Below are 57006 nucleotides of genomic sequence, written 5' to 3'. Positions count from 1 at the left end.
GGGTGGGACGTCGGTGTCGTCAGGGTCGGTGCCTGCATCCGTTGCGTAGGACCCATGAGTGCCCCACGGCATGCCGCCAGAACCCGCAGGGTCTTTGCTCGCAGTACTGGACAGTCCTAAGGAGTTCGGCGGGTCTGGTGGATCGGGTGGGTCCGATTCTGCGTTCCAGTCCGGTGGGGAGAAATCCTCCGGCACCCACACCGGCGGCAAACCCGCAGCGCTCCCCGCAGCACTCACATCCACCAGAGCAGCCGCGAACCGGGAATGGAATAGGGGCCGCTGCTCGATATCGACGTGTCTGGGTGGAATCCACGCCGGCAAACCACCAATCAACTCGGCCCTCCACCCATGCTGGTCATGCCACGTGTGATGGAACCGGCACGCCAAGGTCAGATTCGATACCGTCGTGGGTCCACCAGTGGACCAGGGGATCATATGGTGGGCATCACACCACCCCACCGGCATATCACACCCCGGGAACGTACACCCCCGATCACGAGCAGCAATCAACTCAACCTGCCGCCGCGTAGCAAACCGACTAGCACTGTGCACGGTGACTTCCCGGGTACCCGGCTGGTGGGCCTGGAAATACACAAGCGCACCCGGAGACAAGGACTCCAGATCCTGCAACCCGATGGGACCGGCAGTGGATTCAACCTCCGCCTTCCCCTGCGCATACTCTTCAGCAGTCGCCGTGACCACCAGGGCCATCCCCGCACCCTGCGGACCCGAACCCGCAGCCCGATCAATCAACGTGGCGAACATGTCATGCCGACGTGCCCCATCGGGCCGCTCCCGATACCCAAACGGATGATTCGCTTTCGTCGTGGGCCGGCCATCAACCGTCACCGCGCTAGCCGGCAGGTCCTGAGGTGGCAGGTCACCGGGCGGCACATCAGCTGTCACGGATTCCGCACCGTCGGGCACACCGGTGCCGACTCGCTGAGCCTCCCCGGAGTTCACTTCAGTCGTGTCCTGTCCAGGCTCCTGCCGGTTGGTCAACAAGCCATGCAACTTCCCACCCGTCACCGGATCCAACAACCCCGTCAGATTCCACGCACCATTCCTCCGCGGAGTCACCGTCACATGAAACTCATCAACCAACGGCGGAACCTCCGCGAAACGTCCATCAGGATCCAGGTAGTCCCGAATCCGAGAACCCAACACACGAACCTGGTCCACATCAACACTCGGCACCGTCTGAACCAACAGTCTCTCCGCTGTGGCGTGATGAACATGCCGGACCTGGCGGGGGATCTTCTCGATCTCCCGGATCACCGCCTGCGCCTGATCCACCGACACACCCCCACCAGCCAACGCGTGGGCAACATGGGGGTAGGCCGGTTCCAGACGGGCACCCGTGAAAGACCGGCCGGCACCGATCGCGTGCGCGAACCGCACCCGCCGCCTCGCGGCCGCCCCATCAATCCTCAATAGGCGAGTCAACAGAGCCGGAAGAGTCTTCGCACCATAATCAACAGTGGGCACCTCGTATTCGGCACGCGCCAGAACAACAGCCTCGGTCGAGGTGGTCACGCGGGACAGGTGTTCGATTCCCTTGAGCACCAGGAGCAGGTCGGAAGCGTCAAGGCTGGGATCCGTACCCACACCGGCACCCAGACCAGTGAGGGCCTCGGCCGCAACAGCGAGTTCCGGAGCGATCTCCTGTAGACGCTCCCAATCGTCGGGGGTCAGCAAGGGGTCTGCCGGGCGGGCGAAGGCCTCGGGGTTCTTGTCATCATCGGGGGAACCAGCGCGCGGGAGGGTGGAATCAATGGTCATGTTCTCTTCCCTCCTCATCCGCGCCGGTTTGGAACCTGGACTGGCTGTTTCAAAGCACGCCTGTGCTTGTGGTGTCGGGGAAGACAAGCCATAAAACCTGACGGGACTGCACTGTCCGATTCGGGTTTCCTGACCTACTTCAAGTGTAGCGTGTGTCACTCATGAAGGGAAGGGTTTATTCGAAACTGGTTTCCGATGTTTGCCGAGTAATGGTTGTCTGTTTCGGTGGCAGCAGATGCGCTGGGTGGCAGGGTATGCGCGCGCATCTAGTGCCACCGAACGCAAGTGGTACCACCGAAAGGCGGGCACTCGGCCTGAGGACACATCCGATTCGCGAATACCGCCGACAAGTGATGCCGCCGGCGGCGACTAGGAGGATTTCGCGCCGAACTCGTGGCCGTCTTCGATCAGGGAGCGGAGCCAATCGCTGGTCGCGGACTCCTCCGACTTCACGACCACATGGTGGTTCCACCTGTTCTTGGAGACCTGGGTGACGTCGTGGAAGTGCGGGTCGTCCTTCTTCCGGTCCAGTGTCACATTGAGGTACAGAGTCCCGTCCGCTGTTTGCTGGTAGGCCCACAGCCATAGGAATTTCCGCTTCACAGAGAAACTCAGTTGTGCCTTGAGTTCGCTCTCCACGCCGCCCAATGACTTGGTGTACTCCTCAATGGCCGCAGCGAACCCCTGGGTCCGCGGCATCTCGCCGAACTCGCCGATCATCTTGTTCGAGCCCTCAGCCATCGGCCCCCTCCATAGAAGTGGCGCTGCCACCGGTGCCTCGGATCCCAGACCAGCCGGCAATGTCGCCTCTGCCGTTCTCACTGCTTCCCGCACACACTACCGTGCCGTCGGACCGCAGGCCCAGGGTATGAGTTGACCCGGCCGCGACGGCGACAATGTCCTCCCAGCCTCCGACATCACATTGCCCCCGAGCGTTGTCGCCGACGGCCACCACCCTTCCCGAGGCGCACAACCCCTCAGTGTGGTAGCTCCCGGCAGCGACGGACACGATTTCCCGCCACAGCTGAACCCCCTCTGTCGCCGAGGCGTCTCCGACTGCATCGACCCGACCAGCACGGTCGAGCCCGACGGAGTGCATATACCCAGCAGCGACTGCGATGAGATCCTTCCAGCCCGCCACCGCACACTGTCCTCTGCGGTTGTTGCCGACGGCTACAGCTCCACCATCCGAACGCAGGCCGATCGAATGCCAGTCGCCGCACGACACCGCGACGATGTCCCGCCAGCCGTTCACCTCGCAGGCCCCTTCGGCGGTTCGCCCGGTCGCGAGGACGGTGCCGTCGGCGAGGACGCCCAGGGTGTGGCGCCAACCCGCAGCCACCTGCTGCACGCCTCGCCAATGCGCGACATCGCACTGACCGTCGCCGTTCCAACCGGTTGCCAACACCGTGCCGTCGGCGCGCAGACCGATGGTGTGTGCCTTTCCCGTGTTCACAGCGGTGTGAACATTGCCCACGGCGACGGAGACGATGTCGGTCCACTGATCGACCGCGCATTCCCCGGCCCGGTTGTCACCGACGGCGACCACCGTACCCTCACCGCGCACGGCAACCGAATGCCGTCGCCCGGCGGCAAGTGTGGCCAATGTGGCCGTGGCACCGCGGCTCCTCGCACTCACACCATCAGGATAGGCCCACCCTCACCCCTGCCAGTGGCTGCGGCGGAATGAGAAGTCGGGGCGTTCTTTGGCGAAGAAGGCCGCCTGGCCCTGTTCGATCTCCGTCCGGTAGGCGGCGTCGAGCCAGGCCGGCGGCGCGTCCACCTCGTCGAGCTCCCCCGCCAGGATGGCCTTGGCACCGGTCTGGCTCAGGCTGGACAGTCCGGCGATCCGCTCCGCCAGCTTCCCGGCCGCCTGCAGCGGATCGGCCGCGGTCTCGTGGAAGAAGCCCAGCCGGTCCATCGTGTCGAAGTCGACGATCTTGGCGCTGAGCAGCAGATAGCGCGCCCAGGACTCCCCCAGCACCCGGGCCAGGGACCGAGTGGGCCCTGGCGGGTAGACCAGGCCAAGCTTCGCCGCAGTCACCCCGAAGATCGACCCTGGCGCTGCGATGCGGATATCGCAGGCAGCCGCCAGTTCCGTGCCCCCGCCCACGCAATTTCCCTCGATGGCGGCCAGAGTGGGGGTGCGCGCTGCGGCCAGTGCGGCCTCGGCGGCGGAGTTGAGCTCCCAGAAGTCCGCCAGCGGGACGTTCAGGTCGGCGATATCGGACCCCGCGGAGAAGTGCCCGCCGGCCCCCGTGATGATGAGCGCCGCGATCGAATCGTCGGCGTCCACCCCGGCCACGATCTCCGGCAGGGCGCGCCACATGGGGCGCGAGAGCGCATTGCGCTTATCGGTGCGGTCGATCGTCAGGGTCGCGACCCCGGCAACAATGTCGAAACCGAAGCCGGGCAGGTCGGTGGGACGGTACGGGCTGCTCATATGGAGATCTCCTGTCTGGTCGGATGCGTGATCGGGCCGAGGCCGGGCACAGGTCCGGGCGGGCCTGCGCCCGCCGCGCCGGTGAACCGGGGTGAATGGCACCGGCCCCGCCGGCACCCGCAACAGCGGGCGCCGGCGGGGCCGGTCGGTGCGGGTGGACTCAGCCGCGGTCGGCCGGGACATCCCGCTGGGGCACGCCGTTGTAGGCGGCCAGCGGACGGATCAGGGCGTTGGACGCCTGCTGTTCCATGATGTGCGCGGTCCAGCCGGTGATGCGGCTCATGACGAAGATCGGGGTGAACTGATCCGTGTCGAAGCCCATCAGGTGGTACGCGGGGCCCGAGGGGTAGTCCAGGTTCGGGTAGATCCCCTTACGGCCCACGAAGTCCTCTTCGAAGGTGTTGTAGAGGTCCAGCAGCTCCTTGGCTCCCTTGACTGCGACCATTTCCTCGAAAGCCTTGCGCATGGTGGGAACGCGCGAATCGCCGTTCTTGTACACGCGGTGGCCGAAGCCCATGATCTTTTCCTTGTTGGCCAGCGCCTTGTCGATCCAGGCCGAGGCCTTGTCGGCGGTGCCGACCTCTTCGAGCATCGCCATAACGGCCTCGTTCGCACCACCGTGCAGCGGGCCCTTCAGGGCGCCGACGGCACCGGCGACCGCGGAGTACATGTCCGAGGTCGTCGAGGTGATGACGCGGGCGGTGAACGTCGAAGCGTTGAAGGAGTGCTCCGCGTACAGGATCATCGAGATGTCGAAGCACTTGACGACCTCGTCGGCCGGAACCTCGTCGAAGACCATCTTGAAGAAGTTCGCGGCGTAGCCCAGGTCCTCGGTGGGTGCCACCGGGTCCAGACCGTGACGGCGGCGGTGGTCGATCGCGACGATCGTGGGCAGCTGTGCGTAGAGGCGTTCGGCCTTGGCGCGGTTGGCGTCCTCACCGTCGTATTCCGCTTCCGGATCCCAGGCGCCCAGCCAGGACACCGCCGTCTGCACGACGTGCATCGGGTGGCAGTCCTTGGGCAGCTGCAGGATCAGATCGACCAGCTCGGGTGCGATGGCGCGCTGTGCACGTTCACGGGCCGTGAAGTCCGCCAGCTGGGCCGCGGTCGGCAGCTCGCCGTTCCAGATCAGGTAGGCGACCTCTTCGAACGTGCAGTTCGCCGCCAGGTCCTGTACCGCGTAGCCGCGGTAGGTCAGGGAGTTGGTTTCCTGGACGACCTTGGAGACGGCCGTGTAATCGACGGTGACGCCGGCCAGGCCCTTCTTGATGTCCTCGCTCACTTGTGTCCCTCCTGAGAGAAGTTGAAGACGTGGGAGTCGAATTCGTTATATGCCGCGTAATCGATGGTGTCGTACAGATCCGCGCGAGTCTGCATACCGTCGACCACGTTGATCTGAGTGCCCTCGGACCGGATGGTCTGCAGGCCGCGCTTGATCGCGCCCATCGCGATGCGCAGCGTGGTCACCGGGTAGATGGCCAGCTTGACGCCGGCATTCGCCAGCTGTTCGGTGGTGTACAGATCGCTCTTGCCGAACTCGGTCATATTGGCCAGGATCGGCACGTCCAGGGCGTTCGCCATCTTCTCGAACTCGCCCAGATCGCGCATGGCCTCGGGGAAGATCAGGTCCGCACCGGCGGCCGCATAGGCCTTGGCGCGGTCGATCGCTGCGTCCAGGCCCTCACCGGCGCGGGCGTCGGTCCGGGCGGAGATGACGAAGTTGTCGTCACGGCGGCCGCGCACGGCAGCGGAGATCCGCTTGACCATTTCAGCGGTCGACACGACCTCCTTGCCGTCGAGGTGGCCGCAGCGCTTCGGGTTGACCTGGTCCTCCAGGTGCATCCCGGAGATCCCGGCGTCCTCGAACTCCTGCACGGTACGGGCGACGTTCATCGCCTCGCCCCAGCCGGTGTCGGCGTCGATGAAGGTCGGCAGGTTCGTCACCCGCGCGATGTTGCGCCCGTGATCTGCTACCTCGGTCAGGGTGGTCAGTCCGATATCGGGCAGGCCCTGCGAGGCGGAGAATGCGCCACCGGAGATGTAGACGCCCTCGAAGCCGGTCTGTTCGATCAGTTGTGCGTTGATCGGGTTGATGGCACCGGGGAACTGGACGATCTTATCGCCGGCCAGCAGGGCGCGGAAGTCCGCGCGGCGTTCGGCGGCGGTCCTGGTTGCTCCCAACATCAGAAGATCCCCTTCGAGCCGGAGTGCTTCAGACCTTCCACTGCGAAGGACAGGCCGCGGATGCCGTCCGCATCGAGTTCGCGCAGGTTCTGGGCCAGGTCCAGGAAGCGGTTCTGCTCGGACTCGCTGACGATGCCCTCGGCCAGGGTACGGAACTTCTGGATGTAGTTCTCGCGGCCGAAGGGCCGGGCGCCCAGCGGGTGAGCGTCGGCCACTGCCAGTTCGTCGACCAGCTTCGAGCCGTCCTCGAACTCGATCTCCACGCGACCGCCGAAGGCCATCTCGTTGGGATCGGTCGAGTGGTAACGACGCGTCCACTCGGGGTCTTCCTCGGTGGAGATCTTGTGCCACAGTTCCACGGTGTCCGGACGGGCGGCGCGTTCGGGAGCGTAGGAGCGCTCGTGGTGCCAGCCCTGATCCTGCATGGCCACGGCGAAGATGTACATGATCGAGTGGTCCAGCGTTTCGCGGCTGGCCTTGGGATCCATCTTCTGCGGGTCGTTGGCGCCCGTGCCGATGACGTTGTGCGTGTGGTGCGAGGTGTGGATCGTGATGTGCTTGATCTTGGACAGGTCCTCGATCTCACCGCCGAGCTTGCGGGCCAGGTCGATCAGGGCCTGTGCCTGGTATTCCGCGGAGTGCTCCTTGGTGTAGGAGTCCAGGATCGCACGCTTGGCCTCACCGGCACCGGGCAGGCCCACGGTGTAGTGGGCGTCGGGGCCGTCCAGGATCCAGGCGATGACGCCGTCTTCGCCTTCGTAGATCGGGTTGGGCGAGGTCTCCCCGCGCATCGCGCGGTCCACGGCCTCGACTGCCATCTTGCCCGCGAACGCCGGCGCGTGCGCCTTCCAGGAGGAGATCAGGCCCTTGCGGGACTGACGGGTCGCGGTGGTCACGTGCAGGGCCTGGCCGATCGCCTCGTAGGTGACGTTCGGATCCAGGTGCAGCATGGCGCCCAGGCCGGCGGCGACCGACGGGCCCAGGTGGGCGACGTGGTCGATCTTGTGTTCGTGCAGGCAGATGCCCTTGGCCAGGTCGATCTGGATCTCGTAGCCGGTGGCGATGCCGTTGATCAGGTCAGCGCCGGAGACGCTGCCCAGGTGCTGGGCGACGGCGATCATCGGGGGGATGTTGTCGCCGGGGTGCGAGTACTCCTTGGCCAGGAAGGTGTCGTGGAAGTCGAGTTCGCGCACGGCCACGCCATTTGCGAAGGCGGCCCATTCGGGGGAGATGTGGTCGCTCAGCGGCTGGCCGAAGACGGTCGCACCCGGTTCGAGCTTGTGGGGCAGGGCCTGTTCGCGGGCGTGGGTGGGCGCCTTGCGATTGACGGAGGCGGCGGCGACGGAGGCGTTGTCGATGACACGGTTGACCACCATGTCCGCGACTTCCGATTCGATCGCGACCGGGTCGGCTGCGACCTGGGCGATCTTGTAGGCCAGCTGGTCCTTGCGCTCCAGGTTCTCAGCGCTCTTGTATACCCGGACTTCGTGGTTGATCATGGAGGATGCTCCTATTGTCGACTTTGACCTGATGCCGCGTCCACACCCCAGCCTAACGGTGTGCGCGCCTGGCCGGTAGCCCTGCGGCGCCTGTATGGGGATGCGGGCGACGTGTATCTGCCACCACAAATATATCTTGACATCAAGGTATTTCCCAAACCGTGGGTCCGCCGTTGGTCCGCCCGTGGGTCCAACCACGGGTCCGAACGGCGGACAGCCCGTTCGCCCGAACCGGGGCTCGACCGGACTCCGTCGGCATCGCGTCGAGGCCGCGTAGAGTGGGCCGCGTGAGTATCGAGATCGCCCCCGTGCCCCAGACCGTCATCGACGCCGTGATCGCCCGTGCCCTGGACGAGGACGCCCCCACCGGCGACCTCTCCGCGCAGACCTTCGTCCCCGCCTCCCTGACCACCACGGCCAGGGTCCTCGCCCGCGAACCCGGCGTGATGGCCGGCGGTGCCGTATTCGCCACCGCCATGGAACAGGCGGCCTACCGCACCCAGGCGCCCGGCGCGCCGGCCGGAATCGTCCCGCTGGCAGCGGGCGCCGCCGGCACCGTGTCCGTCCGACAGCTGGTCGCCGAGGGCGCCCCGTTCTCCACCGGAGACGCACTCATCGAGGTCTCCGGCCCCGCCCACGCGGTGCTGCTGGGCGAGCGCACCGGTTTGAACCTGCTGCAACGCCTGTGCGCGATCGCCGCGCTGACCGCGCGCTATGTGGCCGCTGCGAACGCCGGCCGGGCGCAGTCCGACCCGGAGCACGGCACCACGGCACGTCCGGTGCGCGTGGTCGACACCCGCAAGACCACCCCGGGCCTGCGCACCCTGGAGAAGTACGCGGTGCGCGCAGGCGGCGGGCACAATCATCGCGCCGGCCTGTCCGACGCGGTGATGCTCAAGGACAACCACCTGGCCCTCCTGGGCGAGGGCGAGGCGCTGACCGCCGCCCTGCGCGCCGGCAAGGAGAAGCTGGGCCACACCACGCACCTGGAGGTCGAGGTGGATCGTTTCGAGCAGATCGAACCCGTGCTGGCCGCCGGTGTGGACACCATCATGCTGGACAACTTCGGCCCGGCCGAACTGGCCCGCGGCGTGGCCCAGGTGGCCGGGCGCGCCCTGGTCGAGGCCTCGGGCGGGGTGAACCTGGAGACGATCGGGGCGATCGCCGCCAGCGGGGTCGACATCGTCTCCGTCGGCGCGCTGACGCATTCGGTGGTCAACCTGGACCTGGGCCTGGACACCGTCGAGGACGTGCTCACCGTCTGAGCCGACCGCGTTATAGTGGAGGGACAACGACAGGGGAGCGCCACAAGGGGCGCTGAGAGTGCAGTGAACTGCAGACCCTCGAACCTGCTGCGGTTAGGACCGCCGAAGGAAGTCGAGTTCTCTTTCCCCTCCTGATCATCACAGGAGGCGAGCATGACCGATCATGCTGTCCACAATTCCGTGTCCACCCGCAGCACCTTCCGCTGGCGAGTCGTCGACATCGTCACCGCATCCGTGCTCGGCGTGGTGTGCGGACTGATCTTCTGGCTGTGGGCCGCGGCCTGGAGCTTCGTCGAACCGCTGTTCGCATTCTTCCCGCCGGCCTCCGGCCTGCTCAGCGCCGGCTGGGTGCTGGCCGGACCACTTGCCGGACTCATCATCCGCAAACCGGGCGCGGCCCTCTATGCTGAGGTATTGGCCGCCATCGTCGAGGCCACGCTGGGCTCCCACTTCGGCTTCGGCGCGATCATCTCCGGGCTCTGTCAGGGGCTGGGCGCCGAACTCGCGTTCACGGTCCTGGCCTACCGCCGCTTCGGCTTCGGCACCGCGCTGTTCTCCGGCGCGCTGGCCGGCCTGGCCCTGGGCCTGAACGAGAACCTGCTGTACAACACCGAATGGCTGCCCGCGTGGAAGTTGACGTATCTGGGCACGACCGCGGTATCCGGACTGGTGATCGCGGGTGTGCTCATGTGGGCGGCCGTGAGGGCACTGGCACGTACCGGCGCGCTGTCCGCATTCGCAGCGGGCAGGGCGAAACAGGAGGTTTGAGACTGTGAGCGTTGAAGCGACGACCCGGGGCGGCACACCACCGCGCGCCGTGGGGAACCGGCTGAGCTGGCGGGTCGTCGACATCGTCACGGCATCCGTGCTGGCGGTGGTCTGCGGCGTCATCTACTGGATCTGGTCGGCCGGCTGGACCTTCATCACCCCGGCCTTCGCGGCCTTCCCGCCCGGCGACGGGATCCTCTCGGGCACCTGGGTGCTGGCCGGGCCCCTGGCCGGGCTCATCATCCGCAAGCCGGGTGCTGCCCTCTACGCCGAGGTCCTGGCCGCCGTGACCGAGGCCGTGCTGGGCTCCCACTTCGGGTTCTCCATCCTGCTGACCTCCCCCATTCAGGGACTGGCCGCGGAGCTGGCCTTCGCCGTCTTCGCCTACCGCCGCTTCGGCTTCCCGGTCGTGCTGTTCTCCGGATTGCTTACGGGTACGGCGCAGGGCTGCATCGACAATATCGTTCTCTACGCCGAATGGCTGCCCGTGTGGAAGACGTCCAGGATCGCGTTCTGCGCGGTCTCCGGGCTGCTCATGGCCGGCCTGTTCGTGTGGTGGATCGTGCGCGTCCTGGCCCGCGCCGGAGCACTGACCGCATTCGCCGCCGGGCGCGGTGCCGACGAAGCGCCAGGCTCCCGCGGTTCCGCAGCCGAGGCCACTGCCGGTTCCGACCGAACGCGCGCCACCGCGACCGGCGCCCCGACCGGTACCTCGGCCAGCGGCTCCCCCGCACCGGGCGCCTCGGCCGACGGGCAATCCGACGTAACCGACCGGAGACCGGATGACCCCGCCGTCGTCCCTGCCGAGGTCGTGGCCAGGGACTTCTCCTACCGGCACGCCGGCCGCAAACGCGCGGCCTTCTCCCACCTGTCCCTGACGATCCCGGCCGGCCAGAAGGTATTGCTGGCGGGGGCCTCGGGCGCGGGGAAGTCGACTTTCCTGCACGCTCTGGCAGGGGTCCTGCCGGCCGAATCCGGCTACGCCACCGGAGAACTGCTGGTCGCGGGTGCGGCCCCCGACCCGACTCGCGGGACCTGCGGCCTGGTGCTCCAGGACCCCGATTCGCAGGCGGTCATGTCCAAGATCGGCCACGACGTCACCTTCGGGCTGGAGAATCTGCGGGTGCCCGCCGAACAGATCCCCGCCAGGGTCGCCCGCGCCCTTGACCTGGTGGGCCTGGACTATCCGCTGGACCACCCGACCACTGCCCTGTCAGGCGGGCAGAAGCAGCGCCTGGCAATCGCCGGGGTCGTCGCGATGCGCCCTGGCCTGCTGATCCTCGACGAGCCGACCGCCAACCTCGACCCCGAGGCCGCCGTGGCCATCCGCGATGTCATCGTCGACGCCGCCACCGCGACCGGCGCCACCGTGGTGCTGGTCGAACACCGCCTGCCGCTGTGGGCCGAACACGTGGACCGGATCGTGGTGCTCGGCGCCTCGGCCGACGACGCCGAGGGCACCCGGATCATCGCCGACGGATCGCCCAAGGCGGTGCTCGGCGATGAACTGCTGCGCCCGCACCTGCGCGCGGCGGGCCTGTGGCTGCCAGGCGAGGCGGTCGAGGTCCCCGACGACATCCCCGACGGCTCCCTTGGCACCACCGACACCGGGCAGATCGCCGCGGTGGGCGCTGCCGGCCGGGACGCCCCCGGTGGGGACGCCGCAAGCGGTGTGGCCCCCGCACAACCCCTGCTGTCCACCCATGCCCTGCAGGTGGGCCGCGAGTCCCGCGCCGTGGCACGGGTGCCGGGACTCGAGCTGCACCCCGGCACGGTGCTGGCGGTGCGCGGTCCCAACGGCGCCGGCAAGACCACCACCGCACTGACCCTGGCGGGCCTGCTTCCTCCGGTGGCGGGCGATGTCGTGGCCGGTGAGGGCCTGGTGCGCCTGCCCGGTGCCGCGCGGGTTCCGAAGTCCACCCATCCGGGCGAGTGGAGTTCCAAGGAGCTGGTCGAACGGATCGGCATGGTCTTCCAGGAACCCGAACATCAGTTCATGCGGCCCAGCGTGCGCGCCGAACTGGAATACGGCCCGCAGCGGGCGGGCTGGGCCGAAGCCGATGTCGCCGCGCGCACCGCGCAGTTGCTCGACGCGCTGCGCCTGACACCCCTGGCCCAGGCCCACCCCAACACCCTGTCAGGCGGTGAGAAGCGCCGGCTCAGCGTGGCCGCGATGATCGCCGCGCGCCCGCCCGTGCTCATCGTCGACGAGCCGACCTTCGGCCAGGACGCCCTGACCTGGGGCGCGCTGGTGGAGCTGTTCGAGGAGCTGATCGCCGGCGGCACCGCGATCGTCGCCGTCACCCATGATGCGGACTTCGCCACTGCGATCGGCGCGCGCACCGTGCACGTCGACCAGGTGGGGAACGCTGGGAGGCGGGCATGACCTCGGCCCCGGAAACCGACACGGTGCGCACGAGCGCTGCGGACTTCGCGCCCGCCGCGGGCTGGGTCATGCGGATCAACCCGGTGGCCAAGATCGCCGTGATGGCGCTGCTGACCCTGGGCGTGATCCTGAGCATCGACGTGGCCTCGGCCTCGACCATGTTCGTGCTGCAACTGATCGCGCTGCCGTTGATCCGGCTGCGCTGGAAACTTCTGTCGCGCCTCTGGTTCCTGCCCCTGACGGCCCTGTTGGCCGGTTGGGGCACCGCGATCCTGGCAGCCAAGACCGGCACGGTGCTGGTGGACCTGGGGCCGCTGACGATCACCAGCTATTCGGCGTCCATGGGCCTGGCGATTTTCCTGCGCGCCATGTGCATGATGCTGCCGTGCGTGGTGCTGGTGCTCACCATTGACTCCACGGAGTTGGCCGATGCGCTGGTCCAGCTGTGGCACCTGCCCGAACGCGTGGTGCTGGCGGCCCTGGCCGCCAGCCGCCTGCTGGGCCTGTTCGCGGCCGAACTCGACACCCTGCGGATGGCCAGGCGGGCGCGGGGCGCGGCCTTCACCGGGCCCCTGGCCAAGGTCGCAGAGTTCTTCCCGCTGGCCTTCGCCCTGCTGGTCCAGGCGCTGCGGCGCTCGGGGAAGCTGGCGATGGCGATGGAGGGCCGTGCCTTCGGTACCGCGCAGCGGACCTGGTCGCGCAAGTCCCGATTGGTGGGCGCTGACTGGCTGTTCATGACAGTGGCCTTCCTGATGGCCGTGCTGTCGATCGCCACGGCCTTCTGGGCGGGCACCTGGAACCCGATCGTGTGAGGCGAGCCGGGGCCTCGGCCCGTGCGCGGTAGCGGCCCGCCGGGTTCGGGCGGAGCCGCCGCTCAGGGCCACCCGGTGCAGCCCGGGGTGCGGCGCCGGGATTGTGACCGGCGTCGCAACGCGTGGCAGGATGAGGGCATGACGCGTACTGCACTGGATTTCGACGACAACTGGTTCGACCCGGAGGAGCTCGTCGAGTTCCGCCGCCGTCTGCCGATCACCTACGTCAACGCGGTCCCCGTCCAGGTCGACGATATGGGCCGGGTCGAGCGCATCGGCCTGCTGCTGCGCACTCTGGCCAGCGGCAAGCTGGGCCGGGAGATCGTGGGCGGGCGGGTGCGCTACCACGAGTCCCTGCGCACGGCGCTGATGCGCCATGCGGAGAAGGACCTGGGTCCGCTGGCCCTGCCCGAGGTCCCCGCCTCGCTGACCCCGTTCCACGTCGCCGAATACTTCCCCACCGAGGGGATCGGGCGCTACCACGATCCACGCCAGCACGCGGTCGCGCTGTGCTACATCCTGCCGGTGCGCGGGGAATGCGCCCCGCAACAGGACACCCTGAGCCTGGACTGGCTGACTCCGGCCGAGGCCCTGCGCGATGACATCGTCACGGATATGGCAGGCGGCCAGGAGCACATCGTGCGCGCCGCCCTGGCCCACCTGGGCGTGCTGCCCTGAGGATCGGCGTGAGGCAGGGCTGCTGAGAGAGGAGGGCCGCGATGGGCGATGTCCGCATGCAGATCACCCGGCCCGGCATTTCCCTGGCCGAGGCCACCGCACTGGCCCCGCAGGTCCGCGAGTGGCTGCGCTCCGAGGGATTCGCCGACGGGAGCCGGCGATTCGGCGACTGGATGTACGAAGGCAGCTTGGGCGACTACATCGGTCCCTGGATTCTGGGCACTCACGAGGGTCGACTCATCCACGATGTGCCCGTGTGCGTGATCGTGGGCTGGAAGCACTACCTGGCCGAGGCCGGCTATCCGGCCGTCGTCACCGCCTGTACCGCGTGCGGGGCCGCATCGCCGGGCGAGGCGGAGATGGAGCGGGTCTACCGGGACTGGTGGGCTGACCCAGCCGTTTCCCCACGAGTGATCTGTCGGGAATGCGGCCACGGCGAGGCCCTGACCGACCGTGATCTGGAGGACGTCGAGGTCATCGCGCCCCTGGCGATCACCCTGGGCTCCGCAGTAGCTGCAGACCAGATAGTCGATGACATCGCGGAGCGCTTCGGCGGCCACTGGTTCCTCAGCGCCTACCGGCTGTAACCTCCGCGATATATGGCCCGGGTTACCATCGCATATGCCCGAACTCGCCCTCCGCCCCATGACCACCGCCGACTGGCCCGCCGTGCGCTCGATCTACGCCGCCGGCATCGCGACCGGCAACGCCACATTCCAACCGGAACCACCGAGCTGGGAGGACTTCGACGCCGGACACCTGTGCGCTCATCGACTGGTGGCGGTCGAGGAGGCAGACGGAGTGCTCGGCTGGTGTGCCGTATCGCCCACGTCCTCGCGAGCCGTCTATTCCGGGGTCGTGGAGCACTCGGTCTACGTCTCCCCAAGCGCCCAGGGCCGCGGAGTGGGCCGGGAACTTCTGCACGCCCTGCTGGAAACCACCTCGGCCGCGGGTATCTGGACCGTGCAGGGCTCGGTCTTCCCGGAGAACACGGCCAGCCTGGCCCTGCACCGGTCCATGGGCTTCCGCGCGGTGGGCCGCCGCGAGCGCATCGCGCGCATGGACTACGGCCCCTATGCCGGACAGTGGCGCGACACCATCCTCATCGAGCACCGCGTTCGCGCCTAGGCCACCCGGGCACAGGTTCCGCAGCGGCCCTCAGCATGTTCACAGTTTCAGCCCGCGGGAACTCCCAGGCAATCTCTTCCTAGGCTGGTCCCATGCCCAGACTACGCATCGAGATCCCGGCGACCGACCGCGTCGAAGCCAAACGGATCGCAGCCGACTACCAACGGGGAAGACCCCACCGAGGTCTTGAGGAAGAGGTGGAGCAATCCGCCTGGGATCGGGGTCGAACTCCCCTAAGCCGTCCCACCTTCATCGGTCTGACGAATGGGGATCAGCCCCTCTACAAATTCGACATCGAGGTCGAGTCCGTGGTGTGAGCTGACACCGGGCCAGACGCACATTGGATACCATCAATCACGCAAAGCGATGATGAGTAGCGGCAAATGCAATTCGACGACGTCGCGGACAACATCCACGTCGACTCCGAAATACTGGTGGACCAGGATGTTGCGGAACCCGCGAATCTCCGGCCAGGCGATCTCCGGATGTGCATCCGTAATCTCCTGCGGCAGGTGGTTGGCCGCCTCACCGATGATCTGCAGATTCCGCTCTATGGCATCCTCAGCCATGTTGACCAGATCCGGAGAACCACTGTCCAATGCGGCAACATACCGCTGACACCGTTCAACGGCCCCGATGATGTCGGTGATCCGTTCGCCTGGTCCACGGCTCACAGCGGCACTGCGTCCGCGAGCGCCGTCGCGGAGACCGGCCGTTTGAGTAATTGCACGGGAAAGATGTCGATATCGTCTCGGCCGAACAGCAGGCGAGTCTCCTCCATGAGCCCGGATGCTCGCATGAGCAGGTTCCCATCTGCGGGATCCATTTCCACCAGGATGTCGATATCGCTGCCTGAATGCGCGGTGCCGCGGGCCACGGAGCCGAAGAGCAGAGGATTCCTCGCAGAGTACTTCACCAGAAGCGCCTGGAATTCACCGCGGCGCTCTTCTATGAGGCGCCGCAGCGAACAAGTCTCAGGTGTCACGGACATGTCTAAAGAATAACCGCCGCCCGACCGCTTGGACAGAGGGCGGCAGCAGACGCCTCGGGCCCGGGGAATCCGCGATGTGCGGGGTGCCCCGGGCCCGGGATTCGCGCGGCAGCGCTCAGTTATGCAGCAGCGCTCAGCAGTACTGCGCTCAGTCGATCTGCAGTGCTCAGTCGATCTGCAGTTCGCCCATCGGCTCCCAGCCGGTGCCGTCGACCTGGCGGGACACGATCTGCGGCGTGTGCTTCAGGTGCGGGCGCATGGATTCCAGCCCGGCGGCGAAGTGATCGCTGCTGACGTGGGGACCGGCGCCCTCGTCGGTGAAGCACTCGACCAGGTAGTACACGTTCGGCTCTTCGATACTGCGCGACCATTCGAAGAAGTTGTTGCCGTCCTCCGCGCGGGTGGAATCGGTGAACTCCTTGACGATCTGCGGCCAGGCCTCCACGCTTTCGGGCTTGACATCGTATTTGACGACGATGAAGTACATTCGTCCTCCTAGGTATTCGTGCTTCGGTGTTCTGCGGGCGGCATGCCGTCCGCACACCCATCTTCCCCACTATCCGATCACATCGGCGCCCGCCCTGTCACGCCCCGGTTCTCACCGCGCGATAATCCGTCGTGTGCCAGAATCGGGGCATGAGCACAACAGTCGATGAAGACCTCCTGCTTGCCTCCGATCCCGCGTCTGCGCCTGCTCCGACTGCGTCCCCGAGCCCCGAGCCCTGCGGCACCGTGCACCGTGCGATCGCGATCCTCGAAGCGGTGGCCGAGCACGGATCCTCGACGGCCAAGTCGATCTCAGAGCACACCGGCATCCCCGTGCCGACCGTGTACCGGCTGGCCAAGGAGCTGTGCGCCGAGGACTATCTGGTCCACCTGCGCCAGGAGAAGCGCTTCGCCCTTGGCTACCGACTGCACCGCCTGGCCGGGCGCCTGCACGCGGATCTGGGGGTCCGGCCCGCCGTGCGCAGGGAGATCGACCGGCTGCACGCGGCGACCAAGATGGCCGCCTATCTGGCGATCCACCGCGGCAGCGAGTTCGTGGTCGCCTATGTCGCGGACTCCCCCGCCTGTCCGCGCATCAAGCCGATGAAGTTCGGTTTCCGGGAGAACCCGCATGCCACGGCCTTCGGCAAGCTCGGCCTGTCGGATGCGGACTCCGCAGAACGGATTCGGATCCTGGGCCCCGGCCCCCTGCCCAACCTCACCCCCAAGACGCTCACCACCACCACTGCCCTGGACGAGGAACTGGAGCGGGTCGCGACCTCGGGGATCGCCTGGGAGTACGAGGAGTTCTCGCCGGGGACCACGTGTGCTGCCGTCCCGCTGCGCGACGCCGCGGGCACGCTGATCGGCTCTGTGGCCGTTTCCGCGCCCAGCCCGCGCTACCGGGGCCAGCGCACCCACGTGGAGCACCTGTTGCGGGCCGCGGCCGAACGCACCGGCCGGATCTACCGCCTGGGCGCCTGAGCCGGGGCCGAGGTCCCCGCCCGGTGCCGCGGCGCGCTGCCTCGCGCGCAGCGGGTCCGGACTCACGGCGGCCCGGGGCCGCGGCCTCGGCGGAATGAATCTCACCCCGCGATAATGGCGGGTTCCGCGGGCCGCCCGAGCCGTCTAGCCTGGCTGCACAGGTCAACGACGACTCAAGGAGGCAGGCATGTCCGAGTACGGACCACTTCCGTCCAAATATCCCCAGCTCAACCAGATGGAGTTCACTCCGCAGGCCAAGGAGACGCTGGTGCACATCATCCGCACCGCGTTCCCGCACAAGAACTTCCCCGACGGCCCCTACCAGCGGATGGCCGAGAGGATCATCGAAATGGCCGATGAGTCCCGCTGGTTCCGGCTCAAACTGATCCAGGGCGTGCAGACCCTCGATTCACTGGCCGGCGGGTCCTTCACCTCGCTGGCCCCCGATGGCGCCACCGCCGTGCTCAAGCAGGTCGAGCGCACCGAGTTCTTTGGCTTCATCCGCCGTTCCACCGTCCTGGAGATGTACGAGGACGAAGAGGTGTGGCAGGCCCTGGGCTATGAGGGCCCCAGCTTCGATCAGGGCGGCTACATCAATCGCGGCTTCAACGACCTGGACTGGTTGGACGAACCGCGCGTCGAGGAATCGGCCGAGGTCATGCCCGATCTGCGCAACGCCGGGCCGGTGGCCGGCAGTGTCACTGAATCGGATGCGGCGGAGGCCAACAACGCCGGTGGCACGACGGGCTCCGGCGCTAAGACAGAGGGGAAGTGAGTCCGATGGCGAACATCGATCAGAACGAAGAGGCCATCGTCATCATCGGCTCGGGTGCCGGCGGAGGCACCCTGGCCTATGAGCTGACGGCCAAGGGCCTGCCGGTGGTGGTGCTCGAGGCCGGGCCCTATCTGCGCAACGAGGACTACCTGAACCTCGAGTGGGAGGCATTCAACCAGATGGCCTGGCTGGACCCGCGCACCACCTCGGGCAGCTGGCGTGTCGCCCAGGACTTCCCGAACCTGCCCGCCTGGATCGTCAAGGCCGTGGGCGGGACCACCACCCACTGGTCGGGCGCAACACCGCGGTTCAAGGCCCACGAGTTCAAGACCCGCAGCGTCTACGGACACCTCGACGGGGCCAATCTGCTCGACTGGCCGATCAGCCTGGCCGACCTGGAGCCCTATTACGACCGGGCGGAGAAGGCAATGGGCTCAACCCACCGGCACGGCCGTCCACCGTTGCCGGCGAACAACAACTACAAGGTGCTGGCAGGGGGCGCCGAACAGCTCGGCTACAAGCACTATGCGACCGGCCCCTACGCCACGAACGCCGAACCCTATGATGGACGGCCCGCCTCGATCCAGGACGGCTTCAACTTCCAGGGCGATAAGAACAAGTCCAAGTGGTCGACGATGGTCAGGGAGATCCCCCGCGCCCAGGAGACCGGACTGCTGGACCTGCGTCCGGAATCCCAGGCCATCCAGATCACCCACGACTCCTCCGGCCGCGCCGATGCCGTGGTCTATCTGGACTCCGAGGGCAATATGCACAGGCAGGCCGCCAAGCTCGTGTGTCTGGCGGGCAACTCGATCGAGACCCCGCGCCTGCTGCTGATGAGCGCCACTGCGCAGTTCCCCAACGGCCTGGCGAACTCCTCAGGCCAGGTGGGCCGGAACTACATGCGGCACCTGACGGGATCCGTCTATGCCCAGTTCGACAAGCCGGTGAGCATGTATCGGGGCGAGACGATGGCGGGCCTGATCGCCGACGAGTCCGTCCACGATCCCTCGCGCGGATTCGCAGGCGGCTTCTACATGGAGACGATCTCCCTGAGGCCGGCATTCCTGGCGTCCTTCGTGGAGCCGGGTCTGTGGGGTAAGGCCTTCACCGACATCATCGACGCCTACAAGAACACCGCGGGTATGTGGATCGTGGGCGAGGACATGCCGCAGGAGTCCAATGCCGTGACCCTCAACGGATCGGTCCAGGACGCCTTCGGACTACCCGTGCCCAATGTCCACTTCGACGATCACACGAATGATCTGGCGATGCGCGAATACGGTTATCAGCACGCTCAGGCGCTGTATTCCGCCGTGGGGGCGAAGAGTTCGCACCGGACCCCGCCATATCCTTCGACCCACAATCTGGGCACTGCCCGGATGAGTGAGCGGCCCGAGGACGGGGTGGTCGACAAGTGGGGCAGGGCCCACGATGTGCCGAATCTGTTCATCTCCGACGGATCCGTGTTCACCACCTCGGCGGCGGCGAATCCGACGCTGACGATCGTTGCCCTGGCGATCCGGCAGGCCGAATACATCGCCGACCAGCTGAAGTCCGCGGGTATCTGAGCCGGGGCCCTACAGCAGCGAGTGGCGCCCGCCCGCATCGATTCCGACGGGGCGGGCGCCTTCGTCGTCCTCGTCCGGGCCCCGGGCTGCGTCCCCGCCGGCCCGGCCCGGGCGGGCGATGCAGACCAGGAAGTCCGAGTCCGGGCCGAAGGGGTCCAGCTGCCAGGTGGAGAAGCGCTGTTGGATGCCCAGGCCGGCGGCGGACAGGTCGGCGAAGAAGTCCTCGAACTCGTAGCCGCGGCCGGCACCGAAGCCCACCACCAGTTTGCCGTCGTCGGCCAGGCGCAACGCCAGCGAGGCGATCGCCGAGGCCCGGCGCGCGGGGTCCAGGAAGGCCATCACATTGCCGGCGGAGAACACCACGTCGAAGCGGCGGTCCAGCGGACCGTCCGGCTCGACCTCGAGCTTCTCCAGATCGCCCACCAGCCATTCGCCTGCGGGGTAGTCGTCCTGTGCGGCGGCCACCAGCACGGGATCCAGATCGACGCCCACCACGGAATGCCCGGCCGCCAGCAGACTGCGGCTGGCACGGCCGGTGCCGCAGCCGGCGTCCAGGATGGTCGAGCCGCGCTGGGAGATCGCATCGATCAACCGGCCCTCGCCGTCGATGTCGTGACCGGTGCGCTCCAGTTCCTTCCACCGATCGGCGTAGCTCTGCGAGTGCTCCGGGTTGTTCGCGACGATGGCGCGCCAGCGGTTCTTACTCATGGCGCCCAGTTTACTTCCCGTCCCCACCCACGCCCCCTGTTCGTCCACTACTTGACGAAATGGTGAATGGGAGCGCTCCCGCACGATGTTTCCGACATTTCGGTAAGTAGTGGAACTCTGGGGGACGCGGGGCGGGGAGGCGTGTCAGTGGCTCGTGCGATGCTGGGGGCATGGCTAAATCGTCTTCGGTCTATCAGTGCACGGACTGCGGCTACCAGTCCCCCAAATGGCTGGGCCGCTGCCCGCAGTGCCACCAGTGGGGCACGCTGGAGGAGGGGAACTCCACCTCTGCCGCGGTGCGCACGAAGGTGGCCAAACCCGTCCCCGGCAGGCAGGCGCAACGAATCAGCGACATCGATCCGCAGACCGCCACCGCCTGGCCCACCGGAGTGGGCGAACTCGACCGGGTGCTCGGCGGCGGCTTCGTGCCAGGGGCCGTGGTGCTGCTGGCCGGGGAACCTGGCGTGGGCAAGTCCACCCTGCTGCTGGACGTGGCGGCCAGGGCGGCGCGGGCGAAGTCCAAGGTTCTATACGTCACCGGCGAGGAATCGGCAGGGCAGGTGCGGCTACGGGCCGGGCGGATCAATGCGCTGGAGGACAATCTGCTGTTGGCCGCGGAAACGGACTTGGGCACCGTGCTGGGCATGGTGGAGTCCGAAGCCCCCGATCTGCTGGTGGTGGACTCCGTGCAGACCCTCGCATCAGCAGAGGTCGAAGGCGTGCCCGGCGGTGTGACCCAGGTACGGGAAGTGGCGGCGGCCGTCATCCGCACCGCCAAGACACATGCCATTCCCACGGTGCTGGTCGGCCACATCACCAAGGACGGCAACGTCGCCGGCCCCCGCCTGTTGGAGCACCTGGTGGACGTGGTCTGTTCCTTCGAAGGCGACCGACATTCCCGGCTGCGCCTGCTGCGCGCTTTGAAGAACCGCTTCGGCCCCACGGACGAGGTGGGCTGTTTCGATATGACCGAGGGCGGCATCGAAAGCCTGGAGGATCCCTCCGGCCTGTTCCTCAGCCGTTCGGGCAAGGCCGCACCCGGCACCTGCCTGGCCGTCACCCAGGAGGGCCGCCGCCCCCTGGTGGTCGAGGTCCAGGCCCTGGTGGCCGAGGCCGCAGGCGGTTCCCCGCGCCGTACCGTTTCCGGGGTGGACGGTTCCAGGGTGGCGATGAACCTGGCCGTGCTCTCGAAGACCCTGGAGAACTCGACCAAACAGGACGTGTTCGTCTCCACTGTGGGTGGGGCAAAGGTCACGGAACCGGCCACAGACCTGGCGGTGTGCCTGGCCCTGGCTTCGGCGATGGCGAACCGGCCGGTCTACAGCAGGCTGGTGGCCATTGGTGAAATCAGCCTGTCCGGGGAGATCCGCCGGGTCCCCGATGTGGGCCGCAGGCTCTCGGAGGCGGCTCGCCTGGGCATCACCAATGCGGTGGTGGCCAGGGGCAGTCTGGAGAATGTAAAGGCGCCCGCGGGAATGCGCATCAGGGAATGCGAGGATCTGGGGGAGGCCCTGCAAGTGGTGATGCCATAGGGCCGGCCGCCCTGGCCCAGGACTCCCCCGTGCCCAGGATTCCGCCGTGCCTAGGACTCTTTGGCCTTCTCGGTGGACTTCGACGCTTCGACCTTGAAACCGGCCGGCGCGGTCGACTTGTCGCCCAGTTTCACAACCAACTGGTAGTCGCCGGCGGGAACCTCGTCGGCGACCCGATTGCACTTGTCATCAACCGATTCCATATGCCACTCCAGCTTGGCGTCCTTAGACGCACCGGCCGCGAAGGTCGCGGTCTGGTCGTCGACGGTGCCCGTCTGGCAGAAGCGCGAACTCCACACTGTCTTATCGCCCTGCTTGATCTGGAAGTCCTGCTGCTTGACGCCCACGGCGATATTGCAGGATTCCCCGCTGGCGTTCTTCACCGTCAGGGCCATCTTCACCATGCCATCGGGCTTATACGACTTCTTGTCCGTCTTAGCCGACATCTGCACCGCGCCCTCATCGCACATGCCGCTGGCCTCGTCGCCGACGGGAACCGGAGCAGTGGGCGTCGGCGTGGACGCCTCCGTCTCCTGAGCCGCCGCGGCCTGCTGGGCCGGATCGTCCTGCGCGGAGGCCTTGCCCTTCTTCAGGCCGCCGACCAGCAGGCTGATGCCCACGATGAACAGGACGACCACCAGCAGGGTGAGCACGACCAGGGCGATCCTGCGCCTGCGGTAGACTGCCGCGGGCAGTCGCCTGTGCCCCGTGAGATGTGACTGACCTTGTGCAGGGCGCGTACCGGGCCGCGCACCCCCTGGACCATTCGTGGAAGGAGACATATCCCCTTCAGCCTATCCGGCTTAGGGGGTGAGCAGACGATGACACGCTCCACCAACACCCAACTCGGCACCGAACTTCCCCATGTCCCCTCTCCTGTCCTGAAACGTGCACACGGGGCGATCACCTCGTGGTTCGCCGCGCACGCCCGCGACCTGCCATGGCGACGCCCCGGCACCACCGCATGGGGTGTGCTGGTGTCCGAGGTGATGAGCCAGCAGACTCCCATGTCGCGGGTGGCGCCCCGCTGGGAGGCATGGATGGCCCGTTGGCCCGAACCAGCCGACCTGGCCGCGGCCCCCACCGCCGAGGTGCTCAAGATGTGGGACACCCTGGGCTACCCCCGCCGGGCCCTGCGCCTACAGGAGTGCGCCGCCGCCGTCGCGGCCCTGCCCGGGTCCGAGGTACCCGGTGACGTCGACGAACTCCTGGCCCTGCCCGGCATCGGCACCTACACGGCTGCGGCGGTCACTTCCTTCGCCTATGGGCGGCGGGTCGCAGTGCTCGACGTCAACATCCGCAGGGTGCTGGCCAGGGCCTTCCGCGCCCTCGAGCACCCCAAGGCGGCCCTGTCGAAGCGGGAGCAGGCCTGGGCCCTGGAGCTGGTGCCACGCGGGGAAGACGTGCCAGGGCCGCCGGCCCATGTCGCGTGGAACGCGGGACTGATGGAGCTCGGCGCGCTGGTGTGCACCTCGCACAATCCGGACTGTGCTGCCTGCCCGCTGGCCGCCGACTGCACCTGGCTGCGCGCGGGGAGGCCCGCGGCGCCTGCGGCGCACAAGCCCAAGACACAGGCCTGGGCCGGCACTGACCGGCAACTGCGCGGGGCGATCATGGCCGTGCTGCGCCAGGCCGGGCCGGCGCCGGTCCCCGTCGATCTGTTCACCGCTCCGGTGCTCCGCTTCGATCCCACCGCCATGGAGTCCTTCGACGCCGCCGTGCAGAAGGCGATCATGCGGGTGCGGGAACTGGGAAATGAGGAACGAACCTCGGGCCTAATTGCCGATCTGGTCTCCGACGGCCTCGCCCGGGTCTCAGAAAGTGGGATCACACTGCCCTGATACTGGGACAATCGCGATATGAGTGAGACAATCGGGGCATGACAATACTTCGATCCAGAACAGTCACGCACGGTCGCAATATGGCCGGTGCAAGGGCGCTGCTGCGCGCCGCAGGGGTCGATTCGAAGGACTTCGGCAAACCGATCATCGCGGTTGCCAACAGCTTCACCGAATTCGTCCCGGGCCACACCCACCTGCAGCCGGTGGGGCGCATCGTCAGCGACGCCATCAAGGAAGCCGGCGGCATTCCGCGCGAATTCAACACCATCGCCGTCGACGATGGCATCGCGATGGGCCACAACGGCATGCTCTACTCGCTGCCCAGCCGTGAGCTCATCGCCGACGCCGTCGAATACATGGTGGAGGCGCACCGCGCTGACGCCATCGTGTGCATCTCGAACTGCGACAAGATCACCCCGGGCATGTTCATGGCCGCCATGCGCCTGAACATCCCCGTCGTCTTCGTCTCCGGTGGGCCGATGGAGGCCGGCCGGACCACGTTGACCGACGGGTCGATCAAGACGCTGGACCTGATCGACGCGATCAGCGAGGCGGCCAACGACGATGTCTCCGATGAGGATATGAACCTCATCGAGCAGAACGCCTGCCCCACCTGCGGATCCTGCTCGGGCATGTTCACCGCCAACTCGATGAACTGCCTGACCGAGGCCATCGGCCTGTCACTGCCCGGCAACGGCTCGACCCTGGCCACGCACACCGCCCGCCGCGCCCTGTATGAAAAGGCCGGCCAGACGGTCGTGGATCTGTGCCACCGGTACTACGACGAGGGCGACGAATCCGTGCTGCCGCGCAATATCGCCACGCAGAACGCCTTCGACAACGCCATGGCCCTGGACATCGCGATGGGCGGATCGACCAACACGATCCTGCACCTGCTGGCCGCGGCCCAGGAAGGCGGCGTCGACTACGACCTCGAGGACATCGACGAGCGTTCGCGCAACGTCCCGTGCCTGGCCAAGGTCGCACCGAACACCATCAACGGCAAGACCTTCTACGTCGAGGACGTCCACCGGGCAGGCGGCATCCCCGCACTGCTGGGCGAGCTCAACCGCGCGGGCCTGTTGCACCAGGACGTCCACTCGGTCCACTCCCCCAGCCTGAACCAGTGGCTGGACGACTGGGATGTGCGCGGTGGCAAGGCCACCGACGAGGCCTGGCAGCTGTGGCATGCCGCCCCCGGCGGCGTGCGGTCCTCCAAGGCCTTCAGCCAGTCCAATGAGTGGACAGAACTGGATCTGGACGACCAGAACGGCTGCATCCGCGCCTTCCCGCATGCCTACACCAAGGATGGCGGGCTGGGCGTGCTGCGCGGCAACCTGGCTCCCAACGGCGCTGTGGTCAAGACCGCGGGCGTGGACGAATCCATCTGGCACTTCGAGGGCCCGGCCGTGGTCTGCGAATCCCAGGAGGAGGCGGTCCAGAAGATCCTGGACAAGACCGTCAAGGAGGGCGACGTCGTCGTCATCCGCTACGAGGGCCCCAAGGGCGGCCCGGGTATGCAGGAGATGCTGCACCCGACCTCGTTCCTCAAGGGACGCAAGCTGGGCAAGAAGTGCGCACTGATCACCGACGGCCGTTTCTCCGGCGGCACCTCGGGCCTGTCGATCGGCCATATGTCGCCCGAGGCCGCGGCCGGTGGCGATATCGCGCTGATCGAGGACGGGGACCAGATCCTCATCGACATCCCTTCGCGCAAGCTGGAGCTGATGGTCGATGACGCAGAGCTGGACCGCCGTCGCGAGGAGCTCAAGGCCAATGGCGGTTTCAAGCCGAAGAACCGCGACCGCCAGGTCAGCCGGGCGCTGAAGGCCTATGCACTGTTGGCGACCTCGGCCGACAAGGGCGCAGTGCGCAATACGGAGCTGCTGGACGCCTGACCGCTTGGTCGGCGCTGCAATAGTCGCCGATGAGCGCAGGAACGGCCTCGGGCCACGTGGATCACCCGTTATTTCGGGTGGCCCATGTGGCCCGAGGCCGTTTTCGCGCCTTCCGCTCGGTCCGGTCCGAACTGCCCGGCTGCGGTCCCATATCAGCCGGTGCCGGCGATGGTCCGCAGGACGTCCAGATGGGCCCGCCAGCGCTTAAGGCCCTCCGGGCTCAGGGACACCGTGGTGCGCGGCCGCTTGCCCACGAACCCCTTGGACACCCGCACAAACCCATCCTTCTCCAGTTCCGAGATCTGCTTGGACAGTGCGGAATCGCTGATGTGCAGATCGTCCTTGAGGTCCGCGAAGGAACTGCGTTCCACCGCGGCCAGCGCCGCCACCAGGGAGAATCGCACGGGATTGGCCAGAGCGGGTTCCAGGGCGAAACGCGGGTGGGTCCGCTGCGGTCCCTCAGCCTCCCCCTGATTCCGCACGGGCATCAGGCGCCTCCTCGGGATGCGGTTCCACGGGTTCCGTCTATGCGGGGCCGACGCGAGTATCCGGCCTCCGTGGCCACCGCGATGACCAGCAGCGGCAGAAACAGCGGTGCGATCCACAGGAGTGCGGCCTGCGGAACCACCACGAGCCCCAGGATCCACAGCACTGCCCAGCATCCGATGTAGATCGACCAGCGCAGGCCCATCCCGCGGCGCCAGCGCTCCCGGAACAGGAACAGGATCACGATGGCGACTGCGATCCAGGCGAGGAGGAAGATGAGCAGCGTGGTTTCCAGCGACAGCGAGCCCGGCTGCGACACCTCGGAGATGTCGAAGTAGCGGGCCAGCAGGTACAGGGATGCGGCTGCGCACATGATTCCCAGGGAGATCAGCGCTGCGGGGACCGGGGTGGGCGTGTTCCGTTCGGCATCCCCCACCCGGTCCAGCAGTTCTCCGGCCTGCTGTGCGGACAGGGCCCGATCATCTGCGGCTCCCGAGTTCGCGGCCTCCGGGCGGCCACGCCCCACTCCGGCATTTGATTCTGGTTCGCGTTGCATGGCTGGGCTCCTTTGCCTCGTTGCGTGTCTGCGATCTAATGCTTTCCATTAGAGCATTCACTTTCCAACCTGGCAACTACTTTCATGCGGAGAGGTACTTCGCGGTCACGCTCTCCCCGGCAGCATCCGTGGACTTCGCACCGGCGGCCAGCTGCTCCGGGGTACCGGTGGCCACGATCCGGCCGCCGTCGGCACCACCGCCTGGCCCCATATCGATCAGGTGGTCGGCATTGGCGATGACGTCCAGATCGTGCTCGATCACCACGACGGTGGCCCCGCCGTCGATCAACCGCTGCAGCACCCGCAGCAGGGTCTGCACGTCCAAGGGGTGCAGGCCGATCGAGGGTTCGTCGAAGACGAACAGCGCATCGGACTGGTCCCGGCCCACCTCGCCGGCCAGCTTCAGCCTTTGTGCCTCGCCGCCGGACAGAGCGGTGGTCGCCTCGCCCAGGGTCAGATAGCCCAGGCCAAGTTCGACCAGGGTCTCCAACACCCTGGCGGCCTTCTTCAACCCCGGGGTACCGCACAGCGCGGCGGCGGCCTCGCGCACGCTCAGGCCCAGGACCTGCGGCAGGGTGAGCGTCGCGCCGGGCTCGGCGCTGGCACCTCCATCTCCGGCTGCTAACTCCAGGCGCACCCCGTCGGCCCGCGCGCCGTAGCGGGAGCCATGGCACACGGCGCACTCCATGTCGATGTCCGGCAGGAACTGCACGTCCAGGCTCGTCTGCCCGGTGCCGTCGCACTCGCTACAGCGCAACTCGCCGGTGTTGTAGGAGAAGGCCCCCGCTTTCAACCCGGCCGCTTTGGCAGCCGGGGTCTTCGCATAGGCGCGCCGCAGCTCGTCCATCACCCCGGAATATGTCGCCACCGTCGAGCGCACGTTCACCCCGATCGGGCTGGCGTCGACCACATTGACCCGTTTGATGCCCGCGGGGTCGATGTGCGTGACGTGCTCCGGCAAATCACCACCGGCCGCCCGCAGGGCCGGAACCAGGGATTCGAGCACCAGGGTGGTCTTGCCAGAACCGGACACCCCGGTCACCGCGGTCAGCCTGCCGATCGGCACCTCCACATCCAGGGCGTGCACGGTGTGCAGCGGTGCGGTGCCCAGGCTCAGGCTCCCGTGGGCGAACACCTCCCCAGTGGGCACGTACGCGCGCACCCGCTCCGGCGCCTCGGCCCTGATGAATGGTGCGATCCGGGACCGCTCCTCGCACAGCATCTGATCCAACGGACCCTGGGCTACGACCCGGCCGCCCTCGGAGCCGGAGCCGGGGCCGATCTCCAGCAGCCAGTCCGCCTCGCGCAGCACCTGCACATCGTGGTCGACGACGATCACGGAGTTCCCGTCGGCCAGCAGCCGGCGGATCACCTCGAGCAGGCCTCGAATGTTCGATGGGTGCATGCCGATCGAGGGCTCGTCGAGCACATAGAGCACCCCGGTGGTCTCATTGCGCACGGCCCGCGCCAGTTCCGCGCGCTGCCGCTCGCCGGTGGACAGGGTGGACTGGGCGCGGTCGAGGCCCAGGTAGCCCAGCCCCAGGTCCATGAGCATTCCGGCGGTGTCGAGGAACTGTCCGCCGATCCCGGCTGCCATGGCGCGCAGTCCGGGCAGCTCTTCGGCCGCGGGCCGTGGCGCGGTGGACGCGGTGTCTGCGTCACTACCCCCGAACAGCCGCTGGGGCAGGTCCCGGATCCAGGCGGCCGTGCGGGCCAGCGGCCAGGCGCTGACCTGGGCCAGGTCGTACCCGTCGACGTCAATGGCGCGGACCCGCTCGTTGAGCCGGGTGCCGTGGCAGTCGGGGCAGGTCTGGACGGAGAGGAAGCGGTTGATGCGGTTCAGGCCCTTATCGGTCTTGGCCTTGTGCAGGGCTTCGACGACGGTGTCGTGGGCATTGTGGTAGACGGCGTTGAACTGGAAGACCTTGCCGCTCTTCGACGGCACGGTCACCTCCCTGGACACGGCCTCGCCGGCGAACACCAGGTCCCGTTCCCGATCACTCAGCCGGGAGAAGGGCACGTCGGTGCGCACGCCCAGGGCCTGGGCGACCTGCCCCATGACGCGCAGCCCGAACAGCTGCCAGGGAAGCACTGCACCGGCCTCGATCGACGGGGACTCATCGGGGACCAGAGTCGTGTCGTCGACCAGGCGCACGGTCCCGGTACCCGAGCACCCGGGGCAGGCGCCGGCGGAGTTGAAGGCCAGGGCCTCGGCGCCCAGGCCGAAGAAGCGCGCGTCGCACACCGGGCAGACGATCTCGTGTTCGCGGGCCACGTTCGAAGTCGGTGCCACATGGTGGCCGTTCGGGCAGGCCTGGGAGCCGATGCGGGAGAACAGCAGGCGCAGCGCGTTGAGCAGTTCGGTGGAGGTGCCGAAGGTCGAGCGGATGCCGGCCTGGCCGGGGCGCTGGCGCAGGGCCAGGGCCGCCGGCACGTGTCTGACACTGTCAACGGCCGGGCGCGAGGCCTGGGTCAGGCGGCGGCGCGTATAGGTTGACAACGCCTCGAGATAGCGCCGCGAGCCCTCGGCATAGACCACGCCCACGGCCAAGGAGGACTTGCCGGACCCGGAGACCCCGGCCACCGCCACCAGCTTCCCCAGGGGGATGTCGACGTCGATGTCGGCCAGGTTGTGGACCCGGGCCCCACGGACCTCGATGACCTGCGGTTGTTCTGACATGCGGCGGTTCGCTCCCTTCGCTCCGGAGCCCGGCCGAGGCCCGTCCTGAGCCCGTCCGGAGTCACTCCAAGTGGACGATCATCCTCGTATTGCCCAGGGTATTCGGTTTGACCCGAGCCAGGTCCAGGAACTCGGCGGTGCCCTCATCGTGCGAGCGCAGCAGTTCGCCGTAGACATCGGGCGATACGGGTGTGCCCTCGATCGCCTCGAAACCCAGGCCGGCGAAGAAGCTGGTCTCGAATGTCAGGCAGAACACCCGGGACACCCCGATCGCGCGGGCGTCGGCCAGCATCTGGGTGATGAGCGCCCGGCCCACCCCGCGGCGGCGGTAGTCCGGGTTCGTCGCGACCGTGCGGACCTCGGCCAGGTCGGTCCACAGCACGTGCAGGGCGGCACAGGCGACCAGGGTCTCCGTCCCGTCCGCGTGCAGGTCGACGACCAGTTGGAATTCCGGCAGGGCCTCGAAGTAGTTGACGTGGTCCTTCTCCACCAGGATCCGCTGGTCCACCAGCGGGGCGACCAGCGCACGGATCGCTGCGACATCGGCCACGCGGGCGCGGCGGATGTACAGGCCGCCGGGCAGCGGGCGCGGGGCGAAGTGGTCAGCGGAGTCGGTGTCGGCCGTCATGCGTTCATTCTTCCATTCGTCGGCGGTGGTCGTTTGGGGACCGTGGTGGTTCAGGCGAAGACCTCATCGTCCGTGCGCTGCGGGGCCAGGGCCAGACAGACCAGGCTGAGCAGGGACATGGCCACGAGCATGATGATGACGGACCAGATCGAGTGTGTCGCCCCGTACAGGCCGGTGGCCAGCAGTGGGGTCAGGCCCGACCAGATGGCCGCGGCCACGCTGTAGGAGAACGACAGGCTGGTCTGGCGCGATCCCGGTTTGAACATCTGCGACATGATCGCCGAGATGGGTGCCCAGGAGCCGTTGACGGCCACGCGGGTCAGGGCGAAGAGCAGGAAGATCAGCCAGACCGGGCCGGTGGACAGGGTGAGGAACATGGGAATGGACAGGGCGCAGAACGCGAAGAGCGATACGGCCATGGTGCGCTTGCGTCCGATCTTGTCGGCGAACCAACCGATGATCAGGGTGGAGATCAATTCGCAGAAGGACGCCACTGACAGCACGCGCAGGAACAGATTGGCGTCCATATGGATATCGGACAGCTCGCCGGTGGCGTAGCTGGTGGCGAACGTTGTGATGACGTAGTACCCGGCACCGGAGATCGGCGTCAGGCCCACGGCCAACAGCATGGCAGGCCAGTTCTCCTTGATCGCCTGGACCAGGGGCAGTTTCGGCTTGTCGCCCGATGCCGCGCGGGCCGCCAGCTCCTGCTTGAACACCGGGGTCTCCTCGACCGTGCGGCGGACCCAGTAGCCCACGGCGATCAGCACGGCCGACACCAGGAAGGGGATGCGCCAGCCGCCGGATTCCAGGAATTCCGAGCCGTGCATGGTCAGCAGGGCGAAGATGCCCGATGACAGCAGGGCGCCCATCGCATTGCCCACCTGGGGGAAGGCACCGTAGAAGCCCTTGTACTTCTCCGGCGCGTTCTCCACGGCCAGCAGCACGGCGCCGCCCCATTCGCCGCCCACCGCCAGGCCCTGCACGACCCGCAGCAGCACCAACAGGATGGGAGCACCGGCGCCCAGGGTCTCGTAGACGGGCAGACAGCCCACCAGCATCGTGGACACACCCATGATGAGCAGGGTGAGCACCAGGGACTTCTGCCGCCCGATCCGGTCGCCGATGTGGCCGAACACGATCCCGCCCAGGGGCCGGACGAAGTAGCCGACCGCATAGGTGGCGAAGGACGCCAGGACTCCCACGAAGGCGTTCTGTTCGGGGAAGAACAGCTGTGGGAACACCAGCGCGGCGGCGGTCGCGTAGACGTAGAAGTCGTACCACTCGATCGAGGTTCCGACGAACGAGGCGACTCCGGCCTTCATCGCCTTCTTATGGCTGAATTCCGGGGGCCGGGGTGTGGCTACTGGGGCCTGGTTGGTCATAGTTCCTTCGCTGCCGCATCCACTGATGCATAACTTTTAGTAACAGTGGAAAACTATACACCTGAGGTTGCGCCCAGAGCCGCATCGATCCCGGTCAGGGCCATACACAGGGCCCCATCGCGCACGGCACGGTCGCCGGCCTCGGACACCGCGAAGCGCGCGAACTCCGGACTGTGCATGGGAGGACATCCCTCCCCCAGGCCCAGCATCGGATGGATCGCCCTGAACCGGTGGGACACATTGCCCATATCCGTCGACCCGGCCAGCGGCGAGGGCCCCGGCAACGGGCGCCCCAGTTCGGCCGAATGCGCGGCGAAGATCGCCTCGAGCTGTGGATCCGGCACGATGTCCAGATACGGTTTGCCGATCTCCTCGATCTCCACGGTGGCGCCGGCGGCCAGGGCGCCGGCGCGCAGGCAGCGCTGCAGGACCTTGTCGACGGCGGCCAGGGAATCCTGCGTACCGCCGCGGACCATGAACTCGGCTTCCGCCAGAGCGGGGATGACGTTCGAGGCGCTCCCACCCGAGTGCACCGCATAGTGGATCTGCTGGTCGGCCGCCAGCTGCTGACGGTTCAGACCGATCGCGGTGAGCGCCACCGTCAGCGCGTCCAGCGCGTTGACACCCTTCTGCGGGGCCATCGAGGCGTGGGCGGCGCGACCGTGGAAGCGCACCGTGTAGCCGGCGCAAGCGTAGGGCCGCATCCCGGTGGAATCGTGGTCGGCGGGGTGGATCATCATGGCGACCGAGGTCCCGGCGAAGGCGCCGGCGTCCAATAGGTCGATCTTGCCGCCGGTGGTCTCCTCGGCCGGGGTGCCCAGCAGGCGGACGGTGGCGTGCAGTTCGTCCGCCAGCGGGGCCAGGGCCGCGAAGGCGCCGGCGGCCGCTGCGGCGATGATGTTGTGCCCGCAGGCGTGGCCCACTCCGGGCAGCGCATCGTATTCCGCGCAGATGGTGATCCCGAAGTCCCCGGTACCGGCGGTGGCCAGTAGCGCAGTCTCCAGCCCGCCGATGCCGGTTGTCACCTGCGTGCCGGGAATACCCCGGGCGAATTCGGCCAGGTGGGCCAGAGCGTGGAACTCCTGCGAACCCGGTTCCGGATCGGCGTGGATGGTGTGGCTCAGGGTCACCAGAGCCGGTTCGATCCCGGTGATGGTCGCCCGGGCTGCTGTGGCCGGGGTGTTCTTCGGGTCGGTATTGCGCGTATCTGCTGGCATGGGTTCATTCTTCCACCGCCGAAACCGCGCCCGGTCGTTGCATCCGAGTGTGATGGGGCTTGCGTTAGGCTGAGGGAAACCTGTTATCGACAACATCGCCAAACACAGAATCCGCAAACAGAATCGCAGACCGCCGATGAATGATCAGACCCAACTCGTGGCCGCACAGATGGCCTACGACAATGAGAAGAAGACCCCCCTCCCCGCATGGCTGCTCTGGCTCTTCCTCGGTTCACTGGGCGCCCACCGCTATTATCTGGGCCGCACGGGCAGCGCCGTCACCATGACGATCCTCTACGCCATCGGCTGGATTCTGATCTGGTTCGTCGGCATCGGCCTGATTTTCTGGATCCCCGTGTGGATCTGGCTGATCATCGACGCCTTCCTCATCAACGGCATCATCAGGGAGGTCAATACGCGCAAGCAGCAGGAGATCTTCCGCCGCTACGGCGTGATGGCCCCGGGCGCCGGCGCCTCGCAGCCCGGCTACGCCTACCCCTCCCCACAGCAGATGCCGGGCGCACCGTCTCAGGGGCAGCTGCCGCAGGGCTACCCCGCAGCACAGAACTACCCCTCGGCTGGGATGCCCTACCCCTCGGCGGGCCAGGCCTATCCCTCGGCACCGGCCTACCCCTCGGCCCCGAATGCGCAGGGCTCGGCGCCCGCACCCCAAGCGCCCTCGGCACCGGCGGCCGGTTCGGCGCCGGTTCAGGGTTCTGCACCGGCGGCCGGCTCTGCCCCGCAGCCGAACGCGGCGCCGTCTGCGCCTCCCGTGTATCCTGCGACCGGTTCCCAGCCCGCCGGCTCCGCTCCGGGCTCGACCCCGGCAGCTCCGCAGTCCCCTTCGGGCCCGCCGGTGTTCGGGTCCGGAAACGCCCAGTGGCCGAACAACAACGTGCCCCCGGCCTCGGGCCCCAACCAATACTGAGCAAACCGCCACTGGGACGGCCGCTGCCGGCACCGCAGCGGTCGTTCCGGCCGCAGCGGCCACACCGCCGCCGAGGCGACACGAAAGGGGCCGGGCAACCAACTTCTTGGTTGCCCGGCCCCTTTCGTACGGTGCGAGGACGGTGCCGGCCCGCGCGGACCGGCACCTGGGCGCTTACTCGCCGGTGACCTCGGCGGAACCGAGTTCGGCGGTCGGCTCCTCGTCCGCGGGAGCGTCCGCACCCACGGCCACCGGAACCCGCTCATTGTCCTTCGCCTCGAAGGTGAACTTCGCGTCGCGGCCCTCGCCCTCGACGTCGACGGACACCGTCTGACCGGAGTGGATCTCATTGAACAGGATCCGCTCGGAAAGCTGGTCCTCGATCTCCTGCTGGATGGTCCGGCGCAGCGGCCGGGCGCCCAGCACGGGGTCGTAACCACGGTCGGCCAGCAGTTCCTTGGCGGCGTCGGAGACGACGATCGACATGGACTGATCGGCCAGGCGCTTGTTCACGCGGTCCAGGAACAGCGAGACGATCTGCAGGATCTCCGGCTTCTGCAGCTGCGGGAAGACGATGGTGTCGTCCACGCGGTTGAGGAACTCGGGACGGAAGTGCTGCTTGAGCTCTTCGTTGACCTTCTGCTTCATCCGGTCGTAGTTCGTGTCCACGTTCTCACCGGACTGGAAGCCCAGGGGTGTGCCGCGGTTGATGTCGCGGGTGCCCAGGTTCGTCGTCATGATGATGATCGTGTTCTTGAAGTCGACCTCGCGGCCCTGCGAATCCGTCAGACGTCCGTCTTCGAGGATCTGCAGCAGCGAGTTGAAGATGTCCGCGTGGGCCTTCTCCACCTCGTCGAACAGGACCACGCTGAAGGGCTTGCGGCGGACCTTTTCGGTCAGCTGGCCGCCCTCTTCGTAGCCCACGTAGCCGGGGGGCGAACCGAATAGACGCGAGACCGTGTGTTTCTCGGAGAACTCGCTCATGTCCAGGCTGATGAGCGAATCCTCATCGCCGAACAGGAACTCCGCCAGCGCCTTGGCCAGCTCGGTCTTGCCGACGCCCGTGGGGCCGGCGAAGATGAACGAACCGGATGGGCGGTTCGGGTCCTTCAGGCCGGCGCGCGTGCGGCGGATGGCCCGCGAGATCGACTTGATCGCCTCGTTCTGCCCGATGACGCGCTTGTGCAGTTCGTCCTCCATGCGCAGCAGGCGCGCGGATTCCTCTTCCGTCAGCTGGAACACCGGGATGCCCGTGGCAGATGCCAGGACTTCCGCGATGAGTTCCTCGTCGACCACGGCGGAGCCCTGGACGCCGTTGCGCCAATCGCGCTCCAGCTTCTCGCGCTCCTCCGTCAGCTGCTTCTCCGCATCGCGGCCCTCGGCTGCCTTCTCGAAGTCCTGGGCGTCGATCGCGGCCTCCTTGCGGTGGCGCGCATCGGCGATCTTCTCGTCCATGGCCTTGAGTTCCGGCGGCTCGGACAGGCGCTGGATGCGCAGCTTGGCGCCGGCCTCGTCGATCAGGTCGATCGCCTTGTCGGGGAGGAACCGGTCGTTGATGTAGCGATCGGACATGTTCACGGCCGCTGCCAGGGCGCCATCGGTGATGGTGACCTTGTGGTGCGCCTCGTACTTGTCGCGCAGGCCCTTGAGGATCTGGATCGCATCGGCCAGCGTGGGTTCGGGTACCTGGATCGGCTGGAAGCGGCGTTCCAGGGCCGCGTCCTTCTCGATGTTCTTGCGGTACTCGTCCAGCGTCGTCGCGCCGATCGTCTGCAGTTCGCCACGGGCCAGCATGGGCTTCAGGATCGAGGCCGCGTCGATCGCGCCCTCGGCCGCGCCCGCGCCCACCAGGGTGTGGATCTCGTCGATGAACAGGATGATGTCCCCGCGGGTGCGGATCTCCTTGAGCACCTTCTTCAGGCGTTCCTCGAAGTCACCGCGGTAGCGGGAGCCGGCCACCAGGGAGCCCAGGTCCAGCGTGTAGAGCTGTTTGTCCTTGAGCGTCTCCGGGACGTCGCCTGCGACGATCGCCTGTGCCAGGCCCTCGACCACTGCGGTCTTGCCGACGCCGGGTTCGCCGATCAGCACGGGGTTGTTCTTGGTGCGCCGCGACAGGATCTGCATCACGCGCAGCATCTGTTCCTTGCGGCCCACGACCGGGTCCAGCTTGCCCTCGCGCGCGGCGGCGGTGAGGTTGCGGCCGAACTGGTCGAGCACCAGCGAGCCCGAGGGCGTGCCCTCTTCGCGACCGCCGGCGGCCACGGGTTCCTTGCCCTGGTAGCCGGAGATCAGCTTGATGACTTCCTGGCGCACCTGGCCCAGGTCCGCGTCGAGCTTGACCAGGACCTGTGCTGCCACGCCCTCGCCCTCGCGGATCAGGCCCAGCAGGATGTGTTCGGTGCCGATGTAGGTGTGGCCCAGCTGCAGCGCTTCGCGCAGGCTCAGCTCCAGCACCTTCTTGGCGCGCGGGGTGAAGGGGATGTGGCCGGTGGGGGCCTGCTGCCCCTCGCCGATGATGTCGACGACCTGTTCGCGGACCTTGTCCAGGGTGATACCCATACCGTCCAGGGCCTTGGCCGCGATTCCCTCGCCCTCGTGGATGAGGCCCAGCAGGATGTGCTCCGTGCCGATGTAGTTGTGCTTCAGAAGCTTGGCTTCTTCCTGCGCCAAGACCACGACGCGACGGGCACGATCTGTAAACCGCTCAAACATGAGCCCTCCTCGAGTCAGTTGAGAGTCCGTTGATTTCTACGACTCTAAACCAGGTGACCCCGGGTTTTATTGCCATTTCGCCCTGGGCCGAAGGCGATTCAGCCAGGGGCGAAATGCAGGGGTGTGAGAGCCCTGCACGAGCCGCGACGCAGCACAGCAGCGGCCATTCCCATGTGGGTTTGCGTTTCAGTTCGACCTCATGCGGGACCGCTGCAGCGCTCACGGCCATCACACACGCGGCTGTCTGGCATCCGCCAATAACCAGAACACGGAGTACAGCACCACCCCGATGGCGGCCAGGGGGACACCCAACGAGCCGAAGGTCGAATATCCGGCCCAGACCGAACCGGCTTCTTCCGACGGCTCGAGCAAGAATCCGATGAGGAAGCTGGCTGCAAGTACTGTCACACTGCCCAGGGCCAGACCCATGATTCCAGCACCCTTTCGCAAAGCACATGAGACTCCTGATCCCAGGAGGCCCGGCACGAGGCAGCCCACGACGTGGAACACCGGATATCCACCAGGCTGGCTGACATCAGCGGCGCCGTCCACCGGGAAGAAGGTCAGGGCAAGAACCCCTGCGATCGTAAACGACAGGCCTCTGAGCATTACCACTACCGAGCTGCTTTCGCAGAAAAGTCATCCATGTCGGGGCCGCACCCGTTTCGCCTGATTGCCTTTCAGACCACCCCAAATCGCCAGCACTTGGCCGATCACGACGGCGAGCAGGGCCAGGCCCAACTCCCACCATCCCTGTGAGGCGCCTCCGCCTTCAAGTGAGGCATCAGCCTGATACCCCAACGCCACGAGGTAAACGCACGCGGCCACGACGCCAACGATTCCGACTCCGGTCACACACAGGCCTACTATCGTCTGCTTATTCACTCTTTACATTCCCTGTCTCTCTTGCTCTTGCGTGCGACACCGTATGGTCGCCTATTCGAAACCGACTCTGGACTTGTAGAGTCCAGTCCAGATAAACCAACCAACAGGGCCGGCGATTGGAACAAACACCACCGCACACACCCAGGCAGAACGAATTAGAATAGAACTTCTTCTTGAACGCGCGATCGATATGAATGCACACACAGCGAGGACCGTGATTGCAAGTGTCAACAATGCGATTAAGATGCCCGAACCACCAGGTTCCAACGGATTCACTTCAACTACTTTCGCTCAAGTATCTACTGGGGTCTAACAGACCTCAGCGCCAGTCTTCTAGATGCAAGCTGCTCCCGTGTCCCCCGATCGGGGGACATTTGGAGCCGCTGCAGGTACGTGCCAAAATCTATCCGTGAGACACCCCAAGCAGGTCCTGCTCAATCCCCACGTTCGCACCATCGCACAGAAGGTCTGGCGGTTCCTCCGGGGCCCGCGCACTGTCGACTTCCCCATTCGGATGGCCATCTTCAGTGAGAGTATTTTCTTTGCCCTGCCCGACAGAGGAGCCGAGTCCGACGATCTTCTCTATGTCGTTCTGAGGTCGGCTCTTCCGCTCTTTATGGTGTTGGCTGCGTTCTGTCCGACTGCGACAGTGATTTTCAGCGCCCTGGGCTACATCATCAGTGTCGCTGTCTATCCCGATTTCCTCTGCAGCTACGACATGCCTCTGTCCCTGGCAGTAGTGGTTTTCGCCAGCCGCGGTCGCTGGGTGTGGACGGCGATTGCCACTGCGGTGACTCTGGCTCTTTACCAGTTTGCGTCAGCGCTGGGAAACCCGGAGTTCGAGGGCCGCATCGACATATACTCGATTGCTATGGCGCTGCTATTCGTCGTAGCAGGCTGGGTCGCCTGGTACATGGACAAGCGAATAGCGGAACTGATCCGAATCAATCGCGAGGAAGCTGCCGCTCATGCGCAGCAGATCGCCGACATGAAAATCGGGATCGCCATCGACACCCATGACACCTTCTCACACGTCCTGTCCGCCCAGGCCGCGATGATTCGCGAACTGGCCGGTGGGGACACGAAAGCCGTTGATCCTCGGCTACTGACTGAGCTGTCCATGATCACAGCCAGGGGCCGCCAGCAACTCTCGCAGATGCTGGCCACACTCAAAGAAGGCGACACGGTCCAGGACCAACCGGCTCAGCTGCGGGCAGAGGTTCACACTGCGCTGGCGTCCATTGCATCGGTAACCCGTACTGCAGGATTCTCCGTACAGATCTCCACCGGCACGATTCCCGAATACTGCAGCACCCCGTTCGCCCAGGCAGTGATCTTCATGGTCCACGAACTCGCAACGAACACCGTCAAGCACGCGGCTGACCATGAACGCTGTCTGATCAGCGTCGGACTCAACGATTCGGCCGGGCGGCACGTGCTTCGCCTGGAGGCCAGTAATCCCACCACCACACAGAGCGAGGCCGCACAGCCCTATACCCTGGCCCAGCGGGCCACCGCTTGGAATGGTGTCTGTTCCGCGTGGGTAGAACCCGGTGGCCTGTTTCGAGTCAGAATCGATCTGCCCGTGCCGAGGAATGACAATGAAATGTCCCCCGATCAAGGGACAAGCGGCAAGCCGATTCGTGCTCAGATGGATACATGCGCATGATCATTTCCATCATCCTCGCCTTATCAACCCATCCGCTACCAGCTTCACGCCAGAAGTACTGCAAGTGACTGCGAAACCAGGCCGGATCGTGGGGCCCGGGCAGCCCATTACCGCCATGGTCGTCGACAACGACGGCTGGGTGCGCCGTGGCGTATCCAATATCCTGGCCGCGGATCCTGAAATCACCGTCCTGGAACCCTGTCGGACCGCGCAGGACGGCATCGACACGTACAAGCGGCACCACCCCAGCGTGGTGCTGATGGACGTGGACTTCGGCCTGGACACGCTCAACGGCATCGACGCCACCGCTGCGATCATGGCCGCCGACCCCTGGGCCAATGTCATGCTGCTGACCACCATTACCCCGGGCCCGGGCCTGGCACGCGCGATCGACGCGGGCGCCCGGGCCACGCTGGACAAGGACATGGACCCCGAATCCATCGTCGCCGCCGTCAAAACCCTGGCCCGCGGCGGCCAGCCCACTGACTTCCACTCCCTGGGCCGTTCGCTGATGGTCAGCATGGACTTCCTCCCGCAGGCCCCCATCGGGATTCCGCCGCTGTCGGATCAGGAGCGCCAGGTGCTCACCTTGCTCTACCGGGGCCAGAACTATCGGCAGATCGCAGAGGAAATGCGTGGGGTTGGAAACGGTGAAGACCTACACCAAGCGCATGATGGCGAAGTTCAATGTGAACAATCAACTGCAGTTGATCACCGCCGGCCTGCGCTACCGCTTCCTCTCCGTCTGAACCGCGCTGCCCCTCCCCTCCCGAAGAACAAAGCGATCCCGGCATTCCACAGCTCTTCTGAGCTGTGGAATGCCGGGATCGCTTTGGCGTTCTACGAGGGACTACCTCAGTGAGCGGCCTTGTAGGCGTCCAGGATCGAGGCCTCGATACGGCCGCGGTCGGACACGTCGTAGCCGTTCTCCTTGGCCCACTTGCGCACCAGCTTGGTGTCAGGACCGGTCTTGTAGGTCGTCACGCCACTGTTGCGGGCGCGACCGGCGGACTGGCGCTGACGCGTCACGCGGCGGCCGGCTGCAATGTACGGGGCCAGGACCTCGCGCAGCTTATCCGCATTCTCCGAGGACAGTTCGATTTCATAATCGCCCTGGTCCACCGAGAAGCTTACAGTTTCCGCCGCCTTGCTGCCGTCCATATCATCGGTCAGGACCAGCTTCATTTCGCGTGCCATGGGCACCGTCCTTTGCTTTGTCTGCTACGTCTGGTTGTCCGGAGGCTTCAGCCGGCGCATCCTGTGCACCGGCGCCTGCATCCATCTGATCGTAGTACTTCTCCATTTCCTTGCGCTCAATACTGTCGGCTTTGATGACGCTGCGCAGAACGTACCAGAAGACCAACCCCACACAGAGCGAAGGAAGAATTACCTTGATGTATTCCATACCCTACCCCAGATCGGCAGCGGATTAAAACAAATCCGGTGATCAGATGACATCAGTTCTCGATCGGCTTGACCAGCGGGAAAAGAATCGTATCGCGGATTCCCAGGCCGGTAATCGCCATGAGCAGGCGGTCCATACCCATACCCATACCGCCGGTGGGCGGCATACCGAATTCCATGGCGGTGAGGAAATCCTCATCCAACCGCATCGCCTCATCATCGCCCTGGGCCGCGTCCTTGGCCTGGGAGACGAAGCGCTCACGCTGGATCACCGGGTCGACCAGCTCCGAATAGCCCGTGGCCAGTTCGAAGCCCCGCACGTACAGGTCCCACTTCTCCACCACGCCGGGCTTGGAGCGGTGTTCGCGTGTCAGAGGCGAGGTATCGACGGGGAAGTCGATGACGAAGGTGGGCGCCCACAGCCGGTCGGAGTAGAAGTGCTCCCACAATTCCTCGACGTATTTGCCGTGCGAACGGAATACCCCGCCCATATCCACATTGTGTTCCGCGGCGATCGCTGCGAGTTCGTCAACCGTGGTCTCCGGGGTCACGGTGTGACCGGATTCCTCCGACAGCGAATCGTACATGCTGACAACGGCCCATTCCCCGCCGAAGTCGTATTCCGTGCCATCGGCCAGAGTCACCTTGTGCGAACCCGTTGCGTCCATTGCGGCGTTTTGAATGAGTTCCTTCGTCAAGGCGCCGATCGACTTGTAATCGCCATAGGCCTGATAGGCCTCCAGCATTGCGAATTCCGGCGAATGCGTGGAATCGGCGCCTTCATTGCGGAAATTGCGGTTGATCTCGAACACGCGTTCAAGACCGCCCACCACTGCCCGCTTCAAATACAGTTCCGGCGCGATGCGCAGGAACAGTTCCATGTCATAGGCATTCATATGCGTGGAGAAGGGCCGAGCCGCGGCTCCCGAGGGAATCACCTGCAGCATGGGGGTTTCGATCTCCATGAAATCGTGTCCCGCGAAGGTGTGGCGCAGGGATTCCATCACCTTGGCGCGCGTCCGCACATTCTCCCGTGCAGCGGGACGCGTGATGAGGTCGACGTAGCGCTGGCGCACCCGCGTCTCCTCACTGAGTTCCGTGTGCATGGTGGGCAGGGGGCGCAGCGACTTGGCGGCCAGTGCCCACTCATCGGCCATCACGGACAGTTCCCCGCGCTTGGAGGCGATGACCCGGCCGTGCAGGAACACGTGATCGCCCAGATCCACGTCCTGCTTCCAAGCGTCCAACCGCTCCTTGCCGACCTCGGCTAGGGACAGCATGCCCTGCAGCCGGGTGCCGTCGCCCTCCTGCAGCGTCACGAAGCACAGCTTGCCGGTGTTGCGCACGAAGACCACACGGCCCGTCACGCCCACCACGTCGTCCGTCTCCTGCCCCGGTTCCAGATCCGGGTGGGCCGCGCGGACCTGGGCCAGCGAATGCGTGCGCCCGACGGAGACCGGATAGGCCTGCTGCCCGGAATCCAACAGGCGCTGGCGCTTCTCCTTGCGGATGCGCAGCTGTTCTGGGTCCAGGTGTTCGGGGGTGTCCGTGGGCACATTCGTGCCGTGCTGGTCGTTCTCAGGCATGGTATAAGGCTACCAGCCGGTCACTCCAGCAAATCTGTGAGCCTGAGCGCCGTCTCGTCGCCGATCGTGCCGTTGGAAAGCGCCCTGGCCACCGTCGCACGCGCCAATGCCCGGTACGTCGAGGCGATGGTCGTCGACCCCTGTGTCACCGCCAGTTCGTCCAGGGCCTGCAGGTGGGCCGCCACAGTGTCCACATCCCCGCGGCTGACCGGACCGGTCAACGCCCTGGGACCGGTCTGCAGGGTGTTCGAGACCGCAGCGTCGACCAGCGAGTGCAGCACCCTGGCGGGGTCCTCGACACCGACTTGACCCAGGATGTCCAGGGCCTGCGCGATGACGACCGAGGTGTGGTTGGCCGCATGGGTGATCGCCGCGTGGTAGAGCGCCCGGTCGGCCTGGGCCACCACGATCGGCTCCGCCCCGATCTCCACGACCAGCGCTTGGCCGATCGGCAGCACCGTCTTGGCGCCGGTGACCGCGATGGTCGCCTGCCGCAGCCGGGGCAGGTCCATCGAGGTGCCCGTGAACGTCAGTGAGGGATGCAGGGCCAGCACGATCGCACCGCCCGCGCGGGCCGGTTCGAGCACCTCGGTGCCGTAGCGGCCGGCGCAGTGCATGACGATCTGTCCGGGCTTGAAGCGACCCAGTTTGGCCAGGCCCGCGACCAGGCCGGGCAGTTCATCGTCGGGAACCGTGAACAGCACGAGTTCGGCGCGTTCGACGATCGTCTCCACGTCCAGCTGCGGCACCTCGGGCAGCATCGCATCCGCTCGGTCGCGGCTGGCCTGGGACCCGGCGGATACTCCGATCACCGCGTGCCCGGCCCCGCGCAGGGCCGCGCCCATGACGACTCCGACCCGGCCCGCGCCCACAATGCCCACGCCCAGGCGGGTCTCGTCCTCGTGGTTCATCCCCGACTCCCCTTCACAGATACTCGTTTCACTTGCATTCCCTCATATACGTGCCCGCCCGTCCATCAGATCGCGGGCCCGTTGGGTGCGCGCGCCCAGGGCCATGAACTTGTTCTGCGCCGAAACCGGGTCCAGGTGCAGAATCCGCGGGTGGATGGGACCGGCGGTCGAATGCAGTTCGATCGTCATCAGGTGGAACCTCCGCTGCAGCGGCCCCTGTTCCAGGCGCAGCGACTGCACCCGGGCGTAGGGGACGAAGTCGACCCAGCGGTGCAGTCTGCCGCCCCGGATCACCTCCATGTGTTCCAGCGGCGCCGAACCGTTGCGCTTATAGGTCAGCGGATCCAGCCAACGGGCCACCGCAGGTGATGCCCCGAAGCCCGTATTGCCGGGCTTGCGGTGGTCGGTCGAATCCATCGCGTCGAAGATGAACTCCCGCGCGTCGGCGCGTCCCGGGTCCGGCAGTGCCAGGCCCAGCAGCATGAGCGCCTGTTCCCTGCTGCCCACCGGCAGCAGCACTGTCTGGATCGACTTGGCATCGGAGACATCGCTGCCCCCGGCGAAGTTGTACTCGACCTTCCACCAGTCCGGGCCGCGCCACAGCAGCGGCTGGCTCACCCGCACCGCCTGGATCCGGTCGAGCGGGATGACGCGGCGGACCGTGGTCGTCAGCCCCGTGGTGATCGTCAGTCCGTCGGCGGTCAGGGCGACAGAGAAGTTCGCGTACTGCAGGCCGGATTTGGCCTGCGCATAGAACACGGAGACGAAAGCGATCACGACCGGTATTGCCGCGCTCAATAAGGCGCCCAGGACCTCACCGCCGGCTATGGACACCGCGATGATCACACCGATTATCACTGCCAGGATGAAGAGGACGCCCACGATCGTGCCCGCGCTCAGCAGTTGGGAGAGCAGTACCTGATGGGCCGGGATCCGCAGCAGCCGGCCGGCGGCGTCGACCCGCGGGTCGACGGTGTAAGCGGCCAGGGCCTCGCGCAGGGTGCCCTCGATGTCCTGGCCGACGGCCTGGCCGGTGTGCGCCAGCCCCGCCAGCAGGCGCGAACCCACCGAAGTGCCGCGCTCCCCCGTCGCGTCGGCCGGTCCGGCGGACTGCGTGGCGCCGGGGAAAGTCTGAGCGCCCGGGGCCGAGGCGCCACCCGGCTGTGCGCCCGCACCCGGGCTAAGGCGCGGGGCAGCGCCCGGAGCCGCACCGGGACCGGTGCCGGGTCCCGGATCCGGAACCGCGGGCCCGCCCGGCCCCGGTCTCGTGCCCTGCGGCTGAGTAGCGCCCTGGGCTGTGCCGACTGCCGGCTGTTCCCCGGCCTTGGCCGCGCGCACCCTGGCGAGCATCTCATCGCGCAGTTCGAAGGCCTCGGCGCGGCGCAGATAGCCGATGGCGATGTTCGAGTTCTTGCCGCCGGCCACATCGAAGTTCAGGGTCGCCAGGCCCACGATCCGCGCCAGCAGCGGCTGGTTGACGTCGATCGCCTGCACCCGGTCCAGCCGGGCGGAGCGCTGTTTCTTCGACAGCACCCCCTGGTGCAGGTAGACGGCGTCACTGCCCAGCCGGAACCGGGTGTACTTCCAGGTCAGCCAGTTGCCGCCCACCACAAGCGCCAGCACCACCACGAGCACGGCCAGGCCGGCCAGCAGGTACAGCGGATTGTCCGCCGCCCAGCGCCAGATCGCCTTGGTGGGCGGTTCATCGTGTTGGAGATAGGCCTCCACCTGGTCCTGGATGAGCTGGTGGGCGTTCGCCACGGCCACCGCCACGATCGCCACGGCGACGATCACGGTGCGCACCACCGGGGTCAGCGGGTGGACGTGGCGCCAGCCGTTGGTATCCGCGTGCTCGGTCATCGTCGATCACAACCCTGCCAGGCGGTGCTCGCCACGGGCTGCCAGCTCATTGCGCAGCGCATCCGCGCGGGCCCTGGTCAAACCGGGGATGACGGCATCGGATTTCGCCGAGGCCGTGTGCAGTTCCACCGTCGCCAGGCCCAGCAGCCGCTCCAGCGGTCCCTGCCCCACATCGACGAACTGCAGCCGGCCCAGGGGCACGATCGTGGTGCGCTGGAACATGATGCCGCGCTGGATCAGTAGGTCGGTCTCGCCCACCCGGAATCCCATCCGGCGCACCTGGCGGGGGATCAGCACGGCCAGCCAGCCGAACAGCACCACGGTGATCAGGGCCTCGGCGGCCACGATCGGCCAGGCCCAGGATTGCCAAACGGCCAGCACGATGGTCGCGGCGATCACCACCAGCGGCAGCAGCAGCCAGCCCGCCAGGCCGATCAGCCGCAGGCCGACCAGGCGACGGCTCAGCGGCTCCAAGTTCTGCTCCTCCCGCTCCAGCGTGTTCACCGGCGGCTCGGAGGGCCTGCCCGGCACCGCAGCAGAGGGATCATAGGGGGAACTGTGGGAGGGCATATTCGTCTCATTCATGCTGGATCGGCCTCCGGACCGCTCAGACCGGTGTCACGACCCTGGGACTCCCGGCGTTTGCGTTCGATCTCCCGGGGGTCGTCCGGGGGCAGGCGGCAGAACCATTCGACGATCAGACCGACGATGAGCAGGACGACGGCCGCCAGGAATGCCGCTGCGTAGGGTATGGCCAGATGCACGCGCAGCACATCGGTGCTGATGAGCAGGTAGAGCAGGTGGCCGCCGTAGAAGCCGGTCAGGATCGCGCCGGCGAAGGCCGCTGCGCGTGCCATGATCGCCACCCGGGCCGCGCGCAGCGGGTCCATCACCTCTTTGCGGTCCCCGTCGTTCCAGCGCTTGATCGGCAGGCCCAGGATCAACAGGACCAGGGAGAGCAGCACCATCCCGCCGATCGCCGGCCACGGTGCCGGGGGCAGTTGGCGTCCGGTCGATTCCAGCACGTAGCACAGGCAGCCACCGGCCACGAGGCCCACGAGTCCCCACAGCACCAGGGAAAGCGGGCGGATCTTGTTCATCGGTCCTTCTCGGGTCCTTCGGGTTATGGTCCTGCGGTCTGTGGTCCTATCAGTTCAGACGGTTCGGTTGAGACGGCGAATGCCCTGACCGGCCAGCTCAGCGGCCCGCCTGGTCACCTCCACGGTAGCAGTGTCGGGGTCGCTCGCATCGGTTCGAGTGATCGCCGCGGCGCGCAGCCGGGCGGCCGGACGCAGTTCGGCCCAGGGGGCCAACACGAAGGCACGGCCCGCGGCCTGCGGGTGTGGCAGGGTCAGCACCGGATCGGAACTCATGATCTGCACCAGCGGGTCGTCGATGTCCTGCGAGGCGTCGGTCACCCGGATCAGGTCGATGTCCAGGGTGCGCGGCCCCCAGTGCACCAGACGGCGCCTGCCGTGGGCCAGTTCGATCCCCTGGCACACCGCCAGGAGTTCGCGCGGGCTCAGGGAGCTGGTCACCAGTGCCGCGGCGTTGACGAAGTCGTCCTGTTCCACTCCGCCGACCGGCGCGGTGGAGTACTTCGAGCTGATGGCCTCGACGCTGATCCGCGGGTGTTCGGCCAGGGCCTCAAGGGCAGCGTCCAGGGTGTCGGCGGAGCTGCCCATATTCGACCCGAGCGACAGCACTGCGCGGATCAACTGGGGGCGAACGGCGCGCCGGGTCCGCTCCACGTGCACGGCCACATCGTCGAAGCTGCGCTGGATCGGGGCGTGCGGTTTGTGGACGGTGACTTCGACGCGTTCGGCCTTCGTCAGGCAGTGTTCGGCGATGGTCCCGGCCAGGGTCTCGATCAGGTCGAAGGGCTCACCCTCGACGATCGCCGCGACCTCCTCCGCCAGGCCGCCGTAGTCCACAGTGTCGGCCAGGTCGTCACTGCCGGCGGCCGGGGCCAGGTCCGCATGCAGCACGACGTCGACGATGAAGTCCTGGCCGTCGCGCTTCTCGTGGTCGAATACGCCGTGGTAGCCGAAGACCTTGAGGCCGGTGAGCTCGATCCGGTCCAGGGGCTGGTTCATCGGGCGGTCCCTTCATCGTGGTGGGAGGTGGTGGGCACCTGATCGCGCCCTGCCAGGTCGATCGCGTGCACCACTGCGGCCGCGATCGCCGAGGCCCTGGGTTCGTGCACGCGCACCGCCCAGGCGCCCGCGCGCGCGGACACGGCTGTGATGGCGGCGGTGGCGGCGTCTCGGTCCGCCTCGCTGACCGAGCCCGGGTCCTGCGGGTCGATCAGCCGGGCCAGGAAGCGTTTGCGGGAGCCTGCGACCAACAGCCGGTAGGGCAATTGGACGAACTCGTCCAGGCCGGCCAGCAGCTGCCAGTTGTGTTCGGCGTGCTTGGCAAACCCCAGTCCAGGATCCAGGATGATCCGCTGCGCCGATACCCCGGCGTCCAGCGCGGCGGTGACGCGTTCGCGCAACTCGGATCGGACTTCGCCGACGACGTCCCGGTAAGTGTAGACGGCGTGTTTATCGCTTAAGTACCCGCGCCAGTGCATGAGCACCAGGTCAACGCCGGACTGGGCCGCCAGGGGCAACATGGCGGGTTCGCTCTGGCCGGAGGAGACGTCGTTGAGGATCGTGGCGCCGGCTTCCAGGGCGGCCGCGCCGGTGGCCGCGCGCATCGTGTCGATGCTGATCACGGCCCCGGCCGCCGCCAGTTCGCGCACGACGGGGACGACCCGGCGGATCTCCTCGTCCGGGTCCACCCGTGCCGCACCCGGCCGGGTCGATTCGCCGCCCACGTCGATGATGTCAGCGCCGCCGGCCATGAGCTCCAGGCCGTGCGCGATCGCCGCTGCCTGGTCGAAGTAGCGACCCCCGTCGGAGAAGGAATCGGGCGTCACATTGAGCACGCCCATGATCTGGGTCCGCCCCGCCGCCGTGGCCGCCTTGCCCGGCTGGGGTGTCGCGGTCGCCTCGCCGGGCCGGGAACCCGTGCTGTCGCCCACCGTCACTTGCCCAGGATCAGGCTCATGGCCTCGGCCCGGCTGGCGGGATCGCGCAGCTGGCCGCGGACGGCCGAGGTGGTGGTCGTGGCGCCGGCCTTCTGCACTCCGCGCATCGACATGCACAGGTGTTCGGCCTCGATCACGACGATCACCCCGCGCGGGTTGAGGTGTTCGACCAGGGCGTTGGCGATCTGGCTGGTCAGGCGCTCCTGGACCTGGGGGCGCCTGGCATAGATCTCCACCAGCCGTGCCAGTTTGGACAGCCCCGTGACATTGCCCTCCTTGCCGGGGATGTAGCCCACATGGGCGACCCCGTGGAAGGGCAGCAGATGGTGTTCGCAGGTCGAGTACATCTCGATATTGCGCACCAGCACCATTTCGTCGTAGCCCACATCGAAGTTCACGCCCAGGACTTCGGAGGCGTCTTGGCTCAGGCCCGCGAACATCTCCTCATAGGCCCTGGCCACCCGGCCGGGGGTGTTGAGGAGCCCATCGCGATCCGGGTCCTCCCCGATCGCGTAGAGGATTTCGCGGACTGCTGCTTCGATGCGGGGCTGATCGACCATGCTGCCTTCTTCGGTTTCGGCTGGGAGGAGTGAACGGGCGGCCGGGTGGCTCAGTGCTGCGGACCCGTGGGGCCCTGGCCCGGTTCACCGGGTTGCCCGGGGTGGCCGGGCTGCTGCGGGCCGGGCTGAGAACCAGGTTCCTGCGGCGGGTACTGCTGACCCGGCTGCGAGGGGTACGGACCTCCCGGGTAGCCCTGCCCCGGCTGCCCTGGGTAGCCCGATCCGGGCTGCGAACCGTAAGGACCCGGCTGACCCGGGTAGCCCGATCCCGGCTGCGAACCGTAGGAGCCCGGGTAACCCTGTCCCGGGTGCCGGCCCTGTCCGCCCTGCGGATTCTGGCCCGGGTGCTGACCGGGCTGGCCCGACTGCGGGCCGTACGGGCCCGGCTGCGAGGGGTAGGGCTGGCCGGCCGAAGGGTACTGCTGCTGTCCCGGGTACTGGCCCGGCTGACCGTGCTGCCCTGGGTACTGGCCCGGCTGGCCCGGTCCGACCGGCGGCAACACCTGGGTGGGCTGATCGCCATAGGGACCCTGCGGGCCCGGATAGGGCTGCCCGGGCCCGGCCTGCGGACCGCCGGCCTGCGGATGATCCGCCGGTCCACCGTTGCCGTCGGGTCCCTCGGAGGCCAGGCCGGACCAACCGCCCAGGTCCACGACCTGGCGTTCCGGAACCTCGATCGGCGGGATGTCGGAGACGGGACGGTCCGGATCGGCCAACCAGATGTCGCGCTTGGGAGCCTTGACGACATCGGCGAAGATGTCGGTCAGCTGGTGCTGGTCCAGGGTCTCCTTCTCCAGCAGCTCGTGGGCCAAGCGGTCGAGCACTGCGCGGTTGGTCGTCAGCGCCCAGTAGGCGTCGGCGTGCGCGGTGTCGATGAGTTCACGGACCTCGGAGTCGATGATGTTCATCGTCTCGTCCGAATAGTGTTCGTCCGCGTTCCGGCCGGCGTAGGGATCGGAGTTCTCATCGCCGATCTTGACCATGCCCACGCGCGAACTCATGCCGTACTGCGTGACCATCTTGCGCGCGGTTCCGGTGGCCTTCTCGATGTCATTGCTGGCACCCGAGGTCGGATCGTGGAACACCAGTTCCTCCGCCACGCGCCCGCCCATCGCATAGGCCAGCTGGTCCAGCAATTCGTTGCGGGTCGTCGAGTACTTGTCCTCATCGGGCATCACCATGGTGTAGCCCAGGGCGCGCCCGCGCGGCAGGATCGTGATCTTGGTGACCGGATCCGTGTTGTTCATCGAGGCAGCCACCAGGGCGTGGCCACCCTCGTGATAGGCGGTGACCAGGCGTTCCTTGTCGTTCATCAGGCGGGTGCGCTTCTGCGGACCGGCGATGACGCGGTCGATCGCCTCGTCGATGATGACATTGGTGATGGCGTGCTGATTGGTCCGCGCCGTGAGCAGCGCGGCCTCGTTGAGCACATTGGCCAGGTCCGCGCCGGTGAACCCGGGGGTCCGTTTGGCGACCATGCCCAGGTCCACGCTGGAGTCCAGGGGCTTGTTCTTCGCATGGACCTCCAGGATGCGCTGGCGGCCCTTCATATCGGGGGCCTCCACCGTGACCTGCCGATCGAAACGGCCCGGCCGCATCAGGGCGGGGTCGAGCACATCGGGGCGGTTGGTCGCCGCGATCAGGATGACGTTCGTGTTCGCGTCGAAACCGTCCATCTCCACCAGCAGCTGGTTGAGGGTCTGTTCGCGTTCGTCGTTGCCGCCGCCCATGCCCACACCGCGCTGTCGACCCACCGCGTCGATCTCGTCGATGAAGATGATGCAGGGGGAATTCTGCTTGGCCTGCTCGAACAGGTCGCGCACACGCGATGCGCCGACACCCACGTACATCTCCACGAAATCCGAACCGGAGATGGAGTAGAACGGGACCCCGGCCTCGCCCGCCACGGCCTTGGCCAGCAGCGTCTTACCGGTACCGGGTGCGCCGTAGAGCAGCACGCCCTTGGGGATCTTCGCCCCGACCGAGGTGAACTTCTTGGGTTCCTGCAGGAATTCCTTGATCTCCTGCAGTTCCTCCAGGGCCTCGTCGACACCGGCCACGTCCTTGAACGTGACGTCCGGGTGCTCCTTGTTGACCAGCTTGGCCTTGGACTTCCCGAAGTTCATGATGCCCTTGCCGGCACCGCCCATCTGGGACAGCAGGAACCAGAAGATCAGACCGATGATGATGAAGGGGATCAGATTGATCAGCAGGCTGGTGACCCACGACTGCTTGGGGACCTCGTCGGTGTAGCCGTTCTCCAGCTTGGCGTCGGAGACCGCCTTGACGACGGTCTCACCGCGTGGTTCGACGTAGAAGAACTGGACCTTCTTGCCGTAGTCCTTCTTGTCGACCTTGAAGTCCTCGTTCAGGGTCATGTCCACGCGCCGGTCGCCGTCGACGACCTTGACCTGTTCGACCTTGCCGTCCTTGAGCAGACTCAGGCCCTGGCTGGTGTCGATGCGTTGGAAACCCCCGCCTGACAGCAGGAGTGTCGCGATGGAGATGACGATGATCGCCAGAATGACCCAGGACAACGGGCCCCTGGCCATCTTCTTCATACGCGCCTGACCGCTGGAGAGCCCGGTCTTGGCGCTCTTGCCACCGGACTTGGAATCGGATGACGGCCCGTCCTGCTTGTCCGGACGGTTCTTATCGGAGTCGGCCATGGGTCCTCTCGGCGACGATGGGATGGTGCGACGGGCAGTCTAGTGCGCGAAGTTTGGTTTCAGCTGTAGACGTGCGGGGCCAGGGTGGCGACGAAGGGCAGGTTGCGGTACTTCTCCGCATAGTCCAGACCGTAGCCCACCACGAATTCGTTCGGCACATCGAAGCCGATGTACTTCACGTCGATATCGACTTTCATGGCGTCTGGCTTGCGCAGCATCGTGCAGATCTCCACCGAGGCGGCCCCGCGCGAGCGCAGATTGGCCAGCAGCCATGACAGGGTCAGGCCGGAGTCGATGATGTCCTCCACGATGAGCACGTGTGCGCCGTGCAGGTCCGTGTCGAGGTCCTTGAGGATGCGCACCACACCAGAGGACTTCGTGCCGGAGCCGTAGGAGGACACCGCCATCCAGTCCATGGTGATGTGCGAGTGCAGGGCCCTGGCCAGGTCCGCGATGACCATGACGGCGCCCTTGAGCACGCCGACCATCAGGATGTCGCGCCCCTGGTAGTCGTGGTCGATCTGCGCGGCCATTTCCGTCAGCCGATGTTTCAGCTGTGCTTCCGTCACGAGGACGTGTTCGATGTCGGTGCCCAGATCCTGCTGATCCACGGTGCCTCTTCCCCTTCGATGCCTTTGCGATTGCGCTCTTCTCAGCTTACCGTGTGAGCACTGACACGGGTCATGCGCAGTGCGCCGCGCTCCGTGTCCGGTCCGCGCACCCGGGACACTGACACCCCCGGCGGGACCGATACCGCGCCGTGGCGCACCCGCATGAGCAGTTCGTCTACGGCCAGGACGTGCCGGTGGGTCACCTCCTGGCGGGCGCCGGCGGCGGCCAGCCAGTCGCGGATGATCCGATGGCGCAGCGCCGCCGGTTCGGCCGAGGCCGCGGCCGGCAGATCACCCGGTAGTCCCCCCGGGTGCCCGGACGGTTTGCCGGCCGGGTCCGCGCCCAAGCGGTGCGCGGCCTCGGCCGCCTGGGATTCCAGCAGGTCCGAATCGGCCGCCAACTGGTCTGCGGTCCTGGCCAGAGCGCGTGCGATGCCCGGGCCCAACTCCCGTTCGAGCAGTGGCAGCACGGTGCGCCTGGCGCGGACCCTGGCATAGTGCGGGTCCTCATTCATCGGGTCGTCCCAGACCTGCACGCCCTGGGCCAGGCAGGCCGCACGGGTGACGCTGCGCGCGCATCCCAGCAGCGGCCGCCACACGGTGCCCGTGACCGGCCGCATCCCCGCCAGGCTGCGAGCACCCGCGCCACGGGCCAGGCCCAACAGCACGGTCTCGGCCTGATCGTCCAGGGTGTGCGCGGTGAGCACGGCGAGCGCACCCAGTTCTAGCCGGCGCGCCTCCAGGGCGGAGTAGCGGGCGGTCCGGGCCGCAGCCTCGAGCCCGGCGGGGTCGTCCGCCGCCACTGTGACGCGCGCCCCGGTGGCCTCCAGGCCCCAGGCGCGCAGCCGGGCGACCACGCCGGCGGTGTGCGCGGCCGAGCCGGATTGCAGGCCGTGGTCGACGACCACCGCGGCGAAGCGCAGGGGCGGGCGCGTGGGCCCCGGCCGTTTGGACGAGTTCTGCAAGAAGGCCGCGGCGGTAGCCAGTGCCATGGAGTCCGCACCACCGGAGACGCCCAGCAGGAAGGTGTGGCCGGGGTGCTCGCCGGGCTCGGCCCCAGAGGGCTCCGGCAGGTGCGAGGCGAGGAATTCGCGCAGCCGGCGGCGCACCTCGGCGGTGGCGGGGTCAAGACGCGGGCGGGCCGGGGTGGCGGGCGCCCCGACCAGGTCCCGCCGCTCGGTGGATCCGTCAGCGGCGGGCATGGGGCGCTGCTCGGCCGGCCCGCCGGCCACACCCTCAGCCCAGGACACGGGCGACCCACTCCCCCGGGGCTGCGATCTCGGACGGGCTCGGCAGCGCCTGGGGGGATTCCCAGACGGCGGCCAGTCCCGCATGGCCCACCCGGCCGGTCACCCCGCGCACGAAGCGGGCACCCGAACGGTACTGTTCCATTTTCTCCGCCAGTCCCAGGGCCCGGGCCACGATCGCACCGAAGCCCGCCCCGGAATCGTCCCTGCGGGTGTCGAAGCGCGCGCGGATCTGCGCCACGCTGGGGATGACGCGTGGGCCCACAGCGTCCATCACGACGTCCGCGTGGCCCTCGAGCAGGCTCATAATGGCGGTGATCCGCTCCAGTTTCTCCCGTTGGGCGGGGGTGGAGACGATGTCGAGCAGGCTGCCATGGCCGGTGATCGTGCGTACCACCGCACGGATCGTGTCGAGGACACCGGGCGATTCGTCCTCGGCGGACACCGCGAGCTCCACGATCAGCCCCTCCAGGTATTCGCGCAGCCAGGGTGCGGCCGCGAACTGCACCTGGTGGGTGGATTCGTGCAGGGCCACCCACAGCCGGAAGTCCCGGGGCACAACCTGCAGCCGCTGCTCGTTCGCCGCGACGTTCGGGGCGACCAGTAGCAGATGGCCGCGGGAGCCGAAGGGCAGGTACTGTCCCAGCACCCGGGGCGCCAGTACCGACAGCGCGGCACCCAGTTCCGCGGCCGCGCCCAGGTCGTCGAGCCCCTGCAGGCGCGGATGGGCGACGGGGTCCTGCGCCAGGGTGCGGCCGGCCTGGACCAGATCGTCAAGCCCGCGTTCGGTCCCGACAGCCGCCAGCAGGCCGCCCAGCCCCGCCGTGGCCTCGATATTCGCCTTGGCCCAGCCCAGGCGGTCGACGACCAGTGCGGGGCCCTGTCCGGCCAGGGCACGCCGAGCCCGGGTGTCGGCCCCGGGTGCCAGCCGCATAACGCCGAGCACCAGGTCGGGAGCAGTCTGCGCGGCATTGCGCAGATCCGCGACCAGGGCCCGGGTCGCATAGCGGCTCAGCCGGGGCCCGGCCGGGGTCAGTTCGCGCACGGTGCGCAGTGCCGGGTGGAGCCGGTCCTCACCGCCCTTGTGCGAGCGCACTCAGCTGCACCCGCAGTCGGCCAGTTTGGTGACATTGGCGTCGTAGAGCTTGCGTACCGCATCGGCGGAGCCCGGCTTGATCCCGTCGGCCATGAATGCGAATGCCAGGAGCCTGCCGTCCTTGGTCACGACAGTGCCGGCCAGCGAGGTCACGGTGGACAGGGTGCCGGTCTTGGCGCTGACCTTGCCCGCCCCGTCCTTACTGGCCGGATCCCGGTAGCGTTCGGCCAGCGTGCCCGACAGTCCGCCCACCGGCAGACTCGGAATGAGCTGGGACAGGTCGCCCCGGCTGGTCGCGACGGTGCGTACCACATCGGCCATTTCGTGTGGGCTGATCCGGTTGGAGTAGTCCAGGCCGGAGGTGTCGCCCAGGTGAATCGAACCGGTTTCCACCTTCAGCTGCGTCAGCGCTGCGATGACTCCGGCCGGTCCTGCGTCGATCGAGTCGCCCTTGCCCATCTTCTTCGCGACCTCGACGCCCAGCACCTCCGCCATGACATTGTCACTGTTCTCCAGCATGTACCTGGTCTGTTCGGCCACGCTGGCGCTGGCGACAGCGGCGACCCGTTCGGCACCCTGCGGGGCTTTCTGGGGCTTGGCAGTGGTCGTCGCGATGCCGTGGCCGTCCAGTGCCGCAGTGAAGGCCTTGAGGGCGGGGGCCACCGGATCGGACATGCGCGGGGCGTGTTCCCCCTGGCCAGTCTTGCCGGCGGAGAGCATGAGCGGGGTGATCGGGTTGATCGCGCCAGTGGCGATGTCCGCGCGCGACCAGGCGGAGGAGAACCGCTGGCCGGAGTAGCGCGAGAGGTCGACCGATACGCTCGCCTTCTTCACACCCTGTTCCTTCAGCTGTGCGGCTGTCTGCTCGGCCAGGTCGGCCAGTCCCGCACGGCCCATCACGGATCCCGCATCGGATGCCCCTGCGCCCAGCATGACGTCCCCGCCGGCCACCAGGTAGAGGTGCGGTTGCCCGCCCGAGGCGCCTGCCGCCTCGGCCGCGGAAGTCGCCTCGGCCGCGGGGCCACCGGCCAGCTCCACACTGGTCGTGAACCTCGTCTCCCCGCCCAGCACGCCCAGGGCGGCCGTGCCCGTGAGTACCTTGGTGACCGAGGCGGGCGTCTTCTGAGAGTCCGCCGCGGTGGAGTACAGGACCTTCCCGCTCAGTGCATCGCGGACCTCGGCGCCGAACTTACCGGTCATCGCCTTGTCCGACTTCATCCCTCCGAGCAACCTGGCCAGATTCTCCGGCACCGGGGCGTCATCGGCCAGCGCGCGGGGAGCTGCGACCTTGTCGATGCCCGGGGTCGGTTCGGGCAGGGGATCGAGCAGCAGGGCCGGCTGGGTCGTCAGGGGGCCGGGCAGAATGTCGTAGGCGTCACCGGCGCCATAGGCGGCACCCACGATGACGACCGCGGCAGCACCCCAGGCGCAGGCCCGCAGAATCGGATGGCGCCGCTTTCCGCTCTGCCTCTTCGTCACTCTTCAGTCCTCTCAGGTACCCGGCTGCGTCGACTCCGGATCGGCTCTGTATCGACTCGCCGACATCCTTCTCTATGCTAGAGGAGTATGCCCGCCGCCGGCGCATCCGCTCGTGGGCGGAGGGCATCGAGACGATCCAACGAACAGACAGATAGGACTCGAGGCACTCATGGAACTCCTTGCCACGATCGAAATCCCCGCGGGCTCGCGGAACAAGTACGAAGTCGACCACGAAACCGGCCGCGTCAAGCTGGACCGCTACCTCTACACTTCCATGGCCTACCCCACGGACTACGGCTACTTCGAGGGCACCCTGGGCGAGGACGGCGACCCGCTCGACGTACTGGTGATCCTGCACGAGTCGGTATTCCCCGGCTGCCAGGTCGACGCCCGCCCCATCGGCGTGTTCAAGATGGAGGACGAAGCCGGCGGCGACGACAAGATCCTGGCCGTCCTCGGCGGAGACAAGCGCTTCGAGGACATCGTCGACGTCAAGGACATCGCGCAGCATCAGCTCGACGCCATCGAGCACTTCTTCGTCCACTACAAGGACCTGGAGCCGGGCAAGTTCGTCAAGGGCTCGACCTGGGCCGGCCGCGAAGATGCCGAGCGCATCGTGAACGAGTCGATCGAGCGCGCCAAGACCGAAGGCCACTGAGCCCTCCAGGCCGCCGAGGTTCCCGAGGCCGGGTGCCCACAACCGGCCGGGTGGCTCCACTCATGCAAGTGTGGCTCGATAACTCATGTGGTTTCGAGCCACGCGAGCATGAGTGGAGCCACCCGCGCATAGAGGTAGATATTAGGTCTGCCTAAGTCTCCTTTTTCTGTGCTCTATGCCACGCTGGAGACATGCTCCGCCTCGATCATGTTTCGTTCGCCGCTCAGCCGGACGGCTGTGCCGCGACCGCCGAGCGGATCGCCGAGCAGCTGGGGATCAAACCCTATGACGGCGGCCTGCATCCGCGCTTCGGCACGCGTAATATGATCTTCCCCCTGGACGACGGCCACTACCTCGAAGTGGTCGAGGCCCTCGAACACCCGGCCGCCCAGATCACGCCCTTCGGCCAGGCCGTCAGAGCACAGTCGGCTCGAGGCGGCGGCTGGATGGGCTGGTGCGTCGCCGTGGACGACACCGATTCGGTCTCCGAACGCCTCGAGCGCCCCTGGGTGCCCGGCAACCGCACACCCGAGGGCGGCGAGGAGCTTCACTGGAAGCAGATCGGAGTCAAGGGCCTGATCGCCGATCCGCAGCTGCCGTACTTCATCCACTGGGACTCCCCCGCCGAACAGCACCCCTCGGCGCGCATCCGTCTGGCGGTAGCCAAAACCGCCATCATCGCACTGGCCATCGCGGGCTCCCGTGACCGGCTGCGCAACTGGCTGGGTTCGCAGGATCCCAAGCCCATCCCGGAGATCAGCATCGACTGGACCGCGCCGGACGGCCTGCCCGGCATCGAATACGTGACCTTCCAGACCGCCCGCGGCGAAGTCGTCATCTAAACAACGGTGTCGTCTACGGCCATCGGAACGGCACCGTACCGTTCACCCGTTACCTTTTTAGTAGCCCTGGTTCGTGACAGGATCAGGACTGCTGGCCCGTCGGGCCCGGCATGACTTATGCCCCCAGTCATTGATGATCCGGGGGGTGTTGTCACCGGGTTCCGATAGGCAT

The 57006-nt window shown here is 67.1% G+C and carries 55 protein-coding genes, 1 pseudogene and 1 riboswitch (1 of these 57 only partly in view); of the genes and pseudogenes, 19 read left to right on the top strand and 37 right to left on the bottom strand.

Annotation, left to right across the window (positions count from 1 at the left end; translation table 11 throughout):
• From NQ034_RS08350 to NQ034_RS08320, 7 genes are all read right to left on the bottom strand, one after another.
• On the bottom strand, positions 1-1782 hold the 5' portion of the coding sequence (locus tag NQ034_RS08350; protein ID WP_257048228.1) for an HNH endonuclease signature motif containing protein. Its footprint begins 6 nt before the window's first position; the window shows 1782 of its 1788 coding nt (coding positions 1-1782); its start codon is at positions 1780-1782; its stop codon lies off the left edge, out of view.
• 369 nt (positions 1783-2151) lie between these two features.
• Positions 2152-2523, bottom strand: coding sequence for a DUF5655 domain-containing protein (locus tag NQ034_RS08345; RefSeq protein ID WP_257048227.1), 372 nt, complete (start codon positions 2521-2523; stop codon positions 2152-2154).
• A complete protein-coding gene (locus NQ034_RS08340) occupies positions 2516-3421 on the bottom strand; it encodes an RCC1 domain-containing protein (RefSeq protein WP_257048226.1) in 906 nt (301 codons plus the stop codon). Before NQ034_RS08340 ends, NQ034_RS08345 begins: the two co-directional genes overlap by 8 nt.
• A gap of 21 nt (positions 3422-3442) precedes the next feature.
• Entirely contained in the window at positions 3443-4225 is a 783-nt protein-coding gene (locus NQ034_RS08335) for an enoyl-CoA hydratase/isomerase family protein (protein WP_257048225.1), read from the bottom strand.
• A gap of 160 nt (positions 4226-4385) precedes the next feature.
• A complete protein-coding gene (locus NQ034_RS08330) occupies positions 4386-5507 on the bottom strand; it encodes a bifunctional 2-methylcitrate synthase/citrate synthase (protein ID WP_257048224.1) in 1122 nt (373 codons plus the stop codon).
• The gene (prpB, locus tag NQ034_RS08325; protein WP_257048223.1) at positions 5504-6409 is read right to left on the bottom strand and encodes a methylisocitrate lyase; all 906 of its coding nucleotides are present in this window, start codon (positions 6407-6409) and stop codon (positions 5504-5506) included. Before prpB ends, NQ034_RS08330 begins: the two co-directional genes overlap by 4 nt.
• A complete protein-coding gene (locus NQ034_RS08320; protein WP_257048222.1) occupies positions 6409-7908 on the bottom strand; it encodes an MmgE/PrpD family protein in 1500 nt (499 codons plus the stop codon). The genes prpB and NQ034_RS08320 overlap by 1 nt, the downstream gene beginning before the upstream one ends.
• 287 nt (positions 7909-8195) lie before the next feature.
• On the opposite strand from NQ034_RS08320, the gene nadC reads away from it, so the two are divergent.
• The 8 genes from nadC (at position 8196) to NQ034_RS08280 (ending at position 15262) form a co-directional block, all read left to right on the top strand.
• The gene (gene nadC, locus NQ034_RS08315; RefSeq protein ID WP_257048221.1) at positions 8196-9173 is read left to right on the top strand and encodes a carboxylating nicotinate-nucleotide diphosphorylase; all 978 of its coding nucleotides are present in this window, start codon (positions 8196-8198) and stop codon (positions 9171-9173) included.
• Positions 9174-9194: 21 nt separating this feature from the next.
• Positions 9195-9301: riboswitch (TPP riboswitch) on the top strand.
• A gap of 25 nt (positions 9302-9326) precedes the next feature.
• Positions 9327-9941, top strand: coding sequence for an ECF transporter S component (locus NQ034_RS08310; RefSeq protein WP_257048220.1), 615 nt, complete (start codon positions 9327-9329; stop codon positions 9939-9941).
• 4 nt (positions 9942-9945) lie between these two features.
• Positions 9946-12327 (top strand): ECF transporter S component, encoded by a 2382-nt coding sequence (locus tag NQ034_RS08305; protein WP_257048219.1) that lies wholly within the window; start codon positions 9946-9948, stop codon positions 12325-12327.
• On the top strand, positions 12324-13139 hold the full coding sequence (locus tag NQ034_RS08300) for an energy-coupling factor transporter transmembrane component T family protein (RefSeq protein ID WP_257048218.1): 816 nt from the start codon (positions 12324-12326) through the stop codon (positions 13137-13139). Before NQ034_RS08305 ends, NQ034_RS08300 begins: the two co-directional genes overlap by 4 nt.
• Positions 13140-13277: 138 nt before the next feature.
• The gene (locus NQ034_RS08295) at positions 13278-13817 is read left to right on the top strand and encodes a DUF4916 domain-containing protein (protein WP_257048217.1); all 540 of its coding nucleotides are present in this window, start codon (positions 13278-13280) and stop codon (positions 13815-13817) included.
• Positions 13818-13858: 41 nt separating this feature from the next.
• The gene (locus NQ034_RS08290) at positions 13859-14404 is read left to right on the top strand and encodes a hypothetical protein (RefSeq protein WP_257048216.1); all 546 of its coding nucleotides are present in this window, start codon (positions 13859-13861) and stop codon (positions 14402-14404) included.
• A gap of 34 nt (positions 14405-14438) precedes the next feature.
• Positions 14439-14945, top strand: a complete 507-nt coding sequence (locus NQ034_RS08285; RefSeq protein ID WP_257048215.1) for a GNAT family N-acetyltransferase — start codon at positions 14439-14441, stop codon at positions 14943-14945.
• 92 nt (positions 14946-15037) lie between these two features.
• Positions 15038-15262, top strand: coding sequence for a hypothetical protein (locus NQ034_RS08280; RefSeq protein WP_257048214.1), 225 nt, complete (start codon positions 15038-15040; stop codon positions 15260-15262).
• A 33-nt stretch (positions 15263-15295) separates the two neighbouring features.
• On the opposite strand, the gene NQ034_RS08275 is transcribed toward NQ034_RS08280, so the two are convergent.
• From NQ034_RS08275 to NQ034_RS08265, 3 genes are all read right to left on the bottom strand, one after another.
• Positions 15296-15619, bottom strand: a complete 324-nt coding sequence (locus tag NQ034_RS08275; RefSeq protein ID WP_257048213.1) for a HepT-like ribonuclease domain-containing protein — start codon at positions 15617-15619, stop codon at positions 15296-15298.
• The gene (locus NQ034_RS08270) at positions 15616-15936 is read right to left on the bottom strand and encodes a nucleotidyltransferase family protein (RefSeq protein ID WP_257048212.1); all 321 of its coding nucleotides are present in this window, start codon (positions 15934-15936) and stop codon (positions 15616-15618) included. Before NQ034_RS08270 ends, NQ034_RS08275 begins: the two co-directional genes overlap by 4 nt.
• Positions 15937-16102: 166 nt before the next feature.
• On the bottom strand, positions 16103-16423 hold the full coding sequence (locus NQ034_RS08265) for a putative quinol monooxygenase (RefSeq protein ID WP_257048211.1): 321 nt from the start codon (positions 16421-16423) through the stop codon (positions 16103-16105).
• Positions 16424-16572: 149 nt separating this feature from the next.
• On the opposite strand from NQ034_RS08265, the gene NQ034_RS08260 reads away from it, so the two are divergent.
• From NQ034_RS08260 to NQ034_RS08250, 3 genes are all read left to right on the top strand, one after another.
• Entirely contained in the window at positions 16573-17406 is an 834-nt protein-coding gene (locus NQ034_RS08260) for an IclR family transcriptional regulator (protein ID WP_257048210.1), read from the top strand.
• A gap of 187 nt (positions 17407-17593) precedes the next feature.
• Complete coding sequence (locus NQ034_RS08255; RefSeq protein ID WP_257048209.1) at positions 17594-18181, top strand: gluconate 2-dehydrogenase subunit 3 family protein; 588 nt, start codon at positions 17594-17596, stop codon at positions 18179-18181.
• A gap of 5 nt (positions 18182-18186) precedes the next feature.
• Positions 18187-19752 (top strand): GMC family oxidoreductase, encoded by a 1566-nt coding sequence (locus tag NQ034_RS08250; RefSeq protein ID WP_257048208.1) that lies wholly within the window; start codon positions 18187-18189, stop codon positions 19750-19752.
• Positions 19753-19761: 9 nt separating this feature from the next.
• Here the strand turns inward: NQ034_RS08250 and NQ034_RS08245 are convergent, their stop codons facing one another.
• Positions 19762-20460 carry a class I SAM-dependent methyltransferase gene (locus NQ034_RS08245; protein WP_257048207.1) on the bottom strand — a complete coding sequence of 233 codons (699 nt, stop codon included), beginning with the start codon at positions 20458-20460 and terminating at the stop codon, positions 19762-19764.
• A gap of 170 nt (positions 20461-20630) precedes the next feature.
• On the opposite strand from NQ034_RS08245, the gene radA reads away from it, so the two are divergent.
• Positions 20631-21992 carry a DNA repair protein RadA gene (gene radA, locus NQ034_RS08240; RefSeq protein WP_257048206.1) on the top strand — a complete coding sequence of 454 codons (1362 nt, stop codon included), beginning with the start codon at positions 20631-20633 and terminating at the stop codon, positions 21990-21992.
• A 50-nt stretch (positions 21993-22042) separates the two neighbouring features.
• Here the strand turns inward: radA and NQ034_RS08235 are convergent, their stop codons facing one another.
• Positions 22043-22645 carry a hypothetical protein gene (locus tag NQ034_RS08235; protein WP_257048205.1) on the bottom strand — a complete coding sequence of 201 codons (603 nt, stop codon included), beginning with the start codon at positions 22643-22645 and terminating at the stop codon, positions 22043-22045.
• 168 nt (positions 22646-22813) lie between these two features.
• Between NQ034_RS08235 and NQ034_RS08230 the strand changes: the two genes are divergently transcribed.
• Positions 22814-23833: an HhH-GPD family protein gene (locus NQ034_RS08230; protein WP_257048204.1), complete on the top strand. Its 1020-nt coding sequence runs from the start codon at positions 22814-22816 to the stop codon at positions 23831-23833.
• A 38-nt stretch (positions 23834-23871) separates the two neighbouring features.
• Positions 23872-25731, top strand: a complete 1860-nt coding sequence (gene ilvD, locus NQ034_RS08225) for a dihydroxy-acid dehydratase (protein WP_257048203.1) — start codon at positions 23872-23874, stop codon at positions 25729-25731.
• Positions 25732-25883: 152 nt separating this feature from the next.
• Here ilvD and NQ034_RS08220 read toward each other — a convergent pair whose 3' ends face one another.
• The 6 genes from NQ034_RS08220 to NQ034_RS08195 all read right to left on the bottom strand — a co-directional run bounded on the left by NQ034_RS08220 (position 25884) and on the right by NQ034_RS08195 (position 32683).
• Positions 25884-26219 carry a winged helix-turn-helix domain-containing protein gene (locus NQ034_RS08220; RefSeq protein WP_257048202.1) on the bottom strand — a complete coding sequence of 112 codons (336 nt, stop codon included), beginning with the start codon at positions 26217-26219 and terminating at the stop codon, positions 25884-25886.
• Positions 26219-26773 carry a hypothetical protein gene (locus tag NQ034_RS08215; RefSeq protein ID WP_257048201.1) on the bottom strand — a complete coding sequence of 185 codons (555 nt, stop codon included), beginning with the start codon at positions 26771-26773 and terminating at the stop codon, positions 26219-26221. Before NQ034_RS08215 ends, NQ034_RS08220 begins: the two co-directional genes overlap by 1 nt.
• Before the next feature lie 82 nt (positions 26774-26855).
• Positions 26856-29453, bottom strand: coding sequence for an excinuclease ABC subunit UvrA (locus NQ034_RS08210; protein ID WP_257048200.1), 2598 nt, complete (start codon positions 29451-29453; stop codon positions 26856-26858).
• Between the two features lie 61 nt (positions 29454-29514).
• Positions 29515-30081 carry an amino-acid N-acetyltransferase gene (locus tag NQ034_RS08205; protein WP_257048199.1) on the bottom strand — a complete coding sequence of 189 codons (567 nt, stop codon included), beginning with the start codon at positions 30079-30081 and terminating at the stop codon, positions 29515-29517.
• Between the two features lie 50 nt (positions 30082-30131).
• Positions 30132-31466: an MFS transporter gene (locus tag NQ034_RS08200; protein ID WP_257048198.1), complete on the bottom strand. Its 1335-nt coding sequence runs from the start codon at positions 31464-31466 to the stop codon at positions 30132-30134.
• A 53-nt stretch (positions 31467-31519) separates the two neighbouring features.
• A complete protein-coding gene (locus NQ034_RS08195) occupies positions 31520-32683 on the bottom strand; it encodes an amidohydrolase (RefSeq protein WP_257048196.1) in 1164 nt (387 codons plus the stop codon).
• Positions 32684-32819: 136 nt separating this feature from the next.
• On the opposite strand from NQ034_RS08195, the gene NQ034_RS16235 reads away from it, so the two are divergent.
• Complete coding sequence (locus NQ034_RS16235; RefSeq protein ID WP_306427588.1) at positions 32820-33611, top strand: TM2 domain-containing protein; 792 nt, start codon at positions 32820-32822, stop codon at positions 33609-33611.
• Positions 33612-33785: 174 nt separating this feature from the next.
• Here the strand turns inward: NQ034_RS16235 and NQ034_RS08180 are convergent, their stop codons facing one another.
• The 4 genes from NQ034_RS08180 to NQ034_RS16425 all read right to left on the bottom strand — a co-directional run bounded on the left by NQ034_RS08180 (position 33786) and on the right by NQ034_RS16425 (position 37412).
• Complete coding sequence (locus NQ034_RS08180; RefSeq protein ID WP_257048194.1) at positions 33786-36323, bottom strand: ATP-dependent Clp protease ATP-binding subunit; 2538 nt, start codon at positions 36321-36323, stop codon at positions 33786-33788.
• Between the two features lie 228 nt (positions 36324-36551).
• A complete protein-coding gene (locus tag NQ034_RS08175; protein ID WP_257048193.1) occupies positions 36552-36938 on the bottom strand; it encodes a hypothetical protein in 387 nt (128 codons plus the stop codon).
• Positions 36939-36962: 24 nt separating this feature from the next.
• On the bottom strand, positions 36963-37208 hold the full coding sequence (locus NQ034_RS08170; protein ID WP_257048192.1) for a hypothetical protein: 246 nt from the start codon (positions 37206-37208) through the stop codon (positions 36963-36965).
• Between the two features lie 51 nt (positions 37209-37259).
• Positions 37260-37412, bottom strand: coding sequence for a PLDc N-terminal domain-containing protein (locus NQ034_RS16425; RefSeq protein ID WP_373566583.1), 153 nt, complete (start codon positions 37410-37412; stop codon positions 37260-37262).
• Between the two features lie 205 nt (positions 37413-37617).
• On the opposite strand from NQ034_RS16425, the gene NQ034_RS08165 reads away from it, so the two are divergent.
• Together NQ034_RS08165 and NQ034_RS08160 are read left to right on the top strand one after the other, a co-directional pair.
• Positions 37618-38877 (top strand): sensor histidine kinase, encoded by a 1260-nt coding sequence (locus NQ034_RS08165; RefSeq protein ID WP_257048191.1) that lies wholly within the window; start codon positions 37618-37620, stop codon positions 38875-38877.
• Between the two features lie 115 nt (positions 38878-38992).
• The gene (locus NQ034_RS08160; RefSeq protein ID WP_257048189.1) at positions 38993-39739 is read left to right on the top strand and encodes a response regulator transcription factor; all 747 of its coding nucleotides are present in this window, start codon (positions 38993-38995) and stop codon (positions 39737-39739) included.
• Here the strand turns inward: NQ034_RS08160 and NQ034_RS08155 are convergent.
• The 15 genes and pseudogenes from NQ034_RS08155 to dacB all read right to left on the bottom strand — a co-directional run bounded on the left by NQ034_RS08155 (position 39733) and on the right by dacB (position 55334).
• Entirely contained in the window at positions 39733-40074 is a 342-nt protein-coding gene (locus NQ034_RS08155) for a histone-like nucleoid-structuring protein Lsr2 (protein WP_257048187.1), read from the bottom strand. The genes NQ034_RS08160 and NQ034_RS08155 overlap by 7 nt on opposite strands.
• Entirely contained in the window at positions 40040-40282 is a 243-nt protein-coding gene (locus NQ034_RS08150) for a hypothetical protein (protein WP_257048186.1), read from the bottom strand. Before NQ034_RS08150 ends, NQ034_RS08155 begins: the two co-directional genes overlap by 35 nt.
• A 52-nt stretch (positions 40283-40334) precedes the next feature.
• On the bottom strand, positions 40335-41867 hold the full coding sequence (gene lysS / locus NQ034_RS08145) for a lysine--tRNA ligase (protein ID WP_257048185.1): 1533 nt from the start codon (positions 41865-41867) through the stop codon (positions 40335-40337).
• Between the two features lie 20 nt (positions 41868-41887).
• Complete coding sequence (locus NQ034_RS08140) at positions 41888-42778, bottom strand: Rossmann-like and DUF2520 domain-containing protein (RefSeq protein ID WP_257048184.1); 891 nt, start codon at positions 42776-42778, stop codon at positions 41888-41890.
• 42 nt (positions 42779-42820) lie between these two features.
• A complete protein-coding gene (locus tag NQ034_RS16230; RefSeq protein ID WP_306428188.1) occupies positions 42821-44638 on the bottom strand; it encodes a PH domain-containing protein in 1818 nt (605 codons plus the stop codon).
• A gap of 6 nt (positions 44639-44644) precedes the next feature.
• Positions 44645-45223, bottom strand: coding sequence for a PH domain-containing protein (locus NQ034_RS08125; RefSeq protein WP_257048183.1), 579 nt, complete (start codon positions 45221-45223; stop codon positions 44645-44647).
• Positions 45220-45738, bottom strand: coding sequence for a DUF3180 family protein (locus NQ034_RS08120; protein WP_257048181.1), 519 nt, complete (start codon positions 45736-45738; stop codon positions 45220-45222). Before NQ034_RS08120 ends, NQ034_RS08125 begins: the two co-directional genes overlap by 4 nt.
• A gap of 54 nt (positions 45739-45792) precedes the next feature.
• Positions 45793-46734: a 2-amino-4-hydroxy-6-hydroxymethyldihydropteridine diphosphokinase gene (gene folK / locus NQ034_RS08115; protein ID WP_257048180.1), complete on the bottom strand. Its 942-nt coding sequence runs from the start codon at positions 46732-46734 to the stop codon at positions 45793-45795.
• A complete protein-coding gene (gene folP / locus NQ034_RS08110; RefSeq protein ID WP_306428191.1) occupies positions 46731-47576 on the bottom strand; it encodes a dihydropteroate synthase in 846 nt (281 codons plus the stop codon). The genes folK and folP overlap by 4 nt, the downstream gene beginning before the upstream one ends.
• Positions 47577-47668: 92 nt before the next feature.
• Positions 47669-48232, bottom strand: coding sequence for a GTP cyclohydrolase I FolE (gene folE, locus NQ034_RS08105; protein WP_257048178.1), 564 nt, complete (start codon positions 48230-48232; stop codon positions 47669-47671).
• A 530-nt stretch (positions 48233-48762) separates the two neighbouring features.
• A pseudogene (gene ftsH, locus NQ034_RS08100) lies at positions 48763-50793 on the bottom strand (ATP-dependent zinc metalloprotease FtsH); the annotation flags it as partial.
• A 167-nt stretch (positions 50794-50960) separates the two neighbouring features.
• On the bottom strand, positions 50961-51512 hold the full coding sequence (hpt, locus tag NQ034_RS08095; protein WP_257048177.1) for a hypoxanthine phosphoribosyltransferase: 552 nt from the start codon (positions 51510-51512) through the stop codon (positions 50961-50963).
• 41 nt (positions 51513-51553) lie between these two features.
• Entirely contained in the window at positions 51554-52762 is a 1209-nt protein-coding gene (gene tilS, locus NQ034_RS16225; protein ID WP_373456759.1) for a tRNA lysidine(34) synthetase TilS, read from the bottom strand.
• Entirely contained in the window at positions 52749-53855 is a 1107-nt protein-coding gene (locus tag NQ034_RS08085) for an Rv3626c family coenzyme F420 biosynthesis-associated protein (protein ID WP_257048176.1), read from the bottom strand. The genes tilS and NQ034_RS08085 overlap by 14 nt, the downstream gene beginning before the upstream one ends.
• A complete protein-coding gene (gene dacB / locus NQ034_RS08080) occupies positions 53856-55334 on the bottom strand; it encodes a D-alanyl-D-alanine carboxypeptidase/D-alanyl-D-alanine endopeptidase (RefSeq protein ID WP_257048175.1) in 1479 nt (492 codons plus the stop codon).
• A gap of 169 nt (positions 55335-55503) precedes the next feature.
• Here dacB and NQ034_RS08075 point away from each other — a divergent pair, with 169 nt between their 5' ends.
• Entirely contained in the window at positions 55504-55992 is a 489-nt protein-coding gene (locus tag NQ034_RS08075) for an inorganic diphosphatase (RefSeq protein ID WP_257048173.1), read from the top strand.
• Between the two features lie 191 nt (positions 55993-56183).
• The gene (locus tag NQ034_RS08070) at positions 56184-56834 is read left to right on the top strand and encodes a VOC family protein (RefSeq protein ID WP_257048170.1); all 651 of its coding nucleotides are present in this window, start codon (positions 56184-56186) and stop codon (positions 56832-56834) included.
• Positions 56835-57006: the final 172 nt, after the last annotated feature.

It is taken from the genome of Brevibacterium moorei, from assembly GCF_024580735.1.
Taxonomy (GTDB): domain Bacteria; phylum Actinomycetota; class Actinomycetes; order Actinomycetales; family Brevibacteriaceae; genus Brevibacterium; species Brevibacterium moorei.
The sequence above is the reverse complement of the archived record's forward strand: the minus strand, read 5'-3'. Positions and strand labels throughout refer to the sequence as shown.

Bases quoted from the DNA above. Each gene is read 5' to 3' on its own strand.
- NQ034_RS08345 (WP_257048227.1), bottom strand. From the start codon at position 2,523: ATGGCTGAGGGCTCGAACAAGATGATCGGCGAGTTCGGCGAGATGCCG.
- NQ034_RS08335 (WP_257048225.1), bottom strand. From the start codon at position 4,225: ATGAGCAGCCCGTACCGTCCCACCGACCTGCCCGGCTTCGGTTTCGAC.
- prpB (WP_257048223.1), bottom strand. From the start codon at position 6,409: ATGTTGGGAGCAACCAGGACCGCCGCCGAACGCCGCGCGGACTTCCGC.
- NQ034_RS08320 (WP_257048222.1), bottom strand. From the start codon at position 7,908: ATGATCAACCACGAAGTCCGGGTATACAAGAGCGCTGAGAACCTGGAG.
- NQ034_RS08310 (WP_257048220.1), top strand. From the start codon at position 9,327: ATGACCGATCATGCTGTCCACAATTCCGTGTCCACCCGCAGCACCTTC.
- NQ034_RS08300 (WP_257048218.1), top strand. From the start codon at position 12,324: ATGACCTCGGCCCCGGAAACCGACACGGTGCGCACGAGCGCTGCGGAC.
- NQ034_RS08295 (WP_257048217.1), top strand. From the start codon at position 13,278: ATGACGCGTACTGCACTGGATTTCGACGACAACTGGTTCGACCCGGAG.
- NQ034_RS08290 (WP_257048216.1), top strand. From the start codon at position 13,859: ATGGGCGATGTCCGCATGCAGATCACCCGGCCCGGCATTTCCCTGGCC.
- NQ034_RS08285 (WP_257048215.1), top strand. From the start codon at position 14,439: ATGCCCGAACTCGCCCTCCGCCCCATGACCACCGCCGACTGGCCCGCC.
- NQ034_RS08280 (WP_257048214.1), top strand. From the start codon at position 15,038: ATGCCCAGACTACGCATCGAGATCCCGGCGACCGACCGCGTCGAAGCC.
- NQ034_RS08270 (WP_257048212.1), bottom strand. From the start codon at position 15,936: ATGTCCGTGACACCTGAGACTTGTTCGCTGCGGCGCCTCATAGAAGAG.
- NQ034_RS08265 (WP_257048211.1), bottom strand. From the start codon at position 16,423: ATGTACTTCATCGTCGTCAAATACGATGTCAAGCCCGAAAGCGTGGAG.
- NQ034_RS08260 (WP_257048210.1), top strand. From the start codon at position 16,573: ATGAGCACAACAGTCGATGAAGACCTCCTGCTTGCCTCCGATCCCGCG.
- NQ034_RS08255 (WP_257048209.1), top strand. From the start codon at position 17,594: ATGTCCGAGTACGGACCACTTCCGTCCAAATATCCCCAGCTCAACCAG.
- NQ034_RS08250 (WP_257048208.1), top strand. From the start codon at position 18,187: ATGGCGAACATCGATCAGAACGAAGAGGCCATCGTCATCATCGGCTCG.
- NQ034_RS08245 (WP_257048207.1), bottom strand. From the start codon at position 20,460: ATGAGTAAGAACCGCTGGCGCGCCATCGTCGCGAACAACCCGGAGCAC.
- radA (WP_257048206.1), top strand. From the start codon at position 20,631: ATGGCTAAATCGTCTTCGGTCTATCAGTGCACGGACTGCGGCTACCAG.
- NQ034_RS08230 (WP_257048204.1), top strand. From the start codon at position 22,814: ATGACACGCTCCACCAACACCCAACTCGGCACCGAACTTCCCCATGTC.
- ilvD (WP_257048203.1), top strand. From the start codon at position 23,872: ATGACAATACTTCGATCCAGAACAGTCACGCACGGTCGCAATATGGCC.
- NQ034_RS08220 (WP_257048202.1), bottom strand. From the start codon at position 26,219: ATGCCCGTGCGGAATCAGGGGGAGGCTGAGGGACCGCAGCGGACCCAC.
- NQ034_RS08215 (WP_257048201.1), bottom strand. From the start codon at position 26,773: ATGCAACGCGAACCAGAATCAAATGCCGGAGTGGGGCGTGGCCGCCCG.
- NQ034_RS08210 (WP_257048200.1), bottom strand. From the start codon at position 29,453: ATGTCAGAACAACCGCAGGTCATCGAGGTCCGTGGGGCCCGGGTCCAC.
- NQ034_RS08205 (WP_257048199.1), bottom strand. From the start codon at position 30,081: ATGACGGCCGACACCGACTCCGCTGACCACTTCGCCCCGCGCCCGCTG.
- NQ034_RS08200 (WP_257048198.1), bottom strand. From the start codon at position 31,466: ATGACCAACCAGGCCCCAGTAGCCACACCCCGGCCCCCGGAATTCAGC.
- NQ034_RS08195 (WP_257048196.1), bottom strand. From the start codon at position 32,683: ATGCCAGCAGATACGCGCAATACCGACCCGAAGAACACCCCGGCCACA.
- NQ034_RS16235 (WP_306427588.1), top strand. From the start codon at position 32,820: ATGAATGATCAGACCCAACTCGTGGCCGCACAGATGGCCTACGACAAT.
- NQ034_RS08180 (WP_257048194.1), bottom strand. From the start codon at position 36,323: ATGTTTGAGCGGTTTACAGATCGTGCCCGTCGCGTCGTGGTCTTGGCG.
- NQ034_RS08160 (WP_257048189.1), top strand. From the start codon at position 38,993: ATGGTCGTCGACAACGACGGCTGGGTGCGCCGTGGCGTATCCAATATC.
- NQ034_RS08155 (WP_257048187.1), bottom strand. From the start codon at position 40,074: ATGGCACGCGAAATGAAGCTGGTCCTGACCGATGATATGGACGGCAGC.
- NQ034_RS08150 (WP_257048186.1), bottom strand. From the start codon at position 40,282: ATGGAATACATCAAGGTAATTCTTCCTTCGCTCTGTGTGGGGTTGGTC.
- lysS (WP_257048185.1), bottom strand. From the start codon at position 41,867: ATGCCTGAGAACGACCAGCACGGCACGAATGTGCCCACGGACACCCCC.
- NQ034_RS08140 (WP_257048184.1), bottom strand. From the start codon at position 42,778: ATGAACCACGAGGACGAGACCCGCCTGGGCGTGGGCATTGTGGGCGCG.
- NQ034_RS16230 (WP_306428188.1), bottom strand. From the start codon at position 44,638: ATGACCGAGCACGCGGATACCAACGGCTGGCGCCACGTCCACCCGCTG.
- NQ034_RS08125 (WP_257048183.1), bottom strand. From the start codon at position 45,223: ATGAATGAGACGAATATGCCCTCCCACAGTTCCCCCTATGATCCCTCT.
- NQ034_RS08120 (WP_257048181.1), bottom strand. From the start codon at position 45,738: ATGAACAAGATCCGCCCGCTTTCCCTGGTGCTGTGGGGACTCGTGGGC.
- folK (WP_257048180.1), bottom strand. From the start codon at position 46,734: ATGAACCAGCCCCTGGACCGGATCGAGCTCACCGGCCTCAAGGTCTTC.
- folP (WP_306428191.1), bottom strand. From the start codon at position 47,576: ATGGGCGTGCTCAATGTGACGCCCGATTCCTTCTCCGACGGGGGTCGC.
- folE (WP_257048178.1), bottom strand. From the start codon at position 48,232: ATGGTCGATCAGCCCCGCATCGAAGCAGCAGTCCGCGAAATCCTCTAC.
- NQ034_RS08075 (WP_257048173.1), top strand. From the start codon at position 55,504: ATGGAACTCCTTGCCACGATCGAAATCCCCGCGGGCTCGCGGAACAAG.
- NQ034_RS08070 (WP_257048170.1), top strand. From the start codon at position 56,184: ATGCTCCGCCTCGATCATGTTTCGTTCGCCGCTCAGCCGGACGGCTGT.